This window comes from Bacillus sp. AFS029533 (genome assembly GCF_002585125.1).
Taxonomy (GTDB): Bacteria; Bacillota; Bacilli; order Bacillales; family Bacillaceae_G; genus Gottfriedia; species Gottfriedia luciferensis_B.
Genome location: NZ_NUQC01000027.1, coordinates 115,343 through 173,013, shown reverse-complemented (window position 1 = coordinate 173,013; position 57,671 = coordinate 115,343). Strand labels below are relative to the sequence as shown.

57 protein-coding genes, 2 other RNA genes and 1 pseudogene (2 of these 60 running past the window's edge) are annotated in these 57,671 nt (G+C 30.7%); 17 read left to right on the top strand and 43 right to left on the bottom strand.

Annotation, left to right across the window (positions count from 1 at the left end; genetic code table 11):
* Positions 1-677, bottom strand: partial view of a formate--tetrahydrofolate ligase gene (locus tag COE53_RS16335; protein ID WP_098948379.1) — the start only. It extends 1,003 nt beyond the left edge of the window; only the first 677 of its 1,680 coding nucleotides appear in the window; its start codon is at positions 675-677; its stop codon lies beyond the left edge, outside the window.
* A 183-nt stretch (positions 678-860) separates the two neighbouring features.
* Between COE53_RS16335 and COE53_RS16330 the strand changes: the two genes are divergently transcribed.
* Positions 861-1,214, top strand: coding sequence for a hypothetical protein (locus COE53_RS16330; protein WP_069031977.1), 354 nt, complete (start codon positions 861-863; stop codon positions 1,212-1,214).
* A 174-nt stretch (positions 1,215-1,388) separates the two neighbouring features.
* Here the strand turns inward: COE53_RS16330 and COE53_RS16325 are convergent, their stop codons facing one another.
* The 11 genes from COE53_RS16325 to COE53_RS16275 form a co-directional block, all read right to left on the bottom strand.
* Complete coding sequence (locus COE53_RS16325; RefSeq protein WP_069031976.1) at positions 1,389-2,159, bottom strand: hypothetical protein; 771 nt, start codon at positions 2,157-2,159, stop codon at positions 1,389-1,391.
* Positions 2,160-2,304: 145 nt separating this feature from the next.
* Entirely contained in the window at positions 2,305-2,688 is a 384-nt protein-coding gene (locus COE53_RS16320) for a DUF3888 domain-containing protein (protein WP_069031975.1), read from the bottom strand.
* 180 nt (positions 2,689-2,868) lie between these two features.
* A complete protein-coding gene (spoIIP, locus tag COE53_RS16315) occupies positions 2,869-3,996 on the bottom strand; it encodes a stage II sporulation protein P (RefSeq protein ID WP_069031974.1) in 1,128 nt (375 codons plus the stop codon).
* Positions 3,997-4,250: 254 nt separating this feature from the next.
* Positions 4,251-4,694: a hypothetical protein gene (locus COE53_RS23735; protein WP_069031973.1), complete on the bottom strand. Its 444-nt coding sequence runs from the start codon at positions 4,692-4,694 to the stop codon at positions 4,251-4,253.
* Between the two features lie 218 nt (positions 4,695-4,912).
* A complete protein-coding gene (locus tag COE53_RS16305; protein ID WP_098948378.1) occupies positions 4,913-5,815 on the bottom strand; it encodes a TIGR03943 family putative permease subunit in 903 nt (300 codons plus the stop codon).
* Between the two features lie 12 nt (positions 5,816-5,827).
* The gene (locus COE53_RS16300) at positions 5,828-6,709 is read right to left on the bottom strand and encodes a permease (protein WP_098948377.1); all 882 of its coding nucleotides are present in this window, start codon (positions 6,707-6,709) and stop codon (positions 5,828-5,830) included.
* Between the two features lie 69 nt (positions 6,710-6,778).
* Positions 6,779-7,720, bottom strand: a complete 942-nt coding sequence (locus COE53_RS16295; RefSeq protein WP_098948376.1) for a magnesium transporter CorA family protein — start codon at positions 7,718-7,720, stop codon at positions 6,779-6,781.
* Between the two features lie 186 nt (positions 7,721-7,906).
* On the bottom strand, positions 7,907-8,092 hold the full coding sequence (locus COE53_RS16290) for a hypothetical protein (RefSeq protein ID WP_069031970.1): 186 nt from the start codon (positions 8,090-8,092) through the stop codon (positions 7,907-7,909).
* Between the two features lie 69 nt (positions 8,093-8,161).
* Positions 8,162-8,764, bottom strand: a complete 603-nt coding sequence (gene uptA, locus COE53_RS16285; protein ID WP_286143691.1) for an undecaprenyl phosphate transporter UptA — start codon at positions 8,762-8,764, stop codon at positions 8,162-8,164.
* A 155-nt stretch (positions 8,765-8,919) separates the two neighbouring features.
* The gene (locus tag COE53_RS16280; RefSeq protein WP_069031969.1) at positions 8,920-10,554 is read right to left on the bottom strand and encodes a peptide ABC transporter substrate-binding protein; all 1,635 of its coding nucleotides are present in this window, start codon (positions 10,552-10,554) and stop codon (positions 8,920-8,922) included.
* 503 nt (positions 10,555-11,057) lie between these two features.
* Positions 11,058-12,689, bottom strand: coding sequence for a peptide ABC transporter substrate-binding protein (locus COE53_RS16275; RefSeq protein WP_069031968.1), 1,632 nt, complete (start codon positions 12,687-12,689; stop codon positions 11,058-11,060).
* 388 nt (positions 12,690-13,077) lie between these two features.
* Here COE53_RS16275 and pssA point away from each other — a divergent pair, with 388 nt between their 5' ends.
* Both pssA and COE53_RS16265 read left to right on the top strand, forming a co-directional pair.
* A complete protein-coding gene (gene pssA / locus COE53_RS16270) occupies positions 13,078-13,812 on the top strand; it encodes a CDP-diacylglycerol--serine O-phosphatidyltransferase (RefSeq protein ID WP_069031967.1) in 735 nt (244 codons plus the stop codon).
* A gap of 312 nt (positions 13,813-14,124) precedes the next feature.
* The gene (locus tag COE53_RS16265) at positions 14,125-15,063 is read left to right on the top strand and encodes a metal ABC transporter substrate-binding protein (protein ID WP_069031966.1); all 939 of its coding nucleotides are present in this window, start codon (positions 14,125-14,127) and stop codon (positions 15,061-15,063) included.
* 39 nt (positions 15,064-15,102) lie between these two features.
* On the opposite strand, the gene COE53_RS16260 is transcribed toward COE53_RS16265, so the two are convergent.
* Positions 15,103-16,386, bottom strand: coding sequence for an MDR family MFS transporter (locus COE53_RS16260; RefSeq protein ID WP_069031965.1), 1,284 nt, complete (start codon positions 16,384-16,386; stop codon positions 15,103-15,105).
* Positions 16,387-16,587: 201 nt separating this feature from the next.
* Between COE53_RS16260 and COE53_RS16255 the strand changes: the two genes are divergently transcribed.
* Positions 16,588-17,637: a YkvI family membrane protein gene (locus tag COE53_RS16255; protein ID WP_069031964.1), complete on the top strand. Its 1,050-nt coding sequence runs from the start codon at positions 16,588-16,590 to the stop codon at positions 17,635-17,637.
* On the opposite strand, the gene COE53_RS16250 is transcribed toward COE53_RS16255, so the two are convergent.
* The 4 genes from COE53_RS16250 to COE53_RS16235 all read right to left on the bottom strand — a co-directional run bounded on the left by COE53_RS16250 (position 17,634) and on the right by COE53_RS16235 (position 21,182).
* Entirely contained in the window at positions 17,634-18,002 is a 369-nt protein-coding gene (locus tag COE53_RS16250) for a DUF3979 family protein (protein ID WP_069031963.1), read from the bottom strand. The two genes, COE53_RS16255 and COE53_RS16250, sit on opposite strands and share 4 nt — an antisense overlap.
* Positions 18,003-18,165: 163 nt before the next feature.
* Positions 18,166-18,543: a hypothetical protein gene (locus tag COE53_RS16245; RefSeq protein WP_069031962.1), complete on the bottom strand. Its 378-nt coding sequence runs from the start codon at positions 18,541-18,543 to the stop codon at positions 18,166-18,168.
* An 81-nt stretch (positions 18,544-18,624) separates the two neighbouring features.
* Complete coding sequence (locus COE53_RS16240; RefSeq protein WP_069031961.1) at positions 18,625-20,790, bottom strand: DNA topoisomerase III; 2,166 nt, start codon at positions 20,788-20,790, stop codon at positions 18,625-18,627.
* A 167-nt stretch (positions 20,791-20,957) separates the two neighbouring features.
* On the bottom strand, positions 20,958-21,182 hold the full coding sequence (locus tag COE53_RS16235; RefSeq protein ID WP_069031960.1) for a hypothetical protein: 225 nt from the start codon (positions 21,180-21,182) through the stop codon (positions 20,958-20,960).
* 305 nt (positions 21,183-21,487) lie between these two features.
* Here COE53_RS16235 and cspD point away from each other — a divergent pair, with 305 nt between their 5' ends.
* Positions 21,488-21,685: a cold-shock protein CspD gene (gene cspD, locus COE53_RS16230; protein WP_056466512.1), complete on the top strand. Its 198-nt coding sequence runs from the start codon at positions 21,488-21,490 to the stop codon at positions 21,683-21,685.
* A gap of 164 nt (positions 21,686-21,849) precedes the next feature.
* Positions 21,850-22,095, top strand: a complete 246-nt coding sequence (locus tag COE53_RS16225; protein ID WP_069031959.1) for a DUF2564 family protein — start codon at positions 21,850-21,852, stop codon at positions 22,093-22,095.
* 678 nt (positions 22,096-22,773) lie between these two features.
* Here COE53_RS16225 and COE53_RS16220 read toward each other — a convergent pair.
* Positions 22,774-22,959 carry a zinc-finger domain-containing protein gene (locus tag COE53_RS16220; RefSeq protein ID WP_069031958.1) on the bottom strand — a complete coding sequence of 62 codons (186 nt, stop codon included), beginning with the start codon at positions 22,957-22,959 and terminating at the stop codon, positions 22,774-22,776.
* 16 nt (positions 22,960-22,975) lie between these two features.
* Positions 22,976-23,632: a reverse transcriptase-like protein gene (locus COE53_RS16215; RefSeq protein WP_098948375.1), complete on the bottom strand. Its 657-nt coding sequence runs from the start codon at positions 23,630-23,632 to the stop codon at positions 22,976-22,978.
* Between the two features lie 133 nt (positions 23,633-23,765).
* Between COE53_RS16215 and COE53_RS16210 the strand changes: the two genes are divergently transcribed.
* Both COE53_RS16210 and COE53_RS16205 read left to right on the top strand, forming a co-directional pair.
* On the top strand, positions 23,766-24,146 hold the full coding sequence (locus COE53_RS16210) for a reverse transcriptase-like protein (RefSeq protein ID WP_069031956.1): 381 nt from the start codon (positions 23,766-23,768) through the stop codon (positions 24,144-24,146).
* A gap of 16 nt (positions 24,147-24,162) precedes the next feature.
* Positions 24,163-25,098 (top strand): DMT family transporter, encoded by a 936-nt coding sequence (locus tag COE53_RS16205; protein ID WP_069031955.1) that lies wholly within the window; start codon positions 24,163-24,165, stop codon positions 25,096-25,098.
* A 6-nt stretch (positions 25,099-25,104) separates the two neighbouring features.
* On the opposite strand, the gene ssrS is transcribed toward COE53_RS16205, so the two are convergent.
* The 6 genes and pseudogenes from ssrS to COE53_RS16175 all read right to left on the bottom strand — a co-directional run bounded on the left by ssrS (position 25,105) and on the right by COE53_RS16175 (position 33,431).
* A non-coding RNA gene (ssrS, locus tag COE53_RS16200) (6S RNA) lies at positions 25,105-25,286 on the bottom strand.
* Positions 25,287-25,335: 49 nt separating this feature from the next.
* A complete protein-coding gene (locus tag COE53_RS16195; RefSeq protein ID WP_069032253.1) occupies positions 25,336-26,160 on the bottom strand; it encodes a sulfurtransferase in 825 nt (274 codons plus the stop codon).
* A 30-nt stretch (positions 26,161-26,190) separates the two neighbouring features.
* Positions 26,191-29,787 (bottom strand): dynamin family protein, encoded by a 3,597-nt coding sequence (locus COE53_RS16190; RefSeq protein ID WP_069031954.1) that lies wholly within the window; start codon positions 29,785-29,787, stop codon positions 26,191-26,193.
* 288 nt (positions 29,788-30,075) lie between these two features.
* On the bottom strand, positions 30,076-30,579 hold the full coding sequence (locus COE53_RS16185) for an isoprenylcysteine carboxyl methyltransferase family protein (protein ID WP_069032252.1): 504 nt from the start codon (positions 30,577-30,579) through the stop codon (positions 30,076-30,078).
* Positions 30,579-31,670 carry a type III polyketide synthase gene (locus tag COE53_RS16180; protein WP_069031953.1) on the bottom strand — a complete coding sequence of 364 codons (1,092 nt, stop codon included), beginning with the start codon at positions 31,668-31,670 and terminating at the stop codon, positions 30,579-30,581. The genes COE53_RS16185 and COE53_RS16180 overlap by 1 nt, the downstream gene beginning before the upstream one ends.
* 326 nt (positions 31,671-31,996) lie before the next feature.
* A pseudogene (locus tag COE53_RS16175) lies at positions 31,997-33,431 on the bottom strand (carboxypeptidase M32).
* Between the two features lie 223 nt (positions 33,432-33,654).
* On the opposite strand from COE53_RS16175, the gene COE53_RS16170 reads away from it, so the two are divergent.
* Both COE53_RS16170 and COE53_RS16165 read left to right on the top strand, forming a co-directional pair.
* Positions 33,655-33,966, top strand: coding sequence for an ArsR/SmtB family transcription factor (locus tag COE53_RS16170; protein WP_084006728.1), 312 nt, complete (start codon positions 33,655-33,657; stop codon positions 33,964-33,966).
* Positions 33,967-34,091: 125 nt separating this feature from the next.
* Positions 34,092-34,610: an SRPBCC family protein gene (locus tag COE53_RS16165; protein ID WP_254664513.1), complete on the top strand. Its 519-nt coding sequence runs from the start codon at positions 34,092-34,094 to the stop codon at positions 34,608-34,610.
* 54 nt (positions 34,611-34,664) lie between these two features.
* Here the strand turns inward: COE53_RS16165 and COE53_RS16160 are convergent, their stop codons facing one another.
* Positions 34,665-35,126 (bottom strand): RDD family protein, encoded by a 462-nt coding sequence (locus tag COE53_RS16160; protein WP_069031950.1) that lies wholly within the window; start codon positions 35,124-35,126, stop codon positions 34,665-34,667.
* 283 nt (positions 35,127-35,409) lie between these two features.
* Between COE53_RS16160 and COE53_RS16155 the strand changes: the two genes are divergently transcribed.
* The gene (locus tag COE53_RS16155; RefSeq protein ID WP_069031949.1) at positions 35,410-35,601 is read left to right on the top strand and encodes a hypothetical protein; all 192 of its coding nucleotides are present in this window, start codon (positions 35,410-35,412) and stop codon (positions 35,599-35,601) included.
* Between the two features lie 159 nt (positions 35,602-35,760).
* Here the strand turns inward: COE53_RS16155 and COE53_RS16150 are convergent, their stop codons facing one another.
* Positions 35,761-35,964, bottom strand: coding sequence for an aspartyl-phosphate phosphatase Spo0E family protein (locus COE53_RS16150; RefSeq protein WP_069031948.1), 204 nt, complete (start codon positions 35,962-35,964; stop codon positions 35,761-35,763).
* 362 nt (positions 35,965-36,326) lie between these two features.
* Positions 36,327-37,841 carry a carboxypeptidase M32 gene (locus tag COE53_RS16145; protein WP_069031947.1) on the bottom strand — a complete coding sequence of 505 codons (1,515 nt, stop codon included), beginning with the start codon at positions 37,839-37,841 and terminating at the stop codon, positions 36,327-36,329.
* 169 nt (positions 37,842-38,010) lie between these two features.
* On the opposite strand from COE53_RS16145, the gene COE53_RS16140 reads away from it, so the two are divergent.
* A complete protein-coding gene (locus COE53_RS16140; protein ID WP_069031946.1) occupies positions 38,011-38,631 on the top strand; it encodes an NAD(P)-dependent oxidoreductase in 621 nt (206 codons plus the stop codon).
* 24 nt (positions 38,632-38,655) lie between these two features.
* On the opposite strand, the gene COE53_RS24505 is transcribed toward COE53_RS16140, so the two are convergent.
* The gene (locus COE53_RS24505) at positions 38,656-40,587 is read right to left on the bottom strand and encodes an ATP-dependent DNA helicase (protein WP_069031945.1); all 1,932 of its coding nucleotides are present in this window, start codon (positions 40,585-40,587) and stop codon (positions 38,656-38,658) included.
* A gap of 240 nt (positions 40,588-40,827) precedes the next feature.
* Entirely contained in the window at positions 40,828-41,754 is a 927-nt protein-coding gene (locus COE53_RS16130; protein ID WP_098948374.1) for a Gfo/Idh/MocA family protein, read from the bottom strand.
* Positions 41,755-41,925: 171 nt separating this feature from the next.
* On the opposite strand from COE53_RS16130, the gene COE53_RS16125 reads away from it, so the two are divergent.
* Complete coding sequence (locus COE53_RS16125) at positions 41,926-42,144, top strand: hypothetical protein (protein ID WP_069031943.1); 219 nt, start codon at positions 41,926-41,928, stop codon at positions 42,142-42,144.
* A 123-nt stretch (positions 42,145-42,267) separates the two neighbouring features.
* Here COE53_RS16125 and COE53_RS16120 read toward each other — a convergent pair whose 3' ends face one another.
* The 4 genes from COE53_RS16120 to COE53_RS16105 form a co-directional block, all read right to left on the bottom strand.
* Entirely contained in the window at positions 42,268-43,419 is a 1,152-nt protein-coding gene (locus COE53_RS16120; protein ID WP_091021095.1) for a THUMP domain-containing class I SAM-dependent RNA methyltransferase, read from the bottom strand.
* Positions 43,420-43,570: 151 nt separating this feature from the next.
* Positions 43,571-43,956, bottom strand: an RNA gene (gene rnpB / locus COE53_RS16115) — RNase P RNA component class B.
* Between the two features lie 78 nt (positions 43,957-44,034).
* On the bottom strand, positions 44,035-44,340 hold the full coding sequence (gene gpsB, locus COE53_RS16110) for a cell division regulator GpsB (protein WP_025671532.1): 306 nt from the start codon (positions 44,338-44,340) through the stop codon (positions 44,035-44,037).
* Between the two features lie 76 nt (positions 44,341-44,416).
* On the bottom strand, positions 44,417-44,983 hold the full coding sequence (locus COE53_RS16105; protein WP_069031898.1) for an SLOG family protein: 567 nt from the start codon (positions 44,981-44,983) through the stop codon (positions 44,417-44,419).
* A 669-nt stretch (positions 44,984-45,652) separates the two neighbouring features.
* Here COE53_RS16105 and COE53_RS16100 point away from each other — a divergent pair.
* Complete coding sequence (locus tag COE53_RS16100) at positions 45,653-46,381, top strand: GntR family transcriptional regulator (protein ID WP_069031897.1); 729 nt, start codon at positions 45,653-45,655, stop codon at positions 46,379-46,381.
* A 38-nt stretch (positions 46,382-46,419) separates the two neighbouring features.
* On the opposite strand, the gene COE53_RS24585 is transcribed toward COE53_RS16100, so the two are convergent.
* Positions 46,420-47,229 carry a YppG family protein gene (locus tag COE53_RS24585; protein WP_439097764.1) on the bottom strand — a complete coding sequence of 270 codons (810 nt, stop codon included), beginning with the start codon at positions 47,227-47,229 and terminating at the stop codon, positions 46,420-46,422.
* A 199-nt stretch (positions 47,230-47,428) separates the two neighbouring features.
* Here COE53_RS24585 and yppF point away from each other — a divergent pair, with 199 nt between their 5' ends.
* A complete protein-coding gene (gene yppF / locus COE53_RS16090) occupies positions 47,429-47,605 on the top strand; it encodes a YppF family protein (RefSeq protein WP_084006691.1) in 177 nt (58 codons plus the stop codon).
* Positions 47,606-47,741: 136 nt separating this feature from the next.
* Here yppF and COE53_RS16085 read toward each other — a convergent pair whose 3' ends face one another.
* The gene (locus COE53_RS16085) at positions 47,742-47,993 is read right to left on the bottom strand and encodes a hypothetical protein (protein ID WP_069031896.1); all 252 of its coding nucleotides are present in this window, start codon (positions 47,991-47,993) and stop codon (positions 47,742-47,744) included.
* A gap of 860 nt (positions 47,994-48,853) precedes the next feature.
* The gene (locus COE53_RS16080; RefSeq protein ID WP_069031895.1) at positions 48,854-49,861 is read right to left on the bottom strand and encodes a DUF2515 family protein; all 1,008 of its coding nucleotides are present in this window, start codon (positions 49,859-49,861) and stop codon (positions 48,854-48,856) included.
* A gap of 94 nt (positions 49,862-49,955) precedes the next feature.
* Here COE53_RS16080 and recU point away from each other — a divergent pair, with 94 nt between their 5' ends.
* Together recU and COE53_RS16070 are read left to right on the top strand one after the other, a co-directional pair.
* Entirely contained in the window at positions 49,956-50,567 is a 612-nt protein-coding gene (gene recU, locus COE53_RS16075) for a Holliday junction resolvase RecU (protein WP_069031894.1), read from the top strand.
* Between the two features lie 50 nt (positions 50,568-50,617).
* Positions 50,618-53,389 (top strand): transglycosylase domain-containing protein, encoded by a 2,772-nt coding sequence (locus tag COE53_RS16070; protein ID WP_098948373.1) that lies wholly within the window; start codon positions 50,618-50,620, stop codon positions 53,387-53,389.
* A 101-nt stretch (positions 53,390-53,490) separates the two neighbouring features.
* On the opposite strand, the gene COE53_RS16065 is transcribed toward COE53_RS16070, so the two are convergent.
* The 6 genes from COE53_RS16065 to COE53_RS16040 all read right to left on the bottom strand — a co-directional run.
* Positions 53,491-53,994, bottom strand: a complete 504-nt coding sequence (locus COE53_RS16065) for a YpoC family protein (protein WP_069031892.1) — start codon at positions 53,992-53,994, stop codon at positions 53,491-53,493.
* Entirely contained in the window at positions 53,984-54,646 is a 663-nt protein-coding gene (gene nth / locus COE53_RS16060; RefSeq protein WP_069031891.1) for an endonuclease III, read from the bottom strand. Before nth ends, COE53_RS16065 begins: the two co-directional genes overlap by 11 nt.
* 230 nt (positions 54,647-54,876) lie before the next feature.
* A complete protein-coding gene (locus COE53_RS16055; protein WP_069031890.1) occupies positions 54,877-55,605 on the bottom strand; it encodes a DnaD domain-containing protein in 729 nt (242 codons plus the stop codon).
* A 271-nt stretch (positions 55,606-55,876) separates the two neighbouring features.
* Entirely contained in the window at positions 55,877-57,064 is a 1,188-nt protein-coding gene (locus tag COE53_RS16050) for a pyridoxal phosphate-dependent aminotransferase (protein WP_069031889.1), read from the bottom strand.
* 15 nt (positions 57,065-57,079) lie between these two features.
* A complete protein-coding gene (locus COE53_RS16045) occupies positions 57,080-57,544 on the bottom strand; it encodes a cell wall elongation regulator TseB-like domain-containing protein (RefSeq protein WP_069031888.1) in 465 nt (154 codons plus the stop codon).
* A gap of 11 nt (positions 57,545-57,555) precedes the next feature.
* A protein-coding gene (locus COE53_RS16040) for a YpmA family protein (protein WP_069031887.1) crosses the window boundary here: on the bottom strand, positions 57,556-57,671 show its 3' portion. It continues 55 nt past the right edge of the window; only the last 116 of its 171 coding nucleotides appear in the window; its start codon lies off the right edge, out of view — the gene reads right to left on this strand; its stop codon occupies positions 57,556-57,558.

Genomic DNA, 57,671 nt, shown 5'->3' with positions numbered 1-57,671 from the left:
ACAATTCGTTTAAGTCTTTCTTTTAAGTCCTGAATTGATGTCGCTAAACAAAGAACTGCCATTATTTCAGAAGCAACCGTTATATCAAACCCATCTTCTCTTGGGACCCCACCAGATGGTCCACCTAAACCTACAACGACATTTCTTAATGCACGATCATTTAAATCGACTACTCTCTTCCAAGTAATTCTACGCACATCAATTTCAAGTTCATTTCCTTGATGAATATGATTATCAATAAATGCTGCTAAAGCATTATTCGTTGTAGTAATGGCATGAATATCACCGTTAAAATGCAAGTTAATATCATCCATCGGTAAAACTTGAGAATAGCCTCCTCCAGTTGCACCGCCTTTTACTCCCATTGTTGGCCCTAAAGAAGGTTCACGCAATGCTACGATTGCATTTTTGCCAATTTTGTAGAAAGCTTGTGCAAGTCCAACAGTGACCGTTGATTTCCCTTCACCAGCAGGAGTTGGATTTATTGAAGTAACTAAGATTAATTTACCATCTTCATTTTCGTTTAATCGGTCTAAAATTGATAATGACAATTTAGCTTTATAATGCCCATAGTTTTCAACTTCTTCATCAAAAAGATTTAAATTATCTGCAATTTCGTTTATTTTCTTCATTTCTGATTCAAAAGCGATTTCTAAATCTGACTTAACTTGACTCATTCGATCATCTCCAATTGCACTTCATTATAATCAAAATTATAGCACAATTTTACAAATTATTCATTTTTAAAAATTCAAAATTCTTCAATCATATCATTCAAAATTACTAATACTTTCTACTTATCAATGGAATTTAAAGTTACATACTAAAGATAAGGCATTAAAAGAAAGGAGTGTAATGAAATGTATCGTCATAAAAAGCATAAAGAACATAAACGTAATCACAATTTACCAAAGGATCAAAACGAAGAATATGGTGCAGAGTTTTATCCCACAAGGAATGTGTTTTATTCGGAAACAACTTCAGATAAATCGCATGCCTCTGGAATTGTAATTGGATACGTAGCTCTATTTTTTTCACTATTTTCGTTATTTTTAATGCCTGTTTTATTTGGAATTGTTGGAATTGCACTTGGAATATACTCAGTAACTAAAGGTCATTCCACTTTAGGATATACAGCAATTGGATTTGGATTATTTTCGGTAATTGTAACTATTTTCTATAATTTATTAATTGTCTTAAGTGCAATTCTTTAAGAATAGATTGAAAAAAGCAAAAAAAGACCTTTAAGGTCCTTTCAGATTTTGTACTCTATCTACACACTGAAAGAACCTTAAAGGTCCATTTTAATTCTCCGCAAACATTTCACTTACTCTTAGTTCATCATCTTCCAATTTTAAATTTTCTTTTCAGAAAGACAATCAATTCCTTTAAACTTGAACGACAGACCATTCGTCATCTTTCTTTGAATAAGTTAAATTTGCAATATGATTTGTAAGGTCACGATACTCTTCGACATTTTCTAAAATTTCATCTACACCAGAATAAAAATCAACTCGGAAAATAGGGATTTCGATTACTTTTCTATTTTCAACTCTTTCACTTAGATCAATTATTAATCCATCTTCCATTAAAGGATATAATGTCAACATTAATTTAATATTGATTGGATTAATTTGTTTTGAACGATTAAATATATTTAAACTTCTTCTCTGAAGTTGTGTAATTTTATAAGAAATGACATTACAAAGCATAAAGATAAAGTCATTAGTTCGTTTATAATAAACCTTTTGATACATTCCATCACTTATATTCATATATGCAAAAGAATTGTTTAATCTTGGTATAAAAGGTTTTTGTAATGGTTCTTTTTTGTGAGCAAGATACAGTAATTCTGCAATTTCTTTAGGCTCTAGCTCATCTAAATCTGCTAATTCTTCAAAATCGATCCAACATAGGTCATCATGTTCGCTATGTTCTAATATAAATTGATTGATATATTCTCTTTCAACATAATAAAAAGAGGAATTTAAATTAAATTCGGACCATTGAATATCGTGTTTTAGCAAAAGGATGTTTTGAAGAGGAAAAGGAAGTCCTTGAACAAACTCTTTATAATTTATGCCTGAAGTTATAAAGCAATGATTATGGTTATCACCATAAATATAGATAATCTCCTTTATTGAATCAATTCCCGCCAACGATATTGCCACCTTTAATTTTTTTCTTTATCATATCACACTTTATACTAAATTTATCATCAAAAATGATAAATTTAATTCTTTTTACCTAATATTTTTTTACATTTTTTACCAACTTTTCGCATGATCAACCTAAAAAATAATGTTAAACAGGAGGCCTACATAAAGATGTAGTTTTTGTTTGAATTGGTTCTTTCGAAACAGAGCGAATACTCCATTCACCGTCATCGTTTGAGAAATTAAATTTAACAAGAGTATAAGGTGGTTGTTGATCTTGTTTATATGCAATTAATTGAATTGTTGCCCCGAAGACATATGTACCATTATATTTCTTTTTTATATTTGTTATTGTCGCACAATTATATTGTTCTCCTGGACCGAACATTTTATATAAGCGGTTATTTATACTAGGAAAAAGAATTGATAACACTGCATCTTCTAATACTTCATTTTGTACCGCAATTGCATTTACCGGTTTTGATGTCGCTATTAAGCACAATAATAGTACGATAATAAATCCTCTTTTCATTTCTAATCCTCCATCTTAAGGTTTTAACAAATTTCTTACTATCTATTGTTTACAATTTACTGATGGTTATGAAAGAGAGTTTAAATGAGGCTTGGGATAGGAGTTTTATGGAATAAGGAAAAAAGAAAGACCATGAAAAGTTTTTTCTTTTCGTGGTCTTCTTTTTATCTTTTAACTATGTTATTGATGATCCCAATAGTATTTACTTAAGATATCTGAGAGCAAGTCAATTGTTCTATAAAGTTCTGGTAATGTATTATCGACCCCTCCTACTTCGATTAATATTGAGTGTGGTGATAAATCTTGGTTATAAACGCCATTTCCTTGTTTATAGTTTTTACTAAATATCCCTCTTGTTAAACCTTTGTTAAATTTCATAATTTCACTATTTAAATCTTTAGCTAACGCTAAGTTCTTTCTATAATTTTTGTTTTCTACTCCAACGATAAAGTATAGCTTTGCGTATTTTTGCCCATTAATCTCAGTAGTTGTCACATTTTTTCTTTGATCATCACGATGTATGTCAATAAGATAATTTAGATCTTGATCTTGAGAAAGCGCATCTTGTACAACCAGTCTAGACATTTTATATGAACTTCCCCAATTCCAATTTCTTTTCGTTAATTCGGCTCCAATATTTGTTTTATCATCAATCGCACCGATTCCATTTGCTTCTAAATTCTTTTTCAATCGATCACCTAATAAGCTTACATTTACTTTTGGAGAAGAAGCTTGATTTGGCGACTTTGCACCCGGGATTAAAGGTAAAAATGATTCCCAGCTATGTGTGTGGTAAATAAAAAAGACATCTTTTCCATTTGTAGTTTTTGATGGTGGGTTTGTTGGATTTTTAATTGGTTCATTAACTGGATCTTTAACAGTTGGATTTTGGTTAATTTCGTCAAGTGTTAAGCTTGATTCTATTGGAAGATTCGTAAAATCAATGCCTTCTCCAGCAACTAGGATATTATTTTCGAATTTTGTCATACTAGATATTTCATGCACTAATAAACTTTTTGGATCGTACAGTCTAATATTTGTAATAAATGAAAAAAGTATATTACCGATAGGTTGTCCATTTTTAGTAGAGTCGTCACCTACCCTAAAATGACCATTTTCATATTCAAACGCTTTAATAAATCCTTCATAACTCATTTTTTCAAACCATTGATGCACATAATATGATTTAGTATTTTTCATTGATGTCACAAATAAACTCGCTAACAAAAATAATAAGACAATGCCTACAAAGACACTTGCCGTTACACGTTTAAGATTAATAGATTTTATATATATTGATTGTCTCATTAAATCACCTCTAATAAAACGTATGTACAAGCCCTATAAAATAGAATGAAAAAATTATTAAATACTATTAATTACTCTTCATATATAGCCGAGTGTTATTAGAATATTAAATTGTTCGACACTTCATCATTTTTAATCCACACTCATTTATGAATTTTATTAGAACTTTAATTAGTAAAAAAAGAGATGCCGTAAAAGACACCTCAAAAAAAAGTTCATAATTCAATTAGTGTAAAAGCTCTTTTTTCAATAAATTACATATTATTATTATTGTTGCAACGATTGAATACTGTGAACGGATTTACAACACAACTATTTCTTGCAGCTTCTAATTGAGTTTCACAAAATGAGTTTGTTGCTGGCGATACCATACTGTTATTCATATTTCTATTTCTTCTACATCCACTACGTCTATTATTATTCATATTTCTGTTTTCGTTTCTATTTTCATTCATATTTCTGTTTTCATTCATGTTTCTGTTTTCATTCATGTTTCTGTTTTCATTCATGTTTCTGTTTCTATTTCTGTTATGGCTATTATTCATATTTTCACTCATTACTCTGTCATTGTCATTATTTCTATGACAATCACATTCATTACATGGTCTACGAACTTCAACAAACTCTCTCATATCTCTTACTGGAGATACTTCTTCTCTTTCTTCTCTTCTACGATTGCAACCACAAAATCCCCACATTTAAGAACACCTCTATAATTATTTATTGTACATTTATAACATACGTAGAAATTTAAATATTGAATGTGTACATGTCTAGATATGAACAAGTTTTTTATATTATTTTTCTATTTTTACTGTCATTTCGGTAAATGAAATTTTAAAAATAGTTTTTTTTATAAGATTTTGTTAGTTGTTTATCCTAAAAATAAAAAAAAAATGAGCCATTTAGGCTCATTTTACTTGTTACGGTATACATACGCATCTTTTGGTGGTTGTATTTCCTTAATATTAGTGACATCTAAATAAGGAATGTTTACTTTAAATGGTTGATAGTACATTTGTTGTATATTACCAGTAGCTTCAATCCATTGATCATTTTTTAACGTTTGTCCATTAGGCAAATCAATTAGCACACCATATACACCAGAATCGGCAACACAGTGAATAATTCCAAATCTAAATAAGAAAACCTGATTTTTTTTCAATCCCTTCTCATGATAGATAAAGCCTTTATAGGTCAATTGCTTTCCTAAATATTTTCCAGGCTCATCATATAAAACTTCCATTCCTTTAAGAAAGTCATAATCATTTAGGACAATGCTTTTTTTATTTATATATTCTTTTGATTCTTGTTTAATTAATTTTTGATATCCTTCTTGCCCATAGTAAATACTTAAATCAGGCTTTAAATACTGCCTTTGCATAAAAGGATCATTATTACCCGGTTCTGAAACAGGGAAATGAAACCCTTTTGCTTGTACAATCGTAGAGTCCAAAGTTGCAACTGGTAAAAATATACCGGTAAACAATGGAAAGATGAATACTAAGCCATTTAAAAACTTTTTAAAACCCTTAGCTTCTTTATGAACATGTCCATGTACACAAGTATGATCACAACTATGATCGTGATGGTGGCTATGGTCGTGATCATGATCGTGATCGTGGCTATGCACTTCATCTTCATCATGACTAGTTCTTAACGTATGAATTACTTGAATTAAAGTTAGAAATGCAAATAATATCCCAGCTGTAAGAGATAAATAAGAGTATTTCATATTAATATATTTTGAGATCGTACCTTTAATATGCAATTGCATTAAAAAGAAGGTAAATCCTAATAGTACATATGCTCTTGCCATATTGATTCTCCCTTAAATGAATAATGTTGTGAAAAACGTTAATACAATAACTAATCCAATAATTATGAATACATATCGACTTTTGAAATGTTGGAATAACATTAATGTATTTTTTATGTCGATCATTGGACCAATAACCATAAACGCAACGATTGAGTTTAAAGAAAACGTACTTTGAAATGAAGATGCTACGAATGCATCAGCCTCAGAGCAAAGAGATAAAATAAACGCTAATGCCATCATTACTAGAATACTAGCAACTTGTCCATTACCAATATGCATTAATGTTGAAGTTGGAATAAATGTTTGTACGAACGCTGCAATAAATGCACCTAAAATTAAAAACTTACCCATAGAGAAAAATTCTTCTATAGCATGTACACAAACACTCCATAATTTTTTCCTAACAGGAATTGTATGATCAACTGGAATTGTAACTAAATCGTGTTTTAATGGATTCTCAATTTTTAAATATGATAATACGATTCCAATTATATAAGCAATGATCATAGCAGCTCCAGCACGATAAATAACCATTTCAATATTATTACCAAATGCAATAAATGTTGCAAACAGTACAATTGGGTTAATGATTGGCCCTGTTAACATGAACGCGACCGCTACATAGTGTGGCACACCTTTTTTGATCAACCTACTTACAATTGGTACAATTCCGCACTCACAACCTGGGAAAATAAATCCCAATAAAATAGCTACAAATACTGCTAGATATCTATTTTTTGGTATTATCTTATATAACATTTCCTCAGTAATAAATATTTGAATGATCCCCGATATAAACACACCAATTAATATAAATGGCAATGCTTCTACTACAATCGAAATAAAGATCGTATTCATTTGTAAAAACGAATGATAAAAATTCGTACTCATAATCTCTCTCCCATGTACTTTTAAAAATGAAAACTCACAAAACCTCCGAATGACCGGCGGCTTTGTGAGTTAAAAGTACCTTTTTTTCCAAAATATTAATGCAATTGTAGTTGATAATATTGCAGATATACCTATTACGATTGGAAACGCATGTGGAATATTTGCTAATGGGATATGATCAACGTTCATCCCATAAAAACTAGAAACCATTGTTGGAATTGATAAAATAATTGTAATAGAAGTTAAAAATTTCATTACAATATTTAAATTATTTGAGATAACTGAAGCAAATGTATTCATCATTCCACTTAAGATATTACTATAAACTTCTGCCATCTCTATAGCCTGTTTATTTTCGATAATAACATCTTCTAATAAATCTTCATCATCTTCATACATTTTTAAAATATTCCCTTTAAGGATTTTTTGCATGACGATTTTATTCGATTTTAATGAAGTCGTAAAATAAACAAGACTTTTTTCAAGGTTCAGCATTGTAAATAATTCTTGGTTTCTCGTAGATTGATGTAATTCGACTTCAATTTCATTTGTTTTGCGATTAATTTGTTTAAGATAACGTAAATAATATGATGATGTCGTATGCAATAGTTGAAGTGCAAATCTAGTCTTTTTAAACGTAAAAAATCCTTTTACTTTTTGGTAAATAAATCTTTCAAAAATCGGATTTTCACTTAAACAAATTGTTACAAACGTGTGAGATGAAATAATCATCCCGATTGGTATTGTATCAAAAATTGTGTGCCCATTATCATCATGAGCTACAATTGGAATATCAACAATAATTAGAGTGTGTTCCCCTTCAACCTCTATCCTTGAACGTTCTTCATCATCAAGTGGGTCTTTAATAAAATCTAAATCTAAGTCTAATTTTTGAACTAGATATTGAATTTCTTGTTCTGTTGGATTGATCGCATTGATCCAACAACCTTTCTCAATAACATCGACTTGATTTAGTTTCCCTTGTGCATCTGAAAGATAAAAATTTAGCATCTTAATTCACCTCTAATTCTAAAACAAAAACTACACAATAATAGCATACGAAACATTTTTATATGTTTCAACCTTTATTAAAAAGAAAGTCCATTTTCTAATAATCAAACGCTTGGAGTAGCTATTTTAGTGAGCATTTATACTATTCACAAATAAAGAAAAAGGCCACTTATAGTGACCTATTTTTCAGTATCCGCTTTTATAAAAATAATGCATATCACTTAACTCATCAATGTATTGATAAACTTCTAACTGACTTTGTAATTGTTCTTTTGTATGTAATGAATAATCTTCCGTATTCAATTGATTTTGAACAGTTGAAAGAGTATTTGATAAATCAGATTTTAATGCATCATACGACATAGAATACATAAAATTCATCCTTCCAATTGAAATTTATCATATTATATGTAATATAATGAAAAACAAATCATATTTATTTTATTTTCTACCTTTTGCCACTAATTTTTTCATTAAAAAATATACAACAAATAGGGCGATCGCTATAATAATTAGCATTGGGGTATATGGAGCTAAAACAGATTTAGCAGTTTCCCAGTTTTTACCTAATTTCTCACCAATTTTGATAAATAGGATCGACCAAGGAATGATTGCAAGAACTGTATATAGTGTAAATTTACTTATCGGCATCTTTGCTAATCCCGCTGGAATCGAAATGGCATGTCTAACAACTGGAATAAAGCGAGCCGTAAATACTACTCCAACGCCATATTTTGAAAACCATTTTTCGGCTAAATCAAGATGATGCTTATTAATTAGAATATATTTACCATATTTTTCAATAATTGGTCGACCACCAAAATAACCTAACCAATATAAAAATAATTGTGCAATAGTTCCCCCGATTACACCTGCTACCAAGGCACCTGCAAAATTTATATGCCCTCCGGCTACAAGATAACCAGCATATGCTAAAACAATCTCACTCGGAATAACCTCTATCATTAATCCTAATGCTACTCCTAAATATCCTAATGATGCAAAAAATTCTAATATTTGATGTATGATATTTGTCAATAGGATCCCCCTCTCAAAAACAACTTGTACTACAATGATAATACATAGCAAGATAAAATATGTCAAAATAAAGAAATACTCAGGTGAAAGTATTATTTCATATAAAAAAGGCTGTCCAAGTCAGTGACCTGACATTAGAACAGCCTTTTATCATTTCTTAATTATTTAATTACAACGTTTTTGTAAGTGTAATCTGGTCCGAATGCATGCTCAATTAATCCAGTTACTTTTGGCTTCATAACGTATGCAATAGCACGTTGGTAAATTGGAAGAATTGCAGCATTGTCTTGTACTAAGATTTTCTCTGCTTGTAAGAATGCATCAGAACGTTTAGTTGGATCTAATAAGAACTCAGAACCAGCTTGTGAGATTAACTTATCATACTCTTTGTTAGAGAATCCCATTTGGTTGAATGGGCTTTGACTAGTCCACATATCGAAGTATGTCATTGGGTCTTTGTAGTCTGGACCCCATCCGCCGAATGAGATGTCATAATCTTTCTTAGAGTTTAAGTCTAATTGTTGTGCAAATGGAACTGATTTAATGTTAATTTTTAAACCTGGTAAGTTTTTAGTGAATTCACCTTGTAGGTACTCACTGATTTTTTTGTTAGTTTCAGTATCAGAACCTAATAATTCGATTGAAACATCTTTCTTACCGATTTCTTTTAATCCTTGTTCCCATAATGTTTTAGCATCAGCTGGATCGTATTTTACAAGTTGTCCAGAAGCATCACGGAAGTCTTTACCATTAGCATCTAAGAAGTTACTTGGAGCTAAACCGTATAAAGGTACTGAACCGTTATTTAAGATTACGCTAGTGATTGCTTCACGGTCAAATGCTTCGTTTAAAGCTTTACGGATGTTAACGTTTTTAAGAGCTGGATTTTTCGATTCGTTTACACGTAAGAAGAATACAGTTGGCTCTTTAGTTGTTCCGTAGTCAGGGCTAGATTTATATTTGTCAACAAACTCTGCAGTTAAACCAGCACGGTCAACATCACCAGACTCATATAAGTTAACGCCAGTTTGTGGGTCTTTTACGATTTTAAAGTTAACTTCTTTTAATGTTACGTCTTTAGCATCATAGTAGTCAGGGTTTTTAACTAACTTGTAGCTTTCATCATGTTTCCACTCAGATAATTCGAATGGACCATTGAAAATTAAATTAGCTGCTTCTAAACCGTAGTTTTTACCTTGAGATTCAACATATTTTTGATTTAAAGGAAAGAATGTTGGGAACGTTACTAAAGAATCAAAATATGGAATAGCTTTTGCTAATTTAACTTCTAAAGTTTTATCATCAACAGCTTTAACTCCTAATTGATCAACTGGTTTTTTACCAGTAGTAACATCTTCACCGTTTTGTAATACATTCAACATGAATGCATACTCAGATGCATTTTTAGGATCTGCAGCACGTTTCCATCCGTAAACGAAGTCTCCTGCAGTTACAGGGTCACCATTAGACCATTTAGCATCACGTAAGTGGAATGTATAAGTTAAACCATCAGCTGATTTATCAAAAGATTCTGCCATACCTGGTTGTACAGCATCATCTTTACCTAACGTGTTTAAACCTTCCATAATGTTACCTAAAACGTTGAAAGATTCAGCATCTGTACTAGTACTTGAATCTAAACTTGGTAGTTCAGCTCCGCCTAGTAAGTTTAATACTTGTGGTTTTGCTTTTGCTGTTTCTTTTTTACCTTCATTTGATTTGTCTGAGTTACATGCAGTTAAAAGCATGCTCACAGCAACAGATAAAGATAGAAAATACGATACCTTCTTTTTCATTAGATTGCCTCCCCAAAATTAAACAATTAGACTTAAAAACTATTAAAATATTCAAATAATTTATATTATCCGAATAGTTAATAACCTTTAACTTAATTCTTATTTTACATACTTTTTTGAAAATATCAACAAAAAATCGACATTTTTTTCAAAAAAATTAATAAATTTAAATAAATCTTTACTTTTTTGTAATTAAAAACTACATTTTGACGTCTTTTTTTGCATATTAAATCAAAACTATTAATAATAGCCCCAATTTCAATAAATGATTAAAGTTGGACAAATATGTCTACTTTTTAGTTAAATCATATTTTTCCATTTTAATTTTTTTCAAGTCCAATATTAATCTGTACTTAGCTAAAAAAGTGATCCGCCTGGACACCTTTTAACATTCACTTTTAATTTCAGACTTATTCACTTAATAAAGAAAATATAATTTTCAGTTTAAAACTAAATTTCTAAAAAAAGAGAAGGGTTGTCCCTTCTCTTTACAGTGTAAATTATTATTTTTCGTTAGATGCCCACTTGTAAGAGAAATCTCCGCCAAATTTGTGCGCAATAATCCCTTTAACTGAATCTTTTTGTAAATATGCACGGCCACGTTGGTAAATTGGTGAAATACCAGCCTCATCCATAATTACTTTTTCAGCTTCTACCATATCATCCCAACGTTTTTGAGGGTCTGCTTCTTTCTTAGCAGCAGCTACAAGCTCATCATATTTTGGATTGTTGTATGCCATTTCATTGAATGGACTGTTAGATATGAACATATCAATGAATGTCATTGGATCTGGATAGTCCGGACCCCAACCTGAGAATGAGAAGTCGTAGTCTAATTTTTTCTCGTTATCAAGTTTGATTTCAAACGGTTGTGGAGCTACCGTAATTTTTAAACCAGGTAAATTCTTCTCAAGCTCACCAGCTACATACTCAGCAGCTTTTTTACGAGTTGTATCATCATATGAAAGCATTTTTAACTCAAATGTATCTTTACCAAGTTCTTTCTTAGCTTCAGCCCATAACTTTTTAGCTTCTTCAACATTATATTTATTGAAATCGCCGTTATGGTCACGGAAGTCTTTAGAATCTGGTCCTTTTACCCACTCAGAAGGTACTAACCAATAAGCTGGTTTAGAACCATCATTTAAAATTGAAGATGTAATAGCTGATTTATCATAAGCTAAATCAAATGCTTTACGAGCTTTAGCGTTTTTAAAGATTGGTAGTTTTTCATTGAAACGGAAGAATACTAAACGAGCATCTAATTGAGTTTTGTATTCAGGGTCATTTTTATATTTATCAACATACTCCGAATCAAGCATTACTTTATCAATATCGCCGTTTTCATATAAGTTAACTGCAGCAGAAGTATCTTTAACTACATTGTATTTAATTTCATCTAACTTAACTGAATCCTTGTCCCAATATTTTGGATTCTTCTTTAATGTAAAGCTTTGCTCATGCTTCCACTCACTTAAAGTAAACGGACCATTGTATAATTGAGTATTTGCTTCTAAACCATATTGATTTCCTTTAGACTCAACCCACTTTTGGTTTTCTGGTAAGTATGTCCCAAAAGTAGTTAATTGTAAGAAATAAGGAGTTGGTTGTTCTAGCGTTACTTGTAAAGTTTTATCATCTAGTGCTTTCACACCTAATTGGTCTTTTGGCATTTTACCATTGAAAATTGCTTCAGCATTTTTCACATAGTATAAAATGAATGAATATTCAGATGCAGTTTTTGGATCTACAGCACGTTGCCAACCATAAACGAAATCATTAGCAGTTACAGGCTCACCATTTGACCATTGTGTATCACGTAAATGGAATGTATATGTTAGACCATCTTTACTAACTTCAACCGAATCTTTCTTAGCAACTCCGTCTACTACTTCGTCACCCTCTCCTAAACGAAGTAAACCTTCATTTACATTGTCTAAAACTTCAAATGACATTGAATCAGTAGTTTTTGCTGAATCCATTGAAGGAATCTCAGTAGTTGTAGTTAACCTTAACGTTTGCTTCTTATCCTTCTGTGAGTTAGTTGCTGTTTTTTCTGTGTCTTTGCCACAAGCTGCTAGTACCGTACTTAGTACCAATAAACTTGAAACAGTTGTTGCTAATCTACGCTTCATTAGAGCACCTCCATATATTAGTGATTTATCATTTTATAATTTACTTATTTTTCTGAAAAATCACTTTTTACTTTTTCAATATACTACATATTTTTCAGAAAAAAAAGTATTTTTTTAATATTTAATTTATTTTTTATTAAATTCCCCCAAATTCCTAGTTCAATTATCATATTTTTTATTAATATTAGTGTAGTGCAATATAATTGTAATACTATTCACATATTTTATCGGCGCAAAATACGACAATTTTCAAAAGACTTTATGTCGATTCTAGAAACATTTTATGAACTTAATTATTAGATTCCATTATTACTAAATTTTGGGTTATAATATAACTTATTGAATTTGAACATATCTATTTTTTATATCAATTTTAGGAAGTGAATGTATGATAAGAAAAAGTATTCCAAACCTTTTTACTCTAGGGAATTTATATTGTGGGTTTCTATCGATCGGATTTGCAGCTAAAGGAGAATTTAGAAATGCCGCAATTCTTATTTTAATAGGAATGATGCTCGATAGTATGGACGGTCGAGTTGCTAGAGTTTTAGGAGTCCAATCACAATTAGGAAAAGAACTAGACTCTTTAGCTGATATAGTTACTTTTGGAGTTGCACCTTCCTATTTAGTATATTGTACACAATTTTCTACTGAAGGTATCTTTGGTCTAGGAATTGCAGGTTTATTCCCACTGTTTGGGGCATATCGATTAGCAAGATTTAATGTTACACCGATTTCAACTTCACTAAAATATTTTACAGGAGTACCAATTACAGCAGCTGGTGGTCTTGTTGCCTTTTTAACGTTATTTGGAAGTCGCATTCCACAAATCGTCATCATAACAGTTTTTGTTGCATTAGCATTCTTAATGGTTAGTAGAATAAAAATCCCAAGCTTTAAAGATATTCCGATTCCTAAATATGCTACAATTATTACGATTTTTTTAGGATACGCATTATATCTAGTATGGCACGCTAAAAAAGAACAGTGGCCATTCTTTATTTATATAGCAATTCCGCTTTACATCTTCTTTATTTTCTTTCAATTTTTCAAAAGTAAAAAGAAACAATCAAGGAATGAAAATAAGAAACCACGTAAATTCCGTTTAAAAAGAAAGTCTTAATACAAAGTATGTTTTGATGCATTGTTTTTCATCAAAGCATACTTTTTTTTATTTTAATTTTTTTAAATCGCATTTTTCTTGCACATTAATAATTACTGTTCTATAATGACAAAGGATTAAATCGTATTTATTACGATTTTGAATATATGATAAATTTTATATACTTATAAGATTGATAAGAATGATCTTATATTTTTTTTAAAATATAAAAAGGAATGATTACGAATTAATTAAAATATTTTAACTTTATTCGTTTATTAACGACCTCATTATAAAATACTAAAATGATTAATTTTTTAGGGAGAGAAAAAAATGAAATTTAAAAAATTAGCAATAACGACTTTGCTATTAACAAGTGCAGTTCTGTCAGCTTGCAATAAAGACACGCATCAGCAAAGTACAAAAAATAAAAATAAACTAACGATTTATACAACCATCTATCCTTTACAAGATTTTGCTGAAAAAATTGGTGGTAAATACGTTGATGTACATTCCATCTATCCTACTGGTGTTGATACTCATGATTTTGAACCAACTTCTAAACAAATAGTAAAAATCGCAAACTCCGATTTATTTGTTTACAATGGTGCAGGTATGGAACCTTTTGCAGATAAAATCAAAGATACACTTAAAAATAATCATGTTGCAATCTTAGAGGCAACTAAAAATATTGAATTAATAAAGTCAAACGAAGAAGAAATTCAGGAAGATGAAGATCATCATGACGTTGATCCACATGTTTGGCTAGATCCATCTCGTGCAAAAATTGAAGCACAAAATATTAGAGATGAATTAGTTAAATTAATGCCGAAAAACAAACAGTACTTTGATGCAAATTATGATAAAATTGAAAATCAATTTGATGAACTTGATAATGAATTAAGAAATTTAGTTTTACATTCTGCACGTAAAGATATTGTCGTTTCACATGCAGCTTATGGATATTTGGAACAACATTACGGAATTGAACAAATCCCAATCACAGGACTATCCCCTTCTCAAGAGCCATCACAGAAGGATCTAAAGAAAGTTGTTGATTTTGTAAAAGAACATCATGTCAAATATATATTGTTTGAAACATTTGCTACACCAAAAGTAGCAACAGTTGTAAAAAATGAAACCCATGCTGAAATCTTAAGACTTAACCACCTTGCAACTATTTCAGAGGATGATTTAAAGAAACATAAAGATTATTTCGACTTAATGCAAGAAAATATCGACACATTAGATAAGACTTTAAATAACCGTTAAAAAGAGGACCCACTGAGTTGGGTCCTCTTTTCCTACTACTTATCCTACCTTCATATGATCAGAAAACGGTTCAGGTTTTTTCTTGATTTCTTTAAACATCAATTCAAATAAATATGCTCCAATCAAAGCTAAGATCGAAATTATGCTAAATGTCCATTTATATCCAATTAGCCCAGCTAGTGGAATCGTCAATGGAGCAATAGTTCGCCCGAGGGACCATCTTAAACCTGCTGCTGCAAAATACTGTCCACGTTGATTTTCAGGAGCAATTTTTGCAATAAATGAGTTCTGATTTCCTACAACTAATATCTCACCTAAAGTGAAGAGTGCCATTGCAATAAAAATAACATAGGCTGATAACGTGAATCCAAACAATAACATAGATAAAGCATAACAAACAGATGATGCAAAAAATAAAAATCTTTCATTAAACTTATTGGCAAATTTCGTTACTAAAACTGTAAATAATGCTACGATTAAACCGTTTTCAGCTATGACCCAGCTAAATAATGTTTCACTATTTGTCGTTAAAGTAAAATCGCTAAAACTAAATAATGTTTGAACAGGTATACTTTCTTTTATATAAACCGCTAGTAATAAATCTAATTGAGTAAAAGTTTGAGAGATTAATATACCAGCTGCCACAAATAAGAAAAAAACCTTATCAGTAAAGATTATACGGTAATTCTTTACTTGTTTCATTAAAACTTTTGAAATAGACGCTTCTTTTTCTTGTCTTACAGAGTCTGGTAATGACTCCTTTATTAATAGTAGAATCATAAAAGCGACAATTAAAAAGATCAATGAAGATGTAGCAAATAATAAAAATCTTGCTTTGAAAAATAAAATGCCTCCGATAATTGGTCCGATTACTACATTAATATTTATCATCGTATAAAAAACAGCAAAGACTAAGTTTCTTTCATCTTTATCTTCAACCGTATCTGCTACCATAGCCGAACTTGCTGGATTATAGAGCATTCCTGTGACACTAATTATTGCAAACCCTAAAAAAGTTAGCCATGGAGAATTTAAAATTGGTGAATTTGCAATTGTTAGCAAAATCATTCCTCCAGCTTGAATGAAAGCTGAAATGACCATCATTCGTTTTCGACCATACGTATCAGCCAAATATCCACCGATTAAATTTGCAAATACCCCAACAGCTTGAGAGCACATAAGTAAGATCCCTGCTGTTACTTTACCTAATTCTTCAGCAAAATAAATCGCTAAAAATGGTAAATACATCCAAAAGAATAATCCAAAGAAAAACTCAGCTACAAGCCGAATCTTCATATTAAAATTCCATTTAAGTATATTCATGATGTCCGTCCCCCTAACCTTCTCACTTTAACATAATTAAAAAAATGCGTAAATTGAATTTTAATTGGTACTTCCTTCTTCATATAAATCTATCCCGATCAATGCATTTAATTAATTTGTTTATAAAATTTTACAAAGGGAGCATGTCTATTTTCCTAAAATGTATCATACAATTTAGTACTACATTTAGGAGGACTTCCTATGAAATTCAACTTTAGTAAAGAAGCTCGAAATATAGCCTTTACGTATGTCGGAACAGTGATTGGAGCAGGATTTGCCACTGGTAAAGAAATTGTAGAGTTCTTTTCAATTAACGGGGTATATGGTGCATTGGGGATCCTTTTTGCGACTATATTATTTTGTTGGTTTGGAACTAAAATTATGACAATCGCTCATACATATAAATTAAATTCTGCTCAACAATTTAATGTACTATTGTTTGGAGAAGTCGGAGGAAATATTATTAATGGCTTATTATTCTTTGTTTTAATTGGCGTTACAAGTGTTATGTTGTCTGGTGCTGGGGCTGTATTTAAAAATTACTTACATTTTGATTCATTTATCGGATCAATATTTTTTATCATTTTGACTTTTTTGGTTTTAAGAAAAGGGACAAGTGGTTTATTCAGTCTAAATAATACGGTAGTCCCAATTATGTGTGCTTTTATCGTTGCAGTTTTCATCAACTCACATTTACCATTTACGATGCATGAAATAACACTAGACCATATTTTACCTTCTTTTAATACACTTAACTATACAGTTTTTACAAAACCAATAACCTATGTTTGTTTAAATATGGCATTAGCCCAGGCAGTTTTAGTACCGATTGGTTTTGAATGTAAAGAAAAGTCTTCTATTGTTCAAGGCGGTGTATTAGGTGGTCTAATATTAGGAATTATTTTATTACTAATTCACTTGAACGTATCAGGTGTAACCAATTTTCAACAATATGAAATTCCAATGGTAGAGGTAATCAAAAAAATCCATCCAATTTTCTATTACTTTTTCCTAATGGTTATTCTAGCTGAAATTTTCACCACATTAGTTGGAAACATATATGGGATGTCTAGACAAATTAATTCTTATATCCGATTAAACCCAAATTTAGTCGTTATCTTATTATTAATTTGCTGCTTGTTTATTAGCATTATTGGCTATGGACCATTATTAACATTCCTTTATCCACTTATCGGTTGGATTAGTTTTCTTGTAATCCTAACCTTACTAAAACCTAAAAAATCATCTTAATCGCAATCATCGCAAACTTCATAATATAAACCAAATTCAATGTGTAACTTTGGTTTCCATTGAATCTTAAACATCCTACTTTGCCAACGTTCTAATACAAATTGAATTGAATTTTCATCATGATCGTTTATTAAAATCATTTGATGAACTTGTAGGCTTTTTACTGAGAAGCGATTTTCATTTTCGATATACCAATCAATCGTTAACTCGTCGTATTCATTTATAATAAACTTAACATATGTGCTTGGTTTATCTTTCAGACTCATCTCACTATATATTCCTTCGTCAGTCACAATAATCGGATAATCACCTTTATCATTTTTTTCTAATTTTATTTGAAAGGTATTTTCTAAAAAACAAATCATTTTGTCACCTTCTAATTTATGATATGTTGATAGTTTAACAAATAAAGACAGGAAAAGACAGGAATATGCCGGTTCCAAAGTTCTTGTTAGATTGGATAAGTTCTAATTTTGATTCCAAATTGAAAAAGGATTACTCTAAAAATCAACGAGTAATCCTTTTTATTTATTTTCGATTGTATAAAGCTTTATATTTAGACCATGTATTTCTTCTTTCTTTCATTAAACTAATGAATTCCGGCTTACATTCATCTAAATTAGTTAAGGCTACTAGTTCGTTATTTTTCCACTTTGTTACAATACCTTCTGTAGTATAAATTAAGTATTGGTATTCTAAGTAACTTCCTAACGTTGATAAGCTTATTTGTTCAAAAATATTTTCTGCAAAACTGTTAGAAAATGATACACATACAGGCCTAGTGCCCACACGATCCAAGTCAAGGACATGTACAATTTTCCGATTACAGTCTATACATAATGAATAGACGGAAGGAACAATTCCACCAGTTAGAAAAACTTGTTCATTGCTATAGAATTCCTTCACTCTAATCCTCCTATTATCATTGTATATAAGTATATGCAATAAAAAATAGAATTGACTAGTTAAATTACATTATGCCTCACTTTATTTAATGGAATTTTGGATAAACATAATCTTTCCTGATTCATTAAACTTTAAAGAAGCCTCAAATTCTTTGCCATCCTTTGAAAATCCTTTAATAACTTCTGTAGTCTCACCGTTTAACAACTGCTTTATTAGCGCCTTTGTAATTGTTTTTCCTAATATTTTTTTTGAAATTGTAACTTCACATTTTGTTTTTTGGAATTGATCACAACCATAAAATGATCCTTTATCGATCATTTTACCACCGCATTTAATACATTTTCCTACACTAGTTGATTTTTTCTTCGGCCCAAACTTCGAATTTTGCATCTCTTCAATTTTAAATTCTGAAAAATTCCATATCTTTTCGTTTTCATATGCATCAAGTATTATTTTTTCAGTTAATTTTTTGGTTTGTTCCATAAACTCAAGACTACTTGCTTTTCCTTCACCAATTTCACTTAATCTCTGTTCCCATTTTGCCGTCATTTCAGGTGAAGTTAAAATATTTTCCCCTAGGGCATAAATGATAAGCTTCCCTTTATCTGTAGCGAAAACTTGATTTTTCTTAACGTCAATATATTTTCTATTTTTTAAAGTACCAATAATACCAGCCCTTGTTGCCTCAGTACCTAGTCCTTCAGTTTTATTTAAAATTTTCGTTAATTCGGGATTATCAATATGTTTTCCGGCAGACTTCATTAATGTTATTAATTGTCCCTCTGTATATCGTTTAGGTGCTTGAGTTTTCTTTTCTTTTACCTCTACCTTTTTAACAATTCCTTCTTGCCCAGTTTCAACAACAGGTAAATTTTGTTCCTCTGTATTTTTTTCTTTTGATTTTTCGAATATGACTTTACGCCAACCTTCTTGAACCATTATTTTCCCTTTTGAAATAAAAGTCGCTCGAGAGTCTACTAACGTATGAATTGTTGTATAATCAAAAATTGAATTAGGATAATGTGCACTAATTAAACGATTTACAATTAATTCATATATTTTCAATTCCTCATCATTCATTTTATGGACATTTGGTACTTGCTCAGTAGGAATAATTGCATAGTGATCAGTGACCTTTTTCTCATTAACGAAACGACTATTATTTAATATTGATTGATTTGGCAGAGGAAAGAATTTTGAAAATTGCTCAATATTTTCAAGTTTTTTCAATATATCTGGGAGCATCATTGCTTCTTCTTTCGTAATAAAACTTGAGTCTGAACGAGGGTATGAAATATTCCCTTTGACATAAAGTTTTTGTGCAATCTCGAGTGTTTTTTGTGGTGAAAATTTATATTTACTGTTTGCATCAGCTTGGAGTGCCGATAAATTATAAAGAAAAGGTGGTTGAAACTCTTTTCTTTCTTGCTCAATATCAGTAATTTTTACGTTTTTATTTTCACAAAAGCTAGCAATTTTTTCAGCTAATTCCTTTGACATAATTTTAGATTCTAATTCGTTATGCCATTTACCAAAAAACTTTTGCTTATCAAATTGAAATGTAGCAAAAACCTCCCAATATGGTTCGGAATTAAACCGTTCAATCTCAAGTTCTCTTTTGACAATAAGAGCTAATGTAGGTGTTTGAACTCTTCCTAACGAAAATACATCCTGGATTCCTTTTTTTTGTAAATGTAATGAATATACTCTTGAGGCATTCATCCCAACTAACCAATCAGCACATGCACGGCTATATGCCTCAAAGAATAAGCTTTTTGTTTCACTTTCATCCAATAGTTGACTAAATCCTTTTTTAACAGCATTTTCTGTTAATGACGAAATCCATAGTCTTCTCATTGGTTTTTTATTTCCAGCTAAATTTAAAATAAGGCGAACGATATGTTCTCCTTCCCGTTCACAGTCACCTGCAAGAATTATTTCAGTTACCTCATCTAAATGGACTAAATTCTTAATGATTGAAAATTGATCCCATTTTCCTTTTGATACTTTATGTCCAAAGCGATTAGGTATAATTGGCAAAGTATTTAATGACCACTTTTTCCATTTTTCATCATATTCTTCGGGTGATAATAACTCACATAAATGTCCAATAGCCCAAGTTAAATAAGCACCCTTTGGAAAAAACTCGTTAGGTTGAATGACTAAGAACCCTTTTTTCTTTTGGAACTTAAAAGGGGCTGCAAGCTTTAAACCTTGATCAGGCTTTTCGGCAATAATTAATTTCATTTTCTTCCTCACAATTTAAACTAATTTTGTTATCACTTTATTTGATAGATATAGTTATTATATAACTTAAGTAATGGTAGGGAAAGCAGGAAGAAACAGAAAAAGGCAGTGCCAAAAGAATTCACCCTCTTTTAACTGCCTTTACTTCTCTTCATCATTAGGAGCTTTTAACTACAAGCTGGATTACGTGGTATTTGAATTAATTCTACTTCTTCTAATATTTTAATTCGTTTTGTTACAATCACAACGTAGTTAGCTGTCCATATATATCGAGGAAAGTTATTTTCGTCAACCATCATTGCTTGAAAAGTATCATTCATCATTTCTTCAAATTTTTCCTCTGTAATTAAATCATTTTCAATATTAAATTCAATCCATTCACAATGAATCATTTTTCATCTCTCCGTCTCTATATAAAGTGAAATCAAGATTGATTCTTAATAGTAATTTAAACTTCTTACCTTGGTTGTAGTATATCATGTACTTTTTAATTTGTGAATAATTTCACAAATTCATTTTAACTTTTTATTTTATTTATGAAATTTTTAAGTCAATTGAACGCATATTTTGATATTAAGCGCTTACTTGACTTATATTCTTAATAGTTGTATATTAATTTCAACATTTATTATTAATATTATTAATAAATGGAAATTCTTTCGCGCTTCATGTGCAATGTTTTAGGAGGAAAAGAAAAATGCAAGGAAAAGTAAAATGGTTCAACAATGAAAAAGGTTTCGGATTCATCGAAGTTGAAGGTGGAGACGATGTATTCGTACATTTCTCAGCAATCCAAACTGACGGATTCAAATCATTAGAAGAAGGTGCTGAAGTTTCTTTTGACATTGTTGAAGGTAACCGTGGACCTCAAGCTGCTAACGTAGTAAAGCTATAATATAAACTTGACTACATAGAGGACTGATTTTATCAGTCCTTTTTTATTTTTCCCAAAAAATCATAATAAGAATTATTCAGTATACTTAAACAAAAAAATCCTCTTCCTTTTCATGATTCCTAATATATTTGGGAATACTACGAAGTGAAATAAGGAGGGTGTTTATGTCAAACTTTAATAATTTTGAGGATGTTGAAATGAAAGTTAAAGCTGCTCAAAAGCTTGTGGGCTATGCAACAATGAGCATGGACGAACAACAATTAACAGATGCAACTACTGCAGTGAATCAAGCAAGAGAACAGCTTGAAAAAATGAAAGGCCTTGCTACTGATTTAGATGATGAGTTTTTACAGAAACAAGAAGAAGACTTAATGCAAATTGAGCAACAAATAAGAGAAGCTCAGATATAATGAAAAAGAAGGTACTTTTATTAGTACCTTCTTTTTTAATGTATTGAAAAGACTTTGTCTATATTGAAAAATGGAATGCTAAGTAGAATTTATTGATAGTTTGTTCTTCTGGAACGAGGAAGCTCAACTCATGCCCCATGGTAAGCGAGCATCCTTCAGTAGAAACAACAAGACAATCTTATTAAATTGACAAACTACATTTTTCAACAACATAAAAATGAAGGTACTTTAAATTGGACCTTCTTTTCAGAGTTTTGAAAATAAAATTGTCAATAGGGAAACGGACATTTAAATGAACATTTATTAATGATGAAGTTATCATTTTCTGTATGATTTTTTAATGATTTTAAATGTTAATCTGTTTGAGCAATTTCATGATTCTAATAGCACTAGCAATGATTTTTTTGAGAGTTTAAAATATTATGTGCTAATTTTTAGAAAAACAAATTCAATTGATAAGTTTAATTAATGTTCCAGTTTTATTGACTTAAAAGCTACTTAATACCCAACAGTTAGCTTATTCTAAGTAAAGGCTATTTGCTTAAGGTTTATTGCAGACTTTTTTTTGATGAGTAAGTTGATTGGAACGGAAGGGTGCTCGACTCCTATGNNAAATCAACATCACTCTACTCCTATTAAGAAAATTTGATAATTTAATTAACCTAAGTTAGTGGCTAGTTAACAGTCCGAAGTTAATTGCTTACCGATCGTTTTTATTTTTTCTCCAATTGTACATTTATTAATACAAAATGATTGTGCGAATTTTTGGCTATGGTCTTTTCTAAAATGTTTATAGACAAAACATCCATCACAATATGTCTTTATTAACGTATCTATTTCGTCCAAGATTTCTTTACGTTCCATAATTCATTTCACCTCTTCAAGTAACTTCAATTGTACTTATTATCTTATTCCCTTTAAGTGCTTGCGTTGCTAGATTATGAGCTTCTTTATTATCATTACGTTTAATCAGTTCTAATTGTAAGGTTAATTTTAAGTTTTTACATTTTCTTTCAATTCGATTTATGAATCGTTCATGTTGTTCTTCATAACAAGGCCAATCTCCATTTAATTGATTAATGACCACTTGTGAATCTCCTTTAATGACAATGGTTTGTCCAGTTATATTCATTTCCTCTAATAGTAGGATTGCATTTTCTATTGCAGCAAACTCCGCTTCATTATTTGTCACTAACCCATCTAATTTTTCATTAAACCTTTTTCGATAGTTTTTACCATTTTGACTAAAGTATAAGCATACCCCTATTCCAGATATAGATGTTGCTAAATCAAATCCACCGTCAAAAAATATTGAAATATTATGAGGTTCTTCTTCGAGCTCTTTTAAGTACTTTATTACTTGTTTTTTAGTCCACTCAGTGTCGAATTGATCTAAAAAGATAATTTCTCTTGTTCTACCTGTACTTTCGAAATCTTCCGCTAAAAGTAGTGCTTCTTTTATTTCTAACCATTCAGTTTCAAGTGTAATTTGATATTTCTTTTTAGTTTGATACTTCCAACTGATTTTTAGCTTCATCCGACACACCTTCTCTATTCTTTATTTTAGACTAGCCTATGGTTGAATATAAAATTACTTAATTCATTTTTTAAGTTTTCATTTTTTTGAATATATACTAAAATGATACATATATAAGTGTTGGAGGTTTACTATGATTGAAGTTTATATTGACGGAGCTTCCAAAGGAAATCCCGGGCCCTCAGGTGCAGGTATTTTCATAAAAGGAATTAAAGAGCCTGTTTTTTTAAGTTTTCCATTAGATTCGATGTCTAATCATGAAGCTGAGTTTCATGCATTACTACTTGCTCTAGATTATTGTGTCAAAAACAATTTAGCAATGGTTTCATTCCGTACAGATTCAAAAGTCGTTGAAGAAAGTATTGATAAGAAATATTCGAAAAACGAATTATTTATTCCTTTATTAGAGAAATCACTTAAGTTGATTAATCAACTTGATCTTTTCTTTATTAAATGGATTCCATCAAGCGCAAATAAGGTTGCTGATGAACTTGCTCGAAAAGCTATAAAATAAAAAAGGAATGGACGATATGAAAAATAAATTAATCGCTTTTTCTTCTTTACTCTTTGTGTCCTTCATTTGGGGTTCTTCGCTTTTCATTGTTAAAGAAACACTTAAGTTTGTCCAACCATTTACATTTAATGCATTACGATTTATAGTAGCAGCAATTATATTATTTACAGTTCAAACTTTATTAAATCGAAAAAATAATAAAAGACATCGCGGAAAAGCTGGGTTTATTTTCCCCGGAATCGTTATCGGATTATTTTTATTTCTAGGCTTTGTATTTCAAACATTTGGATTACATTACACGTCGATATCCAAATCAGGTTTTATAATAGGTATTAGTGTTGCGATTGTTCCTTTTCTTTTATTCTTTAAATATAAGAAAAAACCAACTTTACGGGAAAATGTATGTGCAATCATTGCCTTCATCGGATTATTTTTATTAACACTATCAACAAATTCCAAGTTTAATTCTGGTGATATTATTTCCTTTTTTAGTGCGATTGCGTTTGCTCTTCATATTATTTATTCAACGATCTACTCACCGAATTATAATTCACTACAACTGGCAACTGTACAAATAACTTTTGTAGGTTTAGCCTCATGGACATTTGCTTTAATCTTTGAAGATTGGCAAGTCATTTTCAACCATGCATTATGGACAAATAAATATTTTGTTTTTTCAATTCTATTTACAGCAATTTTTTGCACCGCTGCAGCTTTCTTTATCCAAATGTTTGCCCAACGTACAATAAGTGCGACTGAAGTAGGGATTATTCTCGCTACCGAGCCAGTTTTTGCAGCGATTACTGGGTATTATTATGGTGGAGAAAGATTACAAGAAATTGGTTTATTCGGTTGCAGCTTGATTTTAGTTTCTACGATCGTAACTCAAATTAGAAAGACCAAAAGTAAAAAGCAATTATATAAAGAAGAAAAAACCATTCACAAAATGTGAATGGTTTTTTTTCCCGCAAATGCCGTTATTCATTTATGTCTAAGTAAACCGAACTCCAAGGTGGATGTCCTCACAAGTAACGCTCATCCTCCTATATGTAGGCACGATGTTGTTACTTAAATATTGGTCTTCCGGTAAACAAATCATTGGTTTAAGACATAAACTGACAACGCACACAGCAGGTTTTGTTTAATTTGTATTCTCATTCTATACCAACTAAAACTATTTTGCAACTAATTATTTTTCCCTTTTCACTACATTTTCTTCATAAGAAATCCAATCACTAAAACTTCCTGGATACAGTTTTACATTTGTATATCCAGCTTCAACTAATCCTAAATAATTTACACAGCCAGTGACACCTGAGCCACAATAAACTACTGTTTCATCCCCATTCTTGAATGGATTGAATAGTTCTTGTAATTCTTCTTTTGTTTTAAATTCTCCCGATTCATTTAAAACATCTTTCCAAAATGAATTTTTTGCTCCAGGTATATGACCAGCAATTCGGTCAATTGGTTCAAATTCACCAATATAACGAATCAATTCTCTAGAATCAATTAAATTGAAATCTTCTTTTTCACCATTCTCCTTAACTTCATTCATCGAAGTTATCATATAATCTTGGACATTAATCTCGAATTTTTTAGGTATGACTTCTTCAATTTTTGTCGTTACTTCAAAATCATTTTCCATCCATTTTTTATAACCACCATTTAAAACAAAAGTATACTGATGCCCCACCAAATTACATAAAAACCAACATCTTGCGGCATTATCATTCGTACCATCGTCATAACAAATAACAATCGTATCATGATCGATCCCTAGATCTCCTAAAAGATTTCCAAAAACATTTAAATTTGGTAACGGATGTCTGCCTCCATGCTTTTGTACAGGACTAGATAAGTCATTATTTAAATCAACATAACGAGAAAGCGGAATATGATTTTTCTTATACTCACTTAAGCCATATTCAGGATTTGACAATTGAAATCGACAATCTAAAAATACAACATTTTTATTTAAGCGCAATTTATTTGCAATGTTTACATCAATAATGTTTTTCAATTTTAATTGTCCACCCTCATATTAAATTAATTTTTTGAATAAGTTTAATACTTTTTCATCTACTACTACTTCATTTAAGTTTTCAGTTGCTTTAATTGTTTGTTGAACATCATTTTCGATTTGATTGCTACAGTTGAGCAATACAGAATTTAATGCATCAACATATTGAATGTGATAATGCTCTGTAAATAAGCTATTCATATTTGCTAAATAGTCTTTTAATGGTGTTCTCAACTCATTAATGCATTCATCAATCATCGTTTCTTTCATGTTTTCAACAAAAAAGCTTTTTGGATTTTTGAAGTAATTCTTTAAACTTTCAAAACGATCTACATTAATAAATTGATCAGGATTTTTTATCGAAACAGGTAAGATTTCATTAATTTCACTTTTTTGAACGATAAATTCAGATTGAATAGAATGTATTTCACCAATTACTCGATCTTGCGACATTGAAATTTCATTCGTTAAAAACTTCTCTAATCTAAATCCAGTTACTCTTAATTCCTTTAAAATCTCTTCCAATACTTCATAAATAAATTCACGAATTTTCGTTACAAATAATTGTTTAATATTTTTTGTTGTATTATTGAAAACACTTGGATTAAAGAAATAAGGGAATAAATCTCTCATCCTTAATTCAATACGCTTTTCGATAAAGAAAATCAATTGTTCGTTTTCTTTCATAAATGCTCTAGGTAAATTAGTAGGTTCTGCATTTTTAATCGCTTCTTTAACTTTTTTCTGAATTTGCTCCAGTTCGTTGAAAAATTGATCTTTTTCACGTTTAATTCTTTCGAAACGATTAATTGTATCACGTAAGATTTTTTCAATTGTTAATAGGTCATTAATAAATGTTTTAAAGACTTCATTGGCAATCTCAAATTGGAAGAAATTTTGGATTTTCGTATTTAATTTCTTATAATTATTCTCGATTTCTAAATTTAACTCTAAATCACCATATCCCTTCATCTGAAGCATACTTGAAATAGCAAACACAGATGGGAAACGAACCCCTAGTTTCGTTAATTGGTTTACAAAGAAATTTTGCACGATTTCGATTTCGTTTTGATCCTTTGCTAAATCCGAAGCATTTAACACAAAGTAAACTTTATCACTATCAAAGCTTTCTCTCATTCGCCCGATTTGCATTAAGAAAGATTCATCTTGACGTGTAAAGGCATGTTGATAATGTGCAACATATAGAATTAAATCAGCTTTTTTCAAATAGTCGAATGCTAGTTCAGTATGTCTTGAATGGATACTATTTCCCCCTGGTGTATCCACTAATACAATCCCACTTAACGTGATCTCACAATCGAAATAAACTGTACTTTCTTTTACAAAACATGCTCTATTTTCTTCACTAATTACACTTACATACTCACTTAAGTCATATCGCTTAATTGTACCTAATAAACTTCTCATTTCTTCATAATTTTGACATACGCTTTCTGCATAAACGAAAGCATCAGTAGGAATTTTATCCTTTTGTTTCTTAATTAAATTTTGAAGGGTACTAAACCACTCTTTTTCATTTGCTTCTACGCCCCATTTTTTAAAGAAATCAAGAAACTCTTCTTTTAAAGATTCTTCTGATTTATAACTCACATCAGCTTTTTTATTACCAGATTCAGCTGTTGAGCGTTTAATCTTACAAATTGCCGCTGTTGTTGGGTGTGGAGAAACAGGTAATACACGATCGCCAAGTAAAGTATTTATATACGATGTTTTTCCTGAACTAAACGCTCCGAATAATGCAATTGTGTATTCGTTTGATTTTATTTGTTCTCTTTTTTCTTTTAGAATACCGATTTTACTCTGTATAAATTTATTTGAAGTTAATTCGTCTAATATAAAATCAGCAACCTCATATTTAGCTTGAATTTCTTCGTTTGAATATTTTTTTGAATTAGTTTGTTCAATGTCAGTAATAAGTTCTTCTTTTATTTCCGGTGCTTGAACAGTTAAGATTTTGTGATTAATTAATTCACTTACGGATATTAAAGTAGGCTTAATTTCAGGCAAGTCTTGATTTATTTCTTGATCATTATTTAAAATCGTCTTAATTTCTGAAACCATATGTGAAATTTTTTGATTATTAAAATCTAATTCATCAAATCCATCTATTTTTGATTGCAAATCATTTTTTTGATTTTTTAATTTTAGAATAGTTGATTCATTTTGTACTTTAAGTTCTTTTGAAAGTGTGTAAATAAATTCGGAAATACTTTTACGGTATACAGCCTTAATACCTTCACTTACTTCCTTCGTATACTGTAATAAATAGTTTCCACCTGTATCAATCAAATGCGATGGCTTTGGACAAATTACCTCATCACTCAAATTAGGCTCTAAGATATTATCAAAGTCACTACTATCAATTTTATTATTTTCAATTTGTTTTACAGTTCGAATTGCTGCTTCTTTTACAAAATACTCAATTTGTTTATTTGTTAATTCCTTTACCTTTTGAATAAATTGACTTTTAGATTCATGTAAAGCATTTTCAAGTTTTTTTCTAGATTGAAATAATCCTTTATTTTGCAATGCCTTTTCTGATTCTAAATATTTTGATGCTAATTCTCTCATTTCAAATGGTGTAATGTTTGAATTAGTAAGAACTTGTTGCGTAGACTGCAAACAATTTTCCTCAAATGTAGAAACTGATGTTTCAATAACTTCAATTTCACTATTTAAATCATTATAAACGGATCTAATCTCATCAGCATTTTGATCGAGATCAATGTAATCGTTCTCAAGTTGTTGTATTTGTTCGTTCATAATTGTTAAAAAACTTGCATAGTCATTTTCAATTTGTACTACTTCTTGATGACTGTATAAGTCATTTAAATGATTTAAAAACTGGTTATATTCGTTATTATCTACAGATTTATTTCTTGTAGAAATATAAAAAACTTGTAAGTTGCCTAATCCTTGTTTTTTCAAGTTTCCAATTACACCTTGTTTAAATTGTTCAAACGTCAATTCTGTTTCATCGTGTTTATCAATACATGTAATGACTAAACAAACTTTATTATTTTTTTCAACTAAATTATGAATAAAATCAATATTTGTTTTCGAATGAACATGTTGATAATCCATTAAATAAAAAATACTATCCGCTAGATGAATTACTGAGTTTGTCGCCTCTAAATGATCCATATCTGTTGAATCAATCCCTGGAGTATCAATTAAAACAGATCCAGTTGGAATTTTAAATAGTTCTTGTGCCCACTCGAGTTCAATAATTGAACCACTATCAGAAGCTAACTTTTTGAGTTCATCTACTTGAATATCCTCTTGAATCTGATACATTTCACCATCTTTAAGAGTAATTAACATTTTACTTTCGCCATTTTTTAATTTTACAACGTTTGCACTTGTAGGAATTGGGCTTGTAGGTAGTTTTTCTACTTGTAAAAGATCATTTAATAAAGATGACTTACCAGCAGAAAAATGCCCACAAAATACGTAATAACTTTCCTTATTTTGTATTTTGTATGCTAATTTTTTTAATTGGAATAATTCCTTCGAATTACCTTGGTCAGAAAGTAAATTGATACCTGAAGAAACCTTATTCAGTAATTCCCCTCTGTTAATCTTAGTGTTTTGCAACGTGATTTCCCCATTTCATTTCATTCTCAAATAATTTCCCTAGCATTATTTTATCCCCATATATATTAATTTGGAAGAAGAATGTATAGGCATATGCATATAAAATAAAAAAAACTAGGTAACATCACCTAGTTTTGAACTTGTTTAAGTACATATTTAGTTAGTAAAAAGTATAAAAGAATTGTAGCTGACACAAATCCAAGAACCATTTGACGCACAACCTTTCGAAGTTGATAATGATTTTCATTCTACATTAATCATAATCAGTTATTTTCCATTTGTCAATAACTATTCGATTGATTGTAAAAGCGCTTTATTTTCTTCTCGGATTCTTACTTTTAATAAAATTAAATTACAAACTGAAAAGATTACAGTTGTAATATACGCATGAAACATAATAGGTATTACTAATAATTCTATGGTAACGATTATATAATTTGGATGCTTGATATACTTATAAAGCCCACGTTTTACTAATTTTTCATTAGGTAAAATTATTATTTTTGTATTCCATCTTTCTCCTAATGTTGAAATAACCCATACCCTTGCTAATTGTAATATGATAAAAACGATGAGGAGAAAAGTAAAAAATCTAATTTCTATATATCGAATGAAATAATTCTCAATTAGAATTGAAATAAAAAACATGCTATGTAAGATGATAAAAAATTTATAATGCTCTTGGCCATATTCAAGTGCGCCCCGCATTTTTAATTTTTTTTCATTATTCTTTGCTATGCCTAGCTCAATCACTCTTTGAATGATGATGAATAAAAAAATAATCTTTAACATTAGCATTCTACCCACTTTAACAGTGATAACTCTGAACTAAACCCTGGTCCTAAAGCACAAAGAAGACCGTGCTCATTCGTTTTTCCTAACTTCATATACTCACTTAACACAAATAACACAGTACAAGATGACATATTTCCATATGATTTTAAAATATTTAAGGAAATTTCGATATTCGCTTCGGAAAGATCTAATGAATCGATATATGCGTCCAATACTTTTTTTCCTCCAGGATGAGCAATGAAATGGGTAATATCCCTAATTGTTAGTTCATATTGCGTTAAAAAATTTGAAACAACTGGTTGTAACCAATTTTTTACGATCGAAGGAATATCCCTTGAAAAAATTACAAATAAACCATCATTCCGAACATCCCATCCCATTACGTCTAATGAATTAGGCATTAGAGTTGAATTAGTTTGTTCAATTGACGGTAAAGATTTATGGATCGTTCGATTTTTCAACTCACTCTCATCGCCAATAACTAAAACCGCTGCTGCTCCATCAGCAAATAATGAAGTTCCTATTATATTACTTTTGGAAAGATCTTCTTTTTGAAATGTTAAACTACATAATTCAACTGCAACTAGTAAAATATTTGACTTTGGATGGGCTTTACAATAATCAAATGCTCTAGATATACCACTAGCACCACCGGCACACCCTAAGCCCCATATAGGAATTCTCTTAATCGAAGAATTAAATGGCAGGATATTTGCGATATGAGCATCAATTGTAGGGGTTGAAATACCAGTCGAAGAGACAAAAATAATTCCATCTATTTTTTCATATTGAATTTCCGAAGATAGAAATTCATTACTTGTCAAACAGTTTTTAATAGCTTCTATTGATAATTCAATTGAGATTTCAGTGTAAGCCTGATTTTTTTGCTCAAAGCTATGCTCTTCGCTATACCAAGAAAGCTCCTTAGAAATATATCGACTTTGAATCTCGCCGTTTTGAAATACAGATAATAAACGATCAATTGAAGGGTATCTTTTCAAAAAAAGTTCTCGAATAAAAGGTACTATATTTTCCTGATCGATTTTATATTTTGGCACAGCTTTCCCAACAGATAAAATTAAAGGCATAATTTCCCACTCCTTATAGTCATTACCTTTTGTATTAAATTGGAAAATTATTCTTAAATACTTGAAAAACCTAGAATAGAAATAAGATGACATAATAGGCTCAAAAATTTGTAAAATTTAATTCGTAGCAAAATTTAAACAAAAAAAAGACAATTCACTATTCATTCATGGACCATGAACAAATAATAAGAATTGTCTAAGCGTTTCAAAGGAGTTTTCTTTCTGTTGTGCAGTTTTAGTATATCTCATTTTACTCGAATCTACATTCGCAATTATTTCCATTAAAAAGCTTCTAAAATCTCCTCCACAACATTTCTAATTTACAATTATGATTTATTTACTTCTTCCAACTCATACAATTTTGTATATTTCGATTCTAAATAGTCAACAAAATATTTCACATTTAATTCTTCACCAGTAACATCCTTCAAAATTTGTTGAGGTTCCTTCATTGCACCATATTGATGAATATTTACTTTTAACCAATCAAGAATTGTTTGAAAATCATTCGTTTCAATTAATTCACTAAAATTCGGTAATTCTTTTTCCATTGTTGCTTTAATTTGAGCAGCATACATTGCACCTAATGCATAAGTTGGAAAGTATCCAAAATGCCCCATTGACCAATGTACGTCCTGTAAAACACCTTCTCGATCAGTTTCAGGAACGAATCATTACATGTAAAGGATAGGTTAATTCATCAGCTTCAATACGAATAAACGAAGGCTTACTATTATTTATCACTTTATAAAATTCATCTAGAGAGACATGTTCTAACACACCATTAAGTTGCTCTTTTAACTTAGGATAATTTGCTTTCCAGAATTCAAAGCTTTGTCCAATTATCTTTTCATATAAAAGCGACTGAGATTCATGAATACCTAACGACGCTCCTTGAGCGATCGGTAAACCTTCTAAATCTTTGGAAATGTTTTGCTCATATAGTGCATGACCACATTCATGAATTGTACTAAAAAGGGCTTTTTCAAAATTATTCTCATGATATTTCGTTGTTACTCGAACATCACCTAAATTAAGAGAAGTAGCAAAAGGATGTGGAGTTGGATCTAATCTTCCGGCATCAAAATTATAACCAAGAGATGCTAATAATTGTTCACATATTTCTTTTTGTTTTTGCGTCGAAACAAATGCTTTCATCTCTTCTTTTTCAAAGTTTTTCCCACTAGTCGATACAGCTTTAACAATCGGTACTAATTTATTTCTTACTTCTGAAAATACTTCATCCAATTTATTTACAGTCATTCCAGGTTCATATTGATCCAAATATGTATCATATTTACAGTCTTTATATCCTAAATATTCAACGAACTTACGTTTATACTCAATTATTTCAGTTAAATAAGGTTCAAATTTAGCAAAATTATTTTCTTCCTTTGCTTCTGCCCAAACACTCTCAGAAATTGCTTGGCATTTAACAAAAGCTTCAAACTCATCAACTGGTATTTTCGTATTTCGATCGTACTGCTTTCTTAAGTATTTTACTGTTTTTTCAACTTCCAATGAACATTTGCCTGCACTAATGGCTTCTTCCATTGTTATTAAATAATGAGCCATATCTTTTGAAATGCTCATTTTATATACATCGGCTGATAATTGACTAATTACATTTGAACGCTGACTTACAGCATTTTTAGGTGCACCTGTTCGAAGATCCCAATATAAAACACTAATTGCTTCTTCAATGTTTAACATTTTTCTTACATAATCTAAAAACGAAGCTTCATAATCTTTTAAGCTCATCAAAACACCCACCTTTTAAAATCAAATTTTTGAGTCAGCTAAATAGTAACATAAAAAATATATGGATAAATAAGAATTATCATATTTTTCAAACAATATTTCTCGACAAAATGAATATTGTCTAATCACTTCGTAAATACTACTCATGTCTTTTTTAACTAATACAAAATTATATTTCGAATATTCCTTGACAGGAATATTCCTTATGAGGTATATTCAATTTATGAATTCGACTTTAATTGCTCTTGCAGAGCCGAACCGGTTACAGATTGTCGAACTCTTACGTGACGGTCCTCTATCAGTCGGTGAAATAGCTGAAAGCTTAGGACTTAAGCAACCACAGGTTTCAAAACATCTTCGCATTCTAAGTGAAGCTGGGCTTGTCGAAGTTCAACCAATCGCCAATAAAAGAATTTATAAACTTAGACCCCAGCCGCTAAAAGAAATTGATTCGTGGATTAAGTCATTCCGACACGTCTGGGAACAGAGATTCGATCAATTGGACGATTATTTAAAAAAATTACAGGGCAAATAATCTTAGCTTATTCATTGCACACAATTTAATTAGTACTAACTATTATTGAAAGGAGAAGTACCTAGTTTTAAAAGAGGAAATAATGTCTAATTTAGGAAATAATAAAATAAATGGAGGAATTAATAATGAGTAAAAATATGTTTAATGTAGATGAGCAAGGATTAGTTTTAACAAGGGTTGTTGATGCGCCTCGTGAATTAGTATTCAAGGTTTGGTCCGAAGCAGAACACCTTAAAAACTGGTGGGGTCCAACAGGTTTTGAAATGGATGTAGCAACGTTAGAATTTAGACCAGGAGGTAAATTCCACTATAAAATGGAATCACCAGAAGGATTCGTAATGTGGGGATTATTTGTTTTTGGTGAAATTATTGAACCTGAGAAAATTGTTTTTGTTAATTCATTCTCTGATCAAGAAGGTAATATGGTTCGCGCTCCATTCTTTGAAGTTTGGCCATTGGAAATTCAAAACACTTTAACTTTAGAAGAAAATGATGGCAAAACAACGATTACATTAAAAGGTTTTCCAATCAATGCTACTGATGAAGAAGTTGCTGCATTTATTGCAAATAAAGATTCTATGCAACAAGGCTTTACTGGTACATTTGACCAACTAGATGCATATTTAGCTAAAACATCATTATAAGATAAATACCCTTTAAAGCTTGAAAATAGCTTTAAAGGGTATTTTTTAGTGCTATTAATAATAAACAACCTTCGTTTTAGCGATTAAATCATGTAATGTTCTCCGATCTTTTCGGAAAATAAAAAACAGATCAATTACATACAAAATTCCGATTGCTTCTATAAATATTGGCAAATTTAGCTGACAACCAAAAGCAAATATCGAACGTAATGTCATTGTTTTGAAATCAACTAAGTCATCTGTATCCCTCACAACCATAATACTTAATAATCTTTTTCCTATTGTTTGTCCGTTCCAAATATAAGTAGGTACAATGACATAAAGTAGGAAAATAAATAAAAGCGACCAAATTGAATATAAAAACAGTTGCTTACTACTAAACATAAATAATTCTAAAATGTCTTTACTTTCTAGCCCAAGTATAAGTAACCCTAGTTTAGAAAATAAAAGATTTAATGAGCCATCGATCCAAGCTGCAAACAATCTTCTAATACGACTTGCCAGTTCAAAATCCATCTAGAACCTCATTCCACATTTTTATAAAAAAATGGATATTAATCGATATACTCTATTATACTTAGGGGATTTTGATTTTGATTAGTGATTTTTAACTATTTGAATTAATTTTTTTAAACAAGCTACATAGGTTGTTTTCAATTTTTAGTTATTTTTTACTTATTTTGACTATTGATATATGTCAAATCCCCCTCTTCTTATTAAGATACTTCATTTAAAAAGGACTAATTACTATTTAAATAGAATTATTGAATTTAATAGTAATTTACAAAGGAGAACTTTCATGAAGAAAATTTTGACAGGAAAAATGAGTATTACTCAAGCACTATTTGCATGTGCCTTTTCTTCAATTGCGATTACTGTATTAGAAAGTTATATACATTATAGTAATCGCTATATTGCAGGTATAGTTGCTGGCTTAATCACTTTTTTCAGTTTTATCTTAGCATTTATCATTTTCAAAAATGAGAAATAAAAGTTTGCATTTATATGAAAGTAAGTAATGAGTAGATCAAAATTGCGCATTTAACGGAGAAAAACCTTATTATCCAAGGTTTATTTTTGGTTTACGAAAGCAATTAACTATAAAAAAATAAGACCACTAAAAATAATTAGTGGTCTTATTACTATTTTTTCATATTGGTTTAATATTAATTTTTGATTGTTTAACTGCAACCGTTTTCAACAATTTCTGTAGTTCTCTTAAATCAGTGTCCAACTGATGACGAATCTTTACTACTTCTTGATGATTGTCATTATTTTGATTTTGAGCTTCTTGCAACTTGATTCGTTTTTCTTCAATATTTCGTTCTAAAGATCTGGCTGTTCTAAAAAACATTCAAATTACCTCCTTTTCAAAAAAAGTATGAACACGCTTTCATTTTTAACTATAATACTATAAAAAAAATATCTTAAGACTTTCTAAATGTGAATATTTTTTGAACTTAATTTTGGATACTTTAGTTCTTCAATATTTCACCTAATTAAATTCAACTCTTCTAAATAAGTAATTGTGAACACGCTTTCATTTTTATTTATGATACTATAAAAAAGTAATTAATTAAATATCTAAATATGTCTATTTTTTGAACTTATTAAAAAAACATAAAAAATAACAACTTGGAATTAATCATTTTTTAATGTTTTCTTTAATAATAAGTATGGGGAGGTTCTTAACAACCTCCATCCACACGAATTAGATTATACTAAATTATACAATTTAGAGTATTTATCTTCTAAATAATCAATAAAGTATTTTACATTTAACTCTTCGCCTGTAACATCTACTAATAATTCTTTCGGTTCTTTTAATTTTCCATATTGATGAATATTAAGAGTTAGCCAATTAACAATTTGATGAATCTCGCCGCTTTTTAGGATCGTTTCATAATCGCTTAAATCCTGTTTCATTTTATGCTTAAACTGTGCTGCGTACATCGCACCTAATGCATACGAAGGAAAATAACCAAAATCTCCGCCTGCCCAGTGTACATCTTGAAGAACGCCCTCTCGATCATTTGATGGAACGATACCTAAGTATTCTTCCATTTTATCATTCCATATTTTTGGCAAATCCTTTACTTGTAAATCACCATCAAACAGTTCTTTTTCAATTTCATATCGAACCATTATATGCAATGGATATGTACATTCGTCCGCTTCAATTCGAATTAACGAAGGCCTACTATGGTTTATTGCTTTATAAAATTCTTCTACCGATAAATTTTTAAAATATTCACCAGTTTTCGCAATTAAATTTTCATACTGTGCTTCCCAAAACTCTTTACTTCTTCCGATCATATTTTCAAAGAATAGGGATTGAGACTCGTGTATTCCCATCGATGCACCTTCACATAATGGTGTCCCTATTAAATTCGATGATAAATTTTGCTCATAAAGTGCATGGCCACATTCGTGAATGGTACCAAAAAGCGCACTCATAAAGTTATCTTCTATGTATTTTGTTGTTACACGAACATCGCCAGGATTTAAAGTAATCTGAAATGGATGAACTGTTTCATCTAAACGACCGGAATCGAAATTATAACCTAATTTTTCAAGTATTTCTTCACTAACTTCTTTTTGAAGATCAATTGAGATCGGTTGTGACAATTCTTTGCGAATTAGTTTAGTTTGCGAATTTGAAATTTTCGCAACTAATGGTACAAGACTTTCTCTTACTTTGCCAAAAACTTCATCAAGCTTCACAGTTGTCATGCCAGGCTCATAAAAGCTTAATAAAGTATCATATTTCTTATCTTTGTAGCCCCAATATTCAATGAATTGTTTTTTCATCGTTACAATTTTCTCTAAATATGGTTGGAATTTACTAAAGTCACCTTCATTTTTAGCGTCTTCCCAGGCATTTTCACTTAATGAACAAAGCTTTACATATTCTGCATATTCATTTTTAGGGATTTTACAGTTTAAATCATAATTTTTTCTACATTCCTTAACAGATTTTTCAATGATTTCATTTAAGTTTCCTGTGCCTATTTCTTTTTCAAATAAATTTAAATAGTTTTCCATCGTACTTGATGTTGTCATTTCAAATACTTCTGCAGAAAGCTGACTGATGACATTTGACCTTTGTTCAGCTCCATTTTTAGGCGCACCCGTTCTTAGGTCCCAATACATAACATTAATTGCTTCATTATAATTTTCAATCTTCTTTAAATAGTCAGTAAATTCTTCTTGTATTTTATTAATTGCCATTTTTAACCCTCATTTCTAAATTTTAGGATGTTATTTTCATTCTATCATAACTTTTATATTGAATTAATATTAAGCTTAAAAAGCACTTTCATTATCAGAAATCATTTGATTAAGTTTATATAAAAGACATGATTAATAAAAATATAGTACAATACAGCAAGGTGATGTTATGAAAATATTATTATTAGGAGCAACTGGAAGAGTTGGTTCTTTTTTAGTGGATTTATTATTAGAAGCTAAATGTGAAGTAATTGCTTTAGTAAGAGATGAACAAAAAATAACGATTCATCATGAAGCTCTTACAGTTTTAAAAGGAAATATGCTAAATGAAAAAGATTTAAATGTAGCTTTAGAAAACGTAGATGGAGTAATTTCCGCCTTAAATACTGGCGGTGAGAATATTTTATCTAAAACAATGGGACTACTAATCCCTCTTCTTGAAATGAAAAAAATAAGTAGGATTGTTACAATTGGAACTGCTGGTATTTTACAATCAAGAGTTGATCCAACAATTTTACGGTATAAAAGCTCTGAATCAAAACGAAAATCAACAACTGCAGCAACCGATCATGAAAAAGCTTATAACTTATTAAATGAAAGTTTGTTAGATTGGACGATTGTTTGCCCAACTTACCTACCAGATGGTCCAATAACTAAAAATATTAATGCTGAAAAGAATTATTTACCGATTGATGGCCAACGTATTACAACTGGAGATACAGCCTATTTCGCATTTAAGGAATTTTTCGAGTGCAATTTTAGTAAATCTAGAGTTGGAATTTGTAATTAAAAAAAGCTAGCGAATGCTAGCTTTTTAAGATGGATCAATAGGCAAACTGTTTAAGATTTTTTCTTTCGTTTCATTGTTTAGATCATTCTCAATAAATAAAACGATTTTTCCTTTATCTTCATGACTACGGATTAGTCGTCCAATACCTTGGCGTAATCTTAATAGCATATACGGCTCATCAATATCGAAGTAAGGGTTTTGTGCATTTTGACGTTTTGATTGGAATACAGGATCATTTGGCGGGAATGGTAGCGCATGAATAATCACTTGACTTAGTGACATTCCTTGAATATCTAATCCTTCCCATAAATGAACAGCACATAAAGAAGCGTTAATATCTTCTTGGAATTTTTGTACAATTGAACTAATTTCTTCTTCACCTTCAAAGTATAAATTGAAGTCTAATTTTTCTTTTTCAACTTGCAGTTTGAATTTTTTCATTTCCTGAGTTGAATTGAAGAGAATTAATGTACTTCCGTTATTATCCTTTAACTTCTCAATAATCTTTTCATTCTTTTCCTCAATTTTGGTTGGATCAACTTGATTTAACTCTATTTTCATTTGTTCAACATAATCAAACGGAGAATTGACCGAAAATGATAAGTAATCTTTTATCCCTAAACTACCTGCAATATAATCAAAAGAACTATTTTGAGATAGAGTTGCAGATGAAAATACAATCGGCATTTTTTGATTAAATACTTTTTCTTGTAAAAGCTCATTTACAGCCTTAGGCATGATGACAAGTGTTAATTCATTTTGATTATACTCAATCCATTGAATCGCTGTAATTTCATTAATAAATAAATTTAAGCAACGCTCAACATCATCTAAATGCTCATCAACAATATTTAACTGATATTCATCAATTGTATACATTTCACTTTCAAAGACTAATTCATCACCAATACTACTAATTTGAGACTTTAATCGCCTTGCTAACTTTATTAGTCTTTCATTCATATTCAGTTTAAAACGTCTAGACCCTTCAACTTCTTCGGTATTGTTATCTAATTCAAAAAAGAATTGATCGTACGTTTCTAATGTATCTTCTAGTAATTGTTGGAAGCTTTCACGCGTCCCAGATTGCATTAAAAATGATAAAAATGTATTTAATGTCTCTTGTTGTAGACGATAAGTTAATGATTTTTGACTTGCAAATTCAAGTAAATGTCCTTCATCAAATACTACACAGCTTGGATTAGGTAGTAATGGCAATTGACCTTCACGTTTTCTAGATTCTACCGTCCAAATATGTTCCATATAAAATTCTTGTGAGCATACAATTAGGTCAGTTGCTTTACGATAATGTTCTCTTGATAGAGTTTGTCCACATCTATGTCTTTGTTCACAAGTAGAACAATCCTGGAAATAATCATATGAAATTGTATCCCATTCTTCATCTGTTAAGTCCTTATATTCAGTACGGTCTCCATATGGAGTAAATTTTTGGAGTGTTCCATAATCATTTACAAAGCTTGGTAAATTTTCATAAACCCCTAAAACGGCATCCGATACATCAATTTCTGAACGCTGTAAATCTAATTTTTTTAAACATAAATAATTTGTTGTTGATTTAGCTAATCTAACATCAATTGACAAATTTAAAGCATTCGATAACTTTTCAATATCCCCATTTTTCTTTACTAGCTGTTCGATTAAGGATTCATCAGCACATGCTATAATAGCTGGCTTACCTGTATATCTTGCATAGCATAAACAATATAGCAAATAGACAAACGTTTTACCTGTACCAACACCTGCTTCAGCAAAAATAACTTTCTTTTCTTTAAACGCTCTTTCAACCTGATAAGCCATAAAGATTTGCTCATCTCTTAATTCATAGCCTGCATCTGGTAATAAATCATAAAAAACGTCCCCAATCCATTCCCCTAGCTTTTCAATGAATTGGTCTTGCTTTCCTACCTCAAAAGGTAATTTAGTTGAATGACTCATTGCTACCCCCAAAATGTAAATTAAAAAGAAAAAGTCCTCTTTTGAGAACTTTAATTTTGCAAATTTATTCGATCCATTATATTATTTAAAAATTGTCTCTACCCGCTATCATACAAAAAATGTGAGGGAAAGGCAAGGGAAATAAGGCATGATCACTTAAAGACTAAGGGAAATGTATATTTAGAACTAAATAAATTAGCTTTAAATTCTTCTAGCTCCTTTATCTCCTTCTAGTTAACTTTACTGGCCTTTTGCTTGCCTGATCATTTCTTCAACAACCATTTGAGATTTTAATCCTTCTTCTCCATTGACCAATGGATTTTCATCAGAGTATATACAATTGATAAAATGGTTAATACAATCCTCAAAACCTCTTTGTTTTAATGTTGTGTCCCATGATGATGAAAACGAATTATTTAGTGAGTTATTTTTTTCTACTTCAAAGTTGTTCATATTTTTTACCCTTATAATAGAACCTTCAGTAATTAATTCTAAGCGCTCAAGATTTGTTCCTGCCATCCGGTGCATTACTGTATTAATAGAAGTTCCTTCTATCGATTCAAATTGGTGAGTAGCATACTCTAATTGATTCGTATGAGTAAGTTTGACTCTACCATTTATCAAGTTAACTTCTCCATTTGCCAACCATCTAATGGTATCAACTAAATGTAAATAATCATCCAGCATCGTAAACTCGAATGAATTAGACCCAATTTTATTCTCTCGATGTTTTTCAAATCTAATTACTGCGATATTCTTCGCCTGTTCTTTTGCCTGCACATACATTGGACTGAAACGACGGTTGAATCCAACCATAAGTTTTCGGTTTAGCTTAATACTTAATTCAGTTAATTTTTCAGACTCTGGCAATGTAGCTGCTAGTGGTTTATCAACATATACATCTTTGCCTTTATTTAATAAATACGATACTACCTCAAAATGTGAACTAGTTGCACTATGTACAAATACTGCGTCACTTTGTTCTGCCAGTAATTCCAAACTTTCAAAATCTTTAATTCGATATTGTGAACATATTTTCTTACGTTTTTCTCTATTTGGTGAAAATGCACCAATAAATTCCCAGTTTTCTTCTTTTGTAAGAATTGGTAGATATGCTTTTTGTGCAATATTGCCTAATCCTACCATTCCAATACGTAGTTTTTTCATTTTAGATCAGTCCTTTAAATTGGCTTATTTTTCAAGATTCATTGTAACAAATTATCTTTCTTCATTTAAAAGAAAAATGATTATATTTCAAAATTATCTAATGGCAATAACTTTCGAATTATCGGGAAATCTATAAAATAATCATAAAAATGGTAGTTTGGAGGTGTTTATTTGTACTTATATTCTTTAATTCAAACTAATTTTGATACAAACGATGATATAAGTGTTGTAAGAGATCTTTATTTACTTCAGCATGAGAAGAGTTTCTCTAATGATGAATTTCATGATTTAGTCACTCAATATAAAAGTACTGCAGAAACAAATTGGCATGTTGCACATTTACTTGAAAAAAATCATGGATTTAGAATTGTACCTGCAATTAATTTATAATGACATAACGAATACAATTTTTGTTCAAGATTTGTTCGTAAAAACTTTAACGAAATACGTTATTATAAATAAAAAGGTGCCCCAATCGTCTAAATAGACATTGGGAACACCCTTTTAACCTTTTTACTCTTCGATTCTTCTTGGAGGTCTTTTTCCAAAGTATTGATAATAGTCAGTTTTAATGAAACCATTAAATAATTTACGTTTTTTTGTTGCTGGTTTACCGTAAAATTGTTCAAATCCCTCATGACTAGTAAGTACATACACTGACCATGTATCTAATTTTGTAAAAACATTTCCCATATCTGAATATAACTTTTCAACGTAAGGTCGATCGTTTAATCGCTCACCATATGGTGGATTAGTGACAACATATCCATACTCAGATTTAGTAGTAAAGTCTTTTACTTGCATTTGTTTAAAAGCAATTGAATCTGATAATCCAACTTCATCAGCATTCGCTTTTGAAACATTAATCATTCGATGATCAATATCTGATCCGATTATTTCAAGTTTTTGATCATAATTTGCTAAGTCTTCTGCTTCCTGTCTAGCTTCATTCCATCTTTTTTTCCCGATCCAATGCCAATCTTCAGACGCAAAGCTTCTAAACGATCCTGGAGCGATATTATGGCCAATTAATGCAGCCTCAATCGGAATAGTACCAGATCCACAAAATGGATCAACAAAAGGTAAATCAGCATTCCAATTTGTTAGTAATACTAATGAAGCCGCAAGTGTTTCTTTTAATGGTGCTTCACCTTGATCTACACGATATCCTCTTTTATGTAATCCTTCACGACCAGTAGTGTCAATCGTTAATGTTACGATATCTTTTAAAATAGAGACTTCCACTCGAAATAATGGACCATCTTCAATTAACATACCTTGAATATTTTGGATTGTTTTTAATTTATCAACAATTGCTTTTTTGACGATTGCTTGGCAATCTGATACTGAAAATAATTTTGATTTATGCGATTTTCCTAACACAGGAAATTGACCGTTTCTTGGTATAAACATATGCCAAGGTAAGGCTTTTGTTTTTTCAAATAATTCATCAAATGAGGTTGCCTTAAATTCACCAACACGTAGTTTCACTCGGTCAGCTGTTCTAAGCCACAAATTCGCTTTCACAATTCCAGCTTCGTCCGCTTTAAATAATACTCGACCATTTTCAACTACTACATCTTCAAACCCTAGGCTTTTTATTTCTCTAGCGACCAGTGCTTCGATCCCCATTGCAGCAGTAGCAATTAATGTATATTTCGCCAATTTAACCACCTATCTCATTCAAACTAAGAATGAACTTTTCTTTTCATATTTTCATTTTAATTCCTATTTTCATTATGAACAATTTACGTCGAAATTACAAAAAACTCTCCATAGAATGAAGAGTTTTTAAACAGTTTCATCATTTCATATGTTCTGTAAGCCATGTTCTGTACCATTCGTACTACAAGCGGCTCTCGCCTCGTACTACTAGGTGGTAATCATCTATCTACAGAATAATCTGTCCCTTTCTCTGTTCAATTCCTTTGAAAGGATTCCCCTACCATAATTTGGGTTTCTCACTCGTGGGGTTTACCGCGTTCCACTCCTCTCATTTCTTCGAGGACTACGTCACTGTGGCACTTTAAAGGTAGTAGAACCATATCCGTAAAGGACTTAGGTCCGTTCCCTGCCGTTAGCTGTTTACACAGCTACCCTATCTTATGACTTCGATAGGCACGAACACTACAGCCATCGCAGGACTGTGCGAGCATGGACTTTCCTCAACAACGTCAAGCGTTGCAGCGATTACCCGAACATATTGAAACGAACATTTATTAGTATAGTAAATTATACTTAAGTTTGCAATGCTTTCTTAAAATATAAATTAAGTTAAAATTATTCGAATAGTTTACTACCAAAAACATGCTTCTCTAAATTTGATAATCTTTTTAGAACATCCGTATTCGTATTATTAAATGGTGAAGGTGGAGGTGTAGCTGTGTTCTTTTGATCCTCCAACAATTTTTTATACTTTGCATTTTCTTGTTGTAGGGCTACGATTTGATTTTGAAACGATTCATAGTCTTTAATGATACTGTCTAAGTATTGATCCACTTCCTCTTGATTATATCCTCGCATTGAAACTTTAAATTCTTTATTTAGGATATCTTTTATACTTAGTTTTATTTTTGTTGATTCCATGTGTGTCACCCCAAAACATTTAGAAATATTTACCTTCTATTTTTTCAAACTCTTCATAAATTGTCAATTATCTATTCTATAATTCCCTATATTTATTATCATCATTCTCAAATGACTCATCTGCAATCACTTGTAAATCATCAAATGTGATGATTTCTACAGAATAATTAAATAGTTCATTCTTCTTGTATGCTAAATCATATAAATATCTAGGACTACCTTCTTTTTCATTATCGTAAAATAAAATACATCCGTCACTTTTACTTACTAAAAATTCATTTTTAGCTTTTAGCTGTATTGGAGATTCGTATGGTTTTCTTGAAATTGAGTCGACGTGATCCGCCCCAATTAAGATTTCATTATAATATTCTTTATTTGATTCATTCCAATTTTTCTCTTGTTCTTCGTAGGGGGTAAAAATACCCAACTTTAATTCGGGATAATCAAGTTGAAGTTCGAATACTACCTCTGCGGCCCATAATTCAGTACCCATTTGCCCTGAAATAATAATCCATTCTAGTTCATCTATAAATAAAAGTATTTTATTTTTAATTGCTTTTTTTATGTACTTAACTGCATCATGTTTATTCGAAAAAATTCCTAATTCAAATGATTTATAACCAGATATAAGTAGTATCTTCATATTACCTCACAATAATAAATTAGGAAGAACTTAAAGTTCTTCCACAAATTAAATTTTATTTTATTAAATACTCTGCATTTTTTCAAATAATTAGTAACAAATATAGATTGTAAGTATAAATTTATCTCGCTAAAATCATTTATTTAAATAATATTCAAATGTAGAAATTTATATAGAGGGAATCTAATATTTAACTTTACATGGTAGTCATAAGCTTAGTGGTAATCAACTATTAAGACCAATTTAAGATCAATATTTCAATATTTGATTGCTGCTCATAGAGGATATTTTATTCCCTTTTAGATTAGTTATTGTGATAGGAATATTATTGTTAAAATTTTTTCGTCGAAATCTTATGATAAAATTACATATAAAGCTTGTTTAAAACTCGTAAAAATAATTAATGTTAATGTAATTGTGAAAAAAAATAAAAAAAGTATTTTGTTCAAAATTATCCTCTCCAATATCCTAAATATACTTTAATGTCAACTTTTTTATTTTATTAGGTTTGAACATATTTCACAACAATAAAATTAATAATGATTAAAAGTTTAAATATTCTGATTTTTGCGAGTATACACAATGATTGCCGAAAGCACTTTATTCCTTTAAAATGAGTTATGAAATCGTTTTAAATATAGATAATTAATGCAATTCAAGGAGTAAAAAATGATTAACAAAAATTCCCCAATACCAATTTATCATCAATTATTAGAATACATAAAATGTAAAATCGCCTCAGGTGAATACCCTGCTGATGAATTGATTCCATCAGAAAGAGAGTTTTCAGAGAAATTCCAAATTTCTCGTATGACCGTTCGTCAAGCATTAAACAATTTAGTTCAAGAAGGAATTGTATACAGACAAAAAGGTAAAGGTACATTTGTTAGTCGTCAACAAGTTGAAAAAAAAATTAGTAGATTAAATAGTTACACTGAAGAAATGATTGAGAGAGGTTTAAAACCGAGTAGTAGATTAGTTCAATTTGATATTTTAAATTCCGATAAAGCGTTATCCAATATACTAAAGATAAAAGAAAACGATCCTATTTATTTTATAAAGCGGGTCCGTTTAGCAGACTCAATTCCTATGTCGATTGAAAGTATCCACGTGTCATGCGATATAGCTCCAAACCTAAATCAAAGTGTTTTGGAAAAATCATTCTTTGATTATGTAAATGCCAATATTCCTGATCCTATTCAGTATGCTGATCAATCGATTCAAGCTAGAATGCCTTCTGAAGAAGAAGCACAATTATTAGAAATTCCGCCGAATTGTCCCGTATTGGCAATTTATCGTACAACATATTTAAGAAGTGGCAAAGTTTTAGAGTACGAATTGACTGTATACAGAGCAGACCGCTACAAGCTTGTACATTCTTTATCTAGAACTGATTAATAGTATAGAAGTAAAAAAGCCAGGATATCCTGGCTTTTTTATTTGAATAAAACCCCTATTTGTTTAAATAGTCCACCTACTTGATTCATCGTATTCATCATTTGACCCGCAGTAGACATCATTTTTGGGACATCGTATGAACCTGAACCATTTTTAAATTGATTTAATATTGATGAAAACTGAAAAGATTGACCATTATTATTTTGTTGGTTTAATTTTTTTGGTTGAGTTGGATAAGGTGTACTAGGCGCAAACATTGGTGGAGTTGTAAATGGACCTTGTTGTAACATTTGAGCATGTTGAGGTTGCATTGAATACTGGTGATTTTGAGGGCTGCTTAAATAGTTTGTTTGATTACCGAATTGTGAAGGATACGTTTGCATATATGGATATTGGTTTTGCACCATTCCGTAATAATTAGGATCGTATTGATACCCTTGGTTATATGAAACAGAAGGATGCTGCATCGAAAAGTGTTGTGGTGCTGCATACTGGATTTGACTTTGATCATAACTACCTGTTTGAATTGATGATCCCCCATAAGGAGATGGCTCAATCATCTGTGATTGTTGGATTGATTGGGTTGATTGTGTTGCTGGTTGAACTGGTTGTGTTAGTTGAGTCGATAGTGCATGTTGAGTTTGTTGTGATTGAACTGGTGGTTGTAGTGTATTCATAGTAGGGTTTTGGGAAAAAGGTTGAATTGTATTTCCATAGTAACGCTGATTTTCATTAGATATTTGATTCATTTCTGGAAAATTAAAATTCTCATCAATCATTTGATTTTGCTTTCTAAACCATTCAAAGCTGTTATCTGAATGATTTGGAGGAAACATTTGAGATTTCATATTCTCACATCCATTTAAGTTTTCTCATTTATAAATATGTTACAAATGCCTATTCTGTTACTTCTATTATCATATGCGCTATTTGTCATAATATGTCGGAAGTTTAAATTTTTAAAAAAATTTAAATTTTAAATATTTATGGTACATTTTATTTAGTTATACAAGTTGTTAATTAAATTTTAATGTTGGAGGGGTAATAATGACTTTACAAGAATTAAAGAGCAAGTTTATTTCATCTAAAAGTTTCGAACCAACTGACTTTAATCAATTAATGGACTTTTTACAACAAAATTACCTAAATGGTGAGGTTACTATTCAACATTACAGAGAATTAGTTAAAGAACTTGAACTATTTGGCGCTTGTAAACCAATTTAGTAATCGGAAATATAATATTATAAGAAATAAAGCGATACACATTTACTAAATTGTAAAAGTGTATCGCTTTATTTCATTCCATTATTCTAATAGCCCTTCATTCAAAACAAATATGTTTTACTTTTATCTATATTTATTAAATATTAAATGCTAGTTGTCTTCCTAAAAATGGTGTTGATATCCAACTACCACCCTCTTTTGCTTGACTTACTTTCTTTTCAAAATGATGAAGATGCACTGTTGTTGACTGGATCTTATTTAAAAGTAAATTCTTTTCTTCATCACATTTTTGATCAATTCTTAAAGCTAAGGAGTGCTCAATAAATTCAACCTCATTTAAAAATTCATCAATTGCTCGAAAAAAATCTTCTCTTTGAATTAACTCCATACAGTTCAACTCCTCTTCCTAATTTTCTAAATTTTCTTTACAAGATAAATTCAACAATAGTTCATCTACCTCCTTCCCTAGTGACAAAACTAGAACTATTTCGCTAAACAAAGTGAATAAAGTTATTTTCGTCTATAATTTCGACAAAAAAACTTGTAACGTGGAACAGAAATGGGAAAGGTATATTACATGGAGGTGTTTCAAATGGCAAAAAACAAAAATGAAAAAAAGAAAAAACAAGAAAAAAGTAAAAATCAGCAAACTGGTAATCCAAAATTAGATGGCCCTAATTTCCCAGCTACATAAACATAGGGAACTACTCGAATTTGATTAACATTCTTTCTATTGAAAAATCGATTAAAAAAAAAAAAGCTAGCATTTGTGTGCTAGCTTTTTTTTCTCAGGGTGTTGAAATATAAAACTGTCTATAGGTATAACAAAATTTTGGGATAGTATTGATGTTAAATTTTTTTTTTTATAGTTATTAACCATATTAAATGTTCATGTGCTTCAAAAGTTTTAATATACCAACAAACTATAGTAATTGTTTTTTAGGAAATTAAAAATATAAAGAGCAAATTTTAGGTATATCGTTTTAAATGATTAGTTTATAGGTTGATGTTCAATCTCAAGCGACTTAAAAACTGATTTTTAAACTGTTACACTAAGTAAAGGATATTAAATTATGTTCTTATCACAGACTTCTTTTGATGAATTAGTTGATTGGAATGGAGGGATGCTCGACTCCTATGGGATATGCAGGAAGGCTGAGACCCCGCAGNNCTACTCCTTTTACGAAAATTTGATAATTATTATTGATAAGATTGTTTTTCAACATCAAGAGAAAAAAGCTAACATTTTTATTGAAAGATCGATTTCAATTTTAACAATGAACCAAGCAGCTCTTGCTTTATTAAAAAAGATTGCTTAAAACTATCTCCATTAATAACTTCCTCATATTCATACCATTCATTTAAAATTTTACTATTTGTATACCAATCATCCTCAATCGTTCTCGTGTGAGGAATTATTGGATAAACATCTCTTAATTTCGGATTATTTGAACTTGTAATTCCAACTAACCCTTCATAATCATTTCTACTGCCTGTGTGTATAGTATGCTTAGCAAAATCGATAAATTCATTGTGTAAGTCCTCATGAAATAAAATTGAATATAATCGTTTACCAATTTGAATCCTTTTCGTTAAATCTTCAAATTGGTAAACACCAAGTCCATAAAGTTCACCATTTCTAGTTGGAAATATAACATAACTAAGTTTTAATTGTTCTTGTAGTTTAAATGCTAAAGAATTAAAAACTTCACTTTTAAAAAATTTATTTTGAATGACTGGTCTTTCAATCATATTTTGTTCATTAATAATCAATGAATAAACTAGTCTTTTCTTATCACGATCCGTCCAATATTTCTCCCATTCAATTTCCATAAAACTAGATACTGAAAAATATTTCAATAAATAAAATAATGGTTTATTTTTCACTCTTGAATATTCAAATAGAAGCAATTGTGGGAATGCATCTAAAAAAATAATCCAATTTGCCCGTTCATATGTCATAAAAAGCTGTTTTCTTTGTTTTACACTTAAACCATTAACGAATAATTCGTTTTCCAAATCAGTCATGTTATAGCCTGCATTACGCGACACCATACTTGCAAGAAAAGACCACTCTATTTCACTTTGTCTTAAAAAATATTCTTGGTATGCAATCGTTCTGGAAATATTATCTGCATTATATTTTACTGTTTCTTTCTTTATTAAATCTATAAGTTTTGCTTCTTCCTGTGATAAATTTTGAGCTTCCCTTCTTTTTTTTATGAAACCTTTCCAGCTTTCATGGTTTGCATTCATTGACTCACCCCAAGCAATCTGGTATTTTTTTACACGAACATCTGTTTTAGTGCTATAATACGAGTTGTATGTAAATTAAGTTGGAGTTGGTTTTATGACAATAAGTTACCCAAATCGAAGAAATAATGTAGTTCAAAAAAATCAAAAAAATAACGAAATGCAAGTAAAATCAAATAATACTTATAGTAATCGCGGAATGTCCCTTGAAGATGATTTAAATGCTACTAATACGTATTATTTATCAAATAACATCGCAAACATACATAAAAAACCAACACCTGTACAAATCGTAAAAGTAGACTATCCAAAAAGAAGTGCTGCAGTCATTAGAGAAGCCTATTTTAAGCAACCATCAACTACCGATTATAATGGCATCTATAAAGGGAAGTATATTGATTTTGAAGCTAAGGAAACCAATAATAAAACTAGTTTTCCTTTACAAAATTTCCATTTACACCAAATAGAGCATATGGAAAATGTACTGAATCATGGTGGAATTTCGTTTGTCATATTAAAATTTTCATTATATAATGAAATTTATTTTATGAAAGCAACTGATATTCTTACCTTTTGGAAAAGGCAAACAGATGGTGGAAGAAAATCAATTTCTAGAGAAGAATGCAAAGAGTATGGAACATTACTTAAACCAAGTTATCCAATCATTGTTCCTTACTTAAAATGTATCGATGAACTTTTTGTAATTTAATATTTTAATAATTTCATTAAGTTCATTTGAAAGGCAGGAGAAACAAAAAAATGGCAAAAGAGTATAGTTCACGACAAGAACGAAAACAAATGGAAATGGAAAAGCCTTCAAATGTCAAACCAAAAAAACGTGAAGGTTTATGGAAAAAGATTACTTTATCAATATTAACTTTAGCTGTACTTTGTATTCTTGGGGGAGTTGGAACTTTCTATTATTTAGTAAGTGATGCACCTAAACTTGATGAATCAAAGCTTAAAGTACCTTTATCGTCTACGATACTAGATAAAAATGGGAATGTTATTGCTGAGCTAGGAACTGAACAAAGAACGAAAGTTTCATATAACGAGATTCCTAAAGTAGTAGAAGATGCATTTATTGCTACTGAGGACGTACGTTTTTATAAACATAAAGGTGTTGATATCCGCCGTGTGCTTGGCGCAGTTTTAGCCAATATTACTGGTGGATTTGGATCACAAGGTGGTAGTACGATTACTCAACAAGTTGTCAAAAACTCATTCTTGTCTCCACAAAAAACAATTAAACGTAAAGTACAAGAATGGTATTTATCATTCCAGCTTGAACAAAAATATTCTAAACAACAAATTTTAGAAATGTATTTAAATAAAGTTTACTTCTCAAATGGTTTAAAAGGCCGTGGAGTTTATGGTGTAGCAAAAGCAAGTGAAACATATTTTAGTAAAGATTTATCAAAAATCACATTACCTGAAGCAGCTACACTTGCTGGTATGGTACAAAGTCCAAATAACTACAATCCAGCAAAACATCCGGCTGAATCAGAAGCTAGAAGAAATGTTGTTTTAAGCCAGATGAAAAAATATGGATATATAACAAATGAACAATATGCTAATGCAAAAGCAATTCCAGAGAAATCAATAGTTAAAGTTCATGAAAGTGGTCAAACAAAGTATCAAGCATTCATTGATGTCGTTATGGATGAGGTAAAAAAATACGGTGATGCAGATATAAATACAGATGGATTAACAATTGAAACAACTTTAGATCCAAAAGCGCAAGCTAAAGCAGATGAAATCATTAATCGTGGATCTGATTTTTATCCAAGTGATGATTTCCAAACTGGTTTTGTATTAACTGATACTAAAACAGGTGAAATTAAAGCTGTAGGTGCTGGAAGAAACACAACAAGTGGTGGTCTAAATTTTGCAACAGATATTAAAAGACAACCTGGATCAACTATTAAACCAATCCTAGACTATGGTCCTGCGATACAATATTTAAAATGGTCTACTAATCATCAACTTGTTGATGAGCCATATCAATATTCTGATGGGACACCTATTCGAAACGCTGATAAATCATATAAAGGTAAATTATCGATTCGTAAGGCGTTAATCGGTTCAAGAAATATTCCTGCATTAAAAACAATGCAGCAAGTTGGATTAGATAAATCACGTGAATTTGGTAACGGACTTGGATTTAACTTCCAAAAGGACAGTTTTTATGAGTCTCATGCAATCGGTGGATTTACAGGTGTATCTGCGATGGATATGGCAGGTGCATATGCAGCCTTCGGTAATGGCGGTGTATATATAAAACCACATGCTGTTACAAAAATAATCTATCAAGATAAAACTGAAAAAGTATTAGCTCCTGAACCAAAACAAGCAATGAGCGATTACACTGCATATATGATTACAGATATGCTACGTGACGTTGTTAAAGCTCCAGGTGGTACGGGTGGTAGAGCTAATGTACCTGGACTTGATATGGCAGGTAAAACTGGTACTACAAACTACCCACAAGAAGTAAAAGACAAATATGGCTTCCCTTCAAACGCAACTCGTGATAGTTGGTTTGTTGGTTATACTCCAGATGTAACTATTTCAGTGTGGACTGGGTATGAGAAAAATAAACAAGGTCATTATTTAAGTAAAACATCAACAAATATAGCTAAATATATTGCTAGAGATATGTTAGCAGCAACAGCTGATCCTTCTTCAGAGTTCCATAAACCAAGTTCAGTTGTAAAAGTACAAGACGAATTATATATTAGAGGCGAAAAAATGGATGATCTACCAACGCCAGATACATTAGATCCAGCTAAAGGTGTTACAGCGAAATATGATGAAAAAACTAGCAGTGTTTCGTTAAATTGGCAGTATCCTTCTAACTTACTTGCTTCTACTACTTTTGAAGTAAACTATGATATTAACGGTGTTAAAGGCCAAACTCAAAAAGTAAATGGAACATCTGCAAAAATTAATGGTATCGTAGCTGGAAACAAAGTAAAAATTACGATCGTGGCAACTAATGGCGATACTAAGAGTGCTGCGGTTACTGTTACAGTCGATTTAACTACTACCCAAGAGCCTACTACCCCACCAGCTGATAATAATGGCAATGGTAACGGTAATGGCAACGGTAATGGCAACGGTAATGGCAACGGTAATGGCAACGGTAATGGCAACGGTAATGGCAATGGTAATGGCAACGGTAATGGCAACGGTAATGGCAATGGTAACGGTAACGGTAACGGTAATGGTGACGGCACGGGCACGGGTACTGGTGACGGCACGGGTACTGGTACTGGTACTGGTGACGGCACGGGTACTGGTGACGGCACGGGTACTGGTACTGGTGACGGCACAGGTACTGGTACAGGTGATGGCAATGGTGGCGGAACTGGAGATGGTAATACAAATCCTACTACACCACCTACTACGCCAGATCCAACAAAACCAACTAAACCATCAAAACCAACTAATACGAATCCAACTTCGTATAACTCAGATTCATACTCAAATAATCGATTTAATAAGTTGGAACGTAATATTATTGCATAAATTAAAAACCTCCTCGTTTTTTGAGGAGGTTTTTCTATGTAACTAATCTAAACATTGGAGCCTAAGTATAACCAATTATCTCTAAATCTAAAAAAGCCTCCTCATTTTGAGGAGGTTATTTTTTGCTTATAATAAAGCTTTTCTAACTCTGTATATAAACCCGAAAGTTGAATGAATGAGTGATAGTGATCTGGTTGATTTAATAAAAAACTAATACGCTCGTCTAAATTAATTGGCTTTATTTTTAATTTATCTAACTCAAGTAATAAATTATTTAAATTAAGCAGCATTTGGCCATTAATCCATGTAAGAATTGATATAAAATTAGCTAACCCTCTTATCATCGGCTCACTTGCAAGTTTTCGATTCCGTTGTTTAAAGTAATTAGAAATGTGTTCAGATTCCTCTTTCCATTCATTAAACATCTCTTTAATAATTTCATCACTTTCATTCGGGATGTTAAAGCTCTCATTATCTAGAATCTGAATGCTTTCATAAAAAAACGGTTTATTTTTAATTTTAATTTCTTCATTCATTTTGTGTTCATTACCATTGTCTTTATAAAATGGCGCAACAATAAAATCCTTATAAATATTATTTGTCATTTACTTTCTTCACTTTCATTCGTTTTTTTCCTTCTCTACACAGATCAAGTAAAGGACATACCTCACAACTCGGCCTTTGGGCTTTACAATGGTATCTACCAAAAAATATGAGTCGATGATGAGTTACTCCCCAGTCCTCGATTGGAACTTTTTTCATTAATGTCTCTTCTACTTCTAAAACAGAATCTTTCCAACGGCATATAGCTAATCTTTTTGAAACCCTTTCAACATGAGTATCTACTGCGATTGCTGGAATGTTAAATGCGACTGACATTACTACATTAGCAGTCTTTCTACCAACACCTGGCAATTTTACGAGCTCTTCTCTTGTACGTGGAACTTCTCCATTAAATTCATTAATAATCATTTCACTTAATTTTTGGATATTTTTTGCTTTGTTCCTGAAAAGTCCAATTGAGCGAATATCATTTTGTAATTCCTCTAAAGAAACATTTAAATAATCTTGTGGTTCTTTATATTTTTCAAATAGATTTTTTGTCACTTTATTTACTAAAACATCAGTACATTGAGCGGATAAAGCAACCGCTACTACTAATTCAAACGGATTCTTATGGTTTAATTCACAATGTGCATCGGGGAACATATCACCAATTGTATTAAGAACCTCATTTATTTGTTGTTTATTCATCATTTCAAAACACTCCTTACTAAACAAAAGCGAGGAGCATGTCCTCGCTTCAGACTGCCCGTCAAGCGCTCGCTTTCTTCGTTGTTTCGCCTGTCTGCGGTGCTCATTACCATTTAAAGGTAACTCCGCTCCTCACCAAGCTTCACGCCTCGAAAGACAAACGCTTTCAGACAGTCTGAAAATCAAATTTTTGTATATTTTTTACACAATAAAGCGAGGAGCATGTCCTCGCTTTATTTTTCAAGCCAATTATAAAAAGGAATTGATCCTGTATACTTTGTTTCGTTTTGTGGTTCTCTTGTTTCTTTTTTTCTAAAATGCTTACTATAATTCATTGCTTGGTCTACTTGCTTTATTCCATTTTTCTTCCACTCAAAAAGAATACGATCTATATAACGAAAATTTAATTTCCCACTTATAACTGCTTCTTTAAGTGCAGTTTTTATTAGTTTTTCATTATGATCATCTTGGTCCATCCACATTGTTAAAGTTTCAATCTCAAAAGGAGACAATAATCTACCAAATTCTTTTTCGAATACTAAGTAAATTGATTCCTCTTCTTGTTCAATAATTGAAGGAATCGTATGTTTTTCATTTGATTGTTGACCATTTTGGGTCAAATCAACTAATTTTAACCATAACGGAGAAAGTGAGTATGCCTCACATCGTAAATTCTGATGGTCAATTTCTTCCGTAATTTCTAATAAACCTTTTTTAAGAAGTTCTCGAATAACTTCCATACATTTTTGTTCATTTATTGACATAATCTTTGCTAATTGAGTAGGTGTTGGAAACGTATGACCTTGTTGTTGAAAAGAGTAAAGCTGTAGAATCATGACTAGTTCTTCTTCATTTATGCTTAAAGAAGAATAATGACTGAGAAGTATATTTGGAATACTAGTATTCCCAAATTGAATCCAGTTTAGAATGCTATTATTATTCACTTCGAACACCTCTAGCATAGTATAGCATGATTACATAAAATATACATTAAAGAAAACTCGTGAAATAAAAATAAATAGAGGCATGTAAATCACACCTCTATTTTAGTATATCTATTTAGTATTTAAAAAACCAACTAATAAATTATTTAATTAAGGATATCGTCTGTTTAATAAAGATGAAATGCTTTTTTCTAGTGGTGTTTAAAATTCATACATAAAATTTATTGAAAAAAGCTAAGCATATGCTTAGCTTCAGTATTTAAAAATATGAGTTTCCAACTGATTGAAATTAACTTAAAATACTTGCTTTCATAAATTGCTCAATGCGTTCTAAAGCTTTATCTAACTGTACTTGAGATGTTGCATATGATAGGCGGATATTATCAGGAGAACCAAATCCTGAACCAGGGATTACCGCTACATTAGCTTTTTCAAGTAATTCAGTAGAGAATTCATCTACATTTTGATATCCAGCCATTTTAGCTGCCTCAGTCACATTTGGGAATAAATAAAATGCACCATTCGGTTTAACACAGCTAAATCCTGGAATTGAAATTAAACGCTCGTACGTTTTATTTAAACGATCTTCAAACGCTACTCTCATTTCTTCAACAGGACCATCACCTAACTCATATGCTTTAATCGTAGCGATTTGAGCCATTGTAGTCGGATTTGAAGTAGAGTGACTAGCAAGATTTGTCATAGCATTAATTATTTCCTTATTACCAACTGCATAACCAATTCTCCATCCTGTCATTGAATGAGATTTTGATACACCATTGATAATAATCGTTTGCTCTTTAAGCTCTGGGCTTAATGAAGCAATTGAAACATGTTTTGCACCATCATATACTAATTTTTCATAAATTTCGTCAGATACGATTAATACATCATGTTTTAAACAAATTTCTCCGATTGCTTTTAATTCTTGCTCATTATAAATCATACCAGTTGGATTACTTGGTGAATTTATAATGATCGCTTTTGTATTCTCTGTAATCGCCGCTTCGATTTGTTCAGGTGTTACTTTAAATTGTTGATGTTCATACCCTTCAATAAATACTGGTACACCTTCTGCTAATATAACTTGCTCAGGATAGCTTACCCAGTATGGTGTCGGAATAATTACTTCGTTACCTGGATCTAAAATCGCTTGGAAAAGTGTGTAAAGTGCATGCTTTGCACCATTTGTTACAACAACCTCTCCTGGAGAATAAGTTAATCCTTGATCTTTCAATAACTTATCACAAATAGTTTTTCTTAAAGCTGGTAAACCGTTTGAAGGAGTATATTTAGTTTGGCCTTTAAGCATTGCTGAATAAGCTTCTTCAATAATTTCAACTGGTGTATTAAAATCAGGTTCACCTGCTCCTAATCCTATTACATCAATTCCTTGATCTTTCATCTCTTTTGCTTTTGCTGTAATAGCTAGTGTTGTAGATGGTGTTAGTGCACTTACTCTTTTTGCTAGTTTCATCTTGTTAATTTCCCCCTAAATACTATAACGTTTTAAAAGCTCTCCATTTTCGAAAGCAGCGTAGTAAAAATTATATCGGCCATTTTGGTCTATATATACTACTTCCCAAAGTGGTATTTTGTTCTCTATTCCTAACTTTACTTTATGTATTTTTCTTGGGTTTCTCTCACTGACTACTTTGTCAATGATTTGTTTTTGAGACAATCCTTCACTTTTCTTTCGTGTAATAACTTCTCCATCCTGTACCCACGCAATCATTTCATTATTTGCATCATCTTTACCACTTACAACGATCGCTTGTTCTTTTCCATGGAAATAATCAGATGTTTCCACAGATTTTAAATACCCTTGATTTAAAACAAGTTCTTCGGCATGTTTTTTATCATCATTTAGCTTTGAAATTGATGATTGATATGTGGCGATTAAAAATAATGAAAGAAAAATGATGCTTAATCCAAGGATGACTAACCATTTTTTCATATATACCTCATTTATGTTCGATAAATTGTAAATACCGCATATTCTTGATCTTCTTTATCAAGTGCAATTCCAAACATTAAATCTTTTTCTTTTAAAGTACGATTTAAACTATCAACAATTTTGTATA

Bases quoted from the DNA above. Each gene is read 5' to 3' on its own strand.
- COE53_RS16330 (WP_069031977.1), top strand. From the start codon at position 861: ATGTATCGTCATAAAAAGCATAAAGAACATAAACGTAATCACAATTTA.
- COE53_RS16320 (WP_069031975.1), bottom strand. From the start codon at position 2,688: ATGAAAAGAGGATTTATTATCGTACTATTATTGTGCTTAATAGCGACA.
- spoIIP (WP_069031974.1), bottom strand. From the start codon at position 3,996: ATGAGACAATCAATATATATAAAATCTATTAATCTTAAACGTGTAACG.
- COE53_RS23735 (WP_069031973.1), bottom strand. From the start codon at position 4,694: ATGTGGGGATTTTGTGGTTGCAATCGTAGAAGAGAAGAAAGAGAAGAA.
- COE53_RS16305 (WP_098948378.1), bottom strand. From the start codon at position 5,815: ATGGCAAGAGCATATGTACTATTAGGATTTACCTTCTTTTTAATGCAA.
- COE53_RS16300 (WP_098948377.1), bottom strand. From the start codon at position 6,709: ATGAGTACGAATTTTTATCATTCGTTTTTACAAATGAATACGATCTTT.
- COE53_RS16295 (WP_098948376.1), bottom strand. From the start codon at position 7,720: ATGCTAAATTTTTATCTTTCAGATGCACAAGGGAAACTAAATCAAGTC.
- COE53_RS16290 (WP_069031970.1), bottom strand. From the start codon at position 8,092: ATGTATTCTATGTCGTATGATGCATTAAAATCTGATTTATCAAATACT.
- COE53_RS16280 (WP_069031969.1), bottom strand. From the start codon at position 10,554: ATGAAAAAGAAGGTATCGTATTTTCTATCTTTATCTGTTGCTGTGAGC.
- COE53_RS16275 (WP_069031968.1), bottom strand. From the start codon at position 12,689: ATGAAGCGTAGATTAGCAACAACTGTTTCAAGTTTATTGGTACTAAGT.
- pssA (WP_069031967.1), top strand. From the start codon at position 13,078: ATGATAAGAAAAAGTATTCCAAACCTTTTTACTCTAGGGAATTTATAT.
- COE53_RS16265 (WP_069031966.1), top strand. From the start codon at position 14,125: ATGAAATTTAAAAAATTAGCAATAACGACTTTGCTATTAACAAGTGCA.
- COE53_RS16260 (WP_069031965.1), bottom strand. From the start codon at position 16,386: ATGAATATACTTAAATGGAATTTTAATATGAAGATTCGGCTTGTAGCT.
- COE53_RS16255 (WP_069031964.1), top strand. From the start codon at position 16,588: ATGAAATTCAACTTTAGTAAAGAAGCTCGAAATATAGCCTTTACGTAT.
- COE53_RS16250 (WP_069031963.1), bottom strand. From the start codon at position 18,002: ATGATTTGTTTTTTAGAAAATACCTTTCAAATAAAATTAGAAAAAAAT.
- COE53_RS16240 (WP_069031961.1), bottom strand. From the start codon at position 20,790: ATGAAATTAATTATTGCCGAAAAGCCTGATCAAGGTTTAAAGCTTGCA.
- COE53_RS16235 (WP_069031960.1), bottom strand. From the start codon at position 21,182: ATGATTCATTGTGAATGGATTGAATTTAATATTGAAAATGATTTAATT.
- cspD (WP_056466512.1), top strand. From the start codon at position 21,488: ATGCAAGGAAAAGTAAAATGGTTCAACAATGAAAAAGGTTTCGGATTC.
- COE53_RS16225 (WP_069031959.1), top strand. From the start codon at position 21,850: ATGTCAAACTTTAATAATTTTGAGGATGTTGAAATGAAAGTTAAAGCT.
- COE53_RS16220 (WP_069031958.1), bottom strand. From the start codon at position 22,959: ATGGAACGTAAAGAAATCTTGGACGAAATAGATACGTTAATAAAGACA.
- COE53_RS16215 (WP_098948375.1), bottom strand. From the start codon at position 23,632: ATGAAGCTAAAAATCAGTTGGAAGTATCAAACTAAAAAGAAATATCAA.
- COE53_RS16210 (WP_069031956.1), top strand. From the start codon at position 23,766: ATGATTGAAGTTTATATTGACGGAGCTTCCAAAGGAAATCCCGGGCCC.
- COE53_RS16205 (WP_069031955.1), top strand. From the start codon at position 24,163: ATGAAAAATAAATTAATCGCTTTTTCTTCTTTACTCTTTGTGTCCTTC.
- COE53_RS16185 (WP_069032252.1), bottom strand. From the start codon at position 30,579: ATGTTAAAGATTATTTTTTTATTCATCATCATTCAAAGAGTGATTGAG.
- COE53_RS16180 (WP_069031953.1), bottom strand. From the start codon at position 31,670: ATGCCTTTAATTTTATCTGTTGGGAAAGCTGTGCCAAAATATAAAATC.
- COE53_RS16170 (WP_084006728.1), top strand. From the start codon at position 33,655: ATGAATTCGACTTTAATTGCTCTTGCAGAGCCGAACCGGTTACAGATT.
- COE53_RS16165 (WP_254664513.1), top strand. From the start codon at position 34,092: ATGAGTAAAAATATGTTTAATGTAGATGAGCAAGGATTAGTTTTAACA.
- COE53_RS16160 (WP_069031950.1), bottom strand. From the start codon at position 35,126: ATGGATTTTGAACTGGCAAGTCGTATTAGAAGATTGTTTGCAGCTTGG.
- COE53_RS16155 (WP_069031949.1), top strand. From the start codon at position 35,410: ATGAAGAAAATTTTGACAGGAAAAATGAGTATTACTCAAGCACTATTT.
- COE53_RS16150 (WP_069031948.1), bottom strand. From the start codon at position 35,964: ATGTTTTTTAGAACAGCCAGATCTTTAGAACGAAATATTGAAGAAAAA.
- COE53_RS16145 (WP_069031947.1), bottom strand. From the start codon at position 37,841: ATGGCAATTAATAAAATACAAGAAGAATTTACTGACTATTTAAAGAAG.
- COE53_RS16140 (WP_069031946.1), top strand. From the start codon at position 38,011: ATGAAAATATTATTATTAGGAGCAACTGGAAGAGTTGGTTCTTTTTTA.
- COE53_RS24505 (WP_069031945.1), bottom strand. From the start codon at position 40,587: ATGAGTCATTCAACTAAATTACCTTTTGAGGTAGGAAAGCAAGACCAA.
- COE53_RS16130 (WP_098948374.1), bottom strand. From the start codon at position 41,754: ATGAAAAAACTACGTATTGGAATGGTAGGATTAGGCAATATTGCACAA.
- gpsB (WP_025671532.1), bottom strand. From the start codon at position 44,340: ATGGAATCAACAAAAATAAAACTAAGTATAAAAGATATCCTAAATAAA.
- COE53_RS16105 (WP_069031898.1), bottom strand. From the start codon at position 44,983: ATGAAGATACTACTTATATCTGGTTATAAATCATTTGAATTAGGAATT.
- COE53_RS16100 (WP_069031897.1), top strand. From the start codon at position 45,653: ATGATTAACAAAAATTCCCCAATACCAATTTATCATCAATTATTAGAA.
- COE53_RS24585 (WP_439097764.1), bottom strand. From the start codon at position 47,229: ATGAAATCTCAAATGTTTCCTCCAAATCATTCAGATAACAGCTTTGAA.
- yppF (WP_084006691.1), top strand. From the start codon at position 47,429: ATGACTTTACAAGAATTAAAGAGCAAGTTTATTTCATCTAAAAGTTTC.
- COE53_RS16085 (WP_069031896.1), bottom strand. From the start codon at position 47,993: ATGGAGTTAATTCAAAGAGAAGATTTTTTTCGAGCAATTGATGAATTT.
- COE53_RS16080 (WP_069031895.1), bottom strand. From the start codon at position 49,861: ATGAATGCAAACCATGAAAGCTGGAAAGGTTTCATAAAAAAAAGAAGG.
- recU (WP_069031894.1), top strand. From the start codon at position 49,956: ATGACAATAAGTTACCCAAATCGAAGAAATAATGTAGTTCAAAAAAAT.
- COE53_RS16070 (WP_098948373.1), top strand. From the start codon at position 50,618: ATGGCAAAAGAGTATAGTTCACGACAAGAACGAAAACAAATGGAAATG.
- COE53_RS16065 (WP_069031892.1), bottom strand. From the start codon at position 53,994: ATGACAAATAATATTTATAAGGATTTTATTGTTGCGCCATTTTATAAA.
- nth (WP_069031891.1), bottom strand. From the start codon at position 54,646: ATGATGAATAAACAACAAATAAATGAGGTTCTTAATACAATTGGTGAT.
- COE53_RS16055 (WP_069031890.1), bottom strand. From the start codon at position 55,605: ATGCTAGAGGTGTTCGAAGTGAATAATAATAGCATTCTAAACTGGATT.
- COE53_RS16050 (WP_069031889.1), bottom strand. From the start codon at position 57,064: ATGAAACTAGCAAAAAGAGTAAGTGCACTAACACCATCTACAACACTA.
- COE53_RS16045 (WP_069031888.1), bottom strand. From the start codon at position 57,544: ATGAAAAAATGGTTAGTCATCCTTGGATTAAGCATCATTTTTCTTTCA.